Consider the following 56,453-nt stretch of genomic DNA (forward strand, 5'->3'; position numbering starts at 1 on the left):
TGGCTGATGCGCGAGGTCTCCAGCAGGTCGTCCACCAGGTGGGTCATCTGACGCAACTGGCGGTCCAGCATGCCGCGCGCCCAGACCAGGTGGGGGTCGTCGTAATCCTTGCGGCGCAGCGTCTCGACCACGCTGGTCATCGGGGCCAGCGGGTTGCGCAGTTCGTGCGCCAGCGTGGCCAGGAACTCATCCTTGCGCCTGTGCTCCTGCGACAGGGCCTCGTTCAGCGCGATCAGCCTGGCCTCGGCCTGGCGCAGGCCTTCGGCCGCCGCCTCGGCGGTGCGGCGAGCGTGCAGCAGTTCGCGCTCGTACTGTTTGCGGTCCAGCGCCATGAAGACGGCGATTTCGTCGACCTGCACGCCGTTGCGCAGGCGGCGCTGCGCGTTGAGCAGCATGGGCACGCGATGGCCGTCGCGGTGCAGCAGGTCGAGCTGGACTTCCGACACCGAGCCTTGCATTTGCAGCAGCGGCGCGAAGTGGGTTTGATGGAACACGCGCGCGCCCATCGGCAGCAACTGCGGGAAGCGCATGGCCCCGGCCAGTTCGTCCTCCTCGTAGCCCAGCCAGCGGCGGAAGGTGGCATTGGCGTACAGGATGGCGCCGTCGGCGGCGCTCACCAGCAGGCCGCAGGGCGCATCGTCCCAATGGCTGACCGGCGGCATGTGGGACGCGGACGGCATACTCAAGCCTGGCGCTCCAGGAACTGGCGCATGGCGGCCACGCTGGCATCGGTCGCGCTCATGTGCGGGCAGTGCCCGGTGTTCTCTATGATGGCCAGCGTGCTGCCGGGCATGGCGCCGTGGATGTAGGCCCCCACTTCCAGCGGCGCGATCAGGTCGTCGCTGCACTGCAGGATCAAGCAGGGCGTGCGCGAGCGGGCCAGGTCGGCGCGGTGGTCGGACAGGAAGGTGACGCGTGCGAAATGCTTGGCGATCTCGGGGTCGGTGCGGCAAAAGCTGTTGCTCAGTTCCTGGCCCAGTTCCGGCCGGTCGGCCGCGCCCATGATGGCCGGCGCCATGGTGCTGGACCAGCCCAGGTAGTTGCTTTCCATGGTGTCAAGCAGGTCGTCGATGTCGGCGCGGCTGAAGCCGCCCCGGTAGCCGTCGTCGTCGATGTAGCAGGCCGACGGCCCCACCATCACCTGCGAGGCGAACAGTTCGGGTGCCTTGTTCGACGCCAGCAAGCCTATCACGGCGCTGACCGAATGGCCGACGAACACCACCGGGCCGCTGGCATAGGCGGCTATGATTTCCAGCAAGTCGTCGGCATAGCCGTGCAGGGTGGCGTATTTGTCCCGGTCATAGGCGGCCAGGTCCGAGCCGCCGCTGCCGACCAGGTCGAACAGCAGCAACTTGTGGCTCGTCTCGAAGGCCGGCACCAGGTAGCGCCACATGCTTTGATCGCAGCCAAAGCCGTGCGCCAGCACCATCAGGGGCTGGCCGGCGCCGGTCAGGCGGATATTGTTGCGGTGCTGCAGATTCATGGACGTTCCGGGCTGGCATTGAGCGACAATTATTCTAGCAGCGCCGCAGCATCGCCGTAGCGCCGCTGAACGGCGCCGCTGAACCAGCCGCCCGACGGTGCGGCCGCACGGGCCCGCCGCTTGCAGGCCGCTAGCCGCCCTTGGGCGTGTCGCGGCCCGGGCGGTCGTCGGCCAGCTGGCCGGCGGCGCTGTCGACCGGCATGCCCGAGCCGCGTGTGCCGCGCTCGCCCCTGGTGCCGCCTTGCTCCGGCGCCGGGGTGCGCGCCGCCTGTTCCGACCCGGCGGACTGGCCGTGCAGCTGTGAACTGAAGTCGCAGGCGCCGCGGTCCACGGTGACGCGGCCCGGTTCAGTGGACGGCATGCCCTCGCGTTGCGGCGTGATCACATTGTTGGCCGGATGGCCGTTGGCCACATTGCCGGGTTCGCTCTTCTGCGCGTTGCGCGCATCGTCGCTGGTCTCCATGAGGACCTCCTGAAATCGGCGATAAATATCCAGCATGGCGCAGCGACTGCTGCAGTTCAAGCGGCGCGCGCGCCGTGACGCTGTAAGAAGGCGCCGACAGCGGCACGGCCCTGATCACTGTGCGAAATGCACGCGCATCTTCGGCTGGCGCGGCTGCGAGATATGGTCCAGCGGCAGCTCGGTCACCTGCTTGACCTTCTTCAGCGAGATATTGGATTTCACATTGCTCACGCCGGGAATGCGCAGCAGATGGTGCATCATGAATTCGGAGAACGAGGCCAGGTCGTGCGAGACCACCCGCATCACGTAGTCGGCCTCGCCGGTCACCGAGAAGCATTCCAGCACTTCGGGCAGGTCGCTGATGGCTTGCTCGAAGCTTGCGCCGGACGCGGTGCCGTGGCGGTCCAGCGTCACGTGGACGAAGGCCATCACGCCCAAGCCGACCACCAGCGGATCCAGCATGGCGGCGTAATGGTCGATCACGTGGGCTTCCTCCAGCCGCTGGATGCGGCGGCTCACCTGCGAGGTGGACAGGTGGACCTTCTCGCCCAGGGCGCTGTTGGTGGCGCGGCCGTCGCGCTGCAGTTCGGCCAGCAGGGCCAGGTCGTGCCGGTCTACGCTGAGGGTGCTCATCATCTTCCTTTGGTCTGTGCACGTTTTGTGCAACTGCGCCTCAATTATCGCGCATATTGTGCCACCGTTGGGCGCGCCGCAGGGTACCTCGAAATTCGCCTGTCGTTCCCGCGCAGGGCTCGGCGCTCCCGCGGGAACCCATGCGTCGCATGCTCAGGATGTGTAGCATGGATTCCCGCTTGCGCGGGAATGACAAATTGGCGGTTTCGAGGCACCTGTAGTGCTTCGGCCGCGTCATGAGAACGGGTGGATGGTCCCGCTAGTACAGCGTGCTGCGCTGGCGCGCGGGCAGTGCCTGGTCGTAGGCGGCGCCGTCGATCGCGCCCCTGGTGAGGTCGGCCAGCACGGTGCCCGCCGACGGGACCGTTGCGGGGCCTTGCGCTGCGGCCGTCCACAGCCCGGAGCGCAGGATGGCGCGGGCGCACTGGAAGTAGACCGCCTCCACCTTAATTTCGAGCACGCATTTGGGGGCCTTGCCGCCGACCGCGAAGCGGGCCAGCAGCGCGGGCGCGACCACGATGCGCGCCGTGCCGTTGACACGCAGCGTTTCGCCCACGCCCGGTATCAAGAACAGCAGCGCGACCCTGGCGTCGGCGACGATGTTGCGCAGGCTGTCGGCGCGGTTGTTGCCCCGGCGTTCGGGCAGCAGGAGCGTTTGCTCGTCCTCGACCACCACGAAGCCGGGAGCGTCGCCGCGCGGCGAGGCGTCGAGGCCGTCCGGCCCGTTCGTCGCCAGCACAGCGAACGGCGAGGCTTCTATCATGGCCCGGTAGTGCGGATGCACGAAGGGCACTTCCTTCAGGCGCGAGGCGGCGCCCACCTCGTCGAACAACTGCCCGAGCCGCGCGAGGCTGGTGACGATGTCCTGCTCTGCGTAGTCGCTCATGTGCTCTCCTAGTTTTTGCCGCTGGCTTCGACGTGGATCTCGCTGCCGCAGCGCGAGGTTTGCGGGCCCTGGCCGGGCAGGGCCCCTGTCAGTCCGGCCAGCCCTTTGTCGACGCTGAAGCCGACCGGCAGTTGCACCCGGATCTCCTGCAGATAGCTCTTGCCGCCGCAGACCAGCATCACGCGGCTGGCCACGCCTTCGCCGTGCTGGCTGCGAAGCGTGGCGAAGAATTTGTCGGCGTTGAAGGAGCCGCCGATGTTCTTGATGATCTGCTGGCCGATTGCGGAGCCGTTCACCAGCTGTACGGCGGCGACGGCCTTGCTGAAGTAGGCGTCCGGGTCCAGGCCCTGGCAGGCGCCGTGCTTGTTCCACTCGTATTTGCCGAAGCTGGTTCCGAAATAGAAGTTCGGCATCCACGGCGCGATGCGGTCCACGGTCTCTTTTTTCAGCGCGAACGGCTTGCCTTCGCAATTGCCGTAGCTGGTGCCGCAGGTCTGCTTGTTCGGCCACAGGCCGTGCAGCGTGAGGTTGGACACCACCAGGCTGCCTTTCTCCATCGCGCTGCATTCAGGCTTGCTGGCGGCGTTCGGCGTGTGCTCGCAGAAGCCGGGCTGCCAGCTCATGGCCAGCACGTAGCTGTCCTCCTGGTTGGCAATCGAGCACATGTCGCGCTTGCTGCCATGGACAGGCTTGTCGTTGCCGGCCTGGTCGCGCGGGTTGGCTGCCGGCGCGCCCAGGGCCGCCGTGCCGCAATCGCGCGCCACCCAGCGCAGCGGCGGCGTGGCGCCCGGCACTTCCACCCGCAGCCAGTCGTAGTCGCCGGCCTTGTTGATCTCGCGCACCTGGTAGGCAGTGTGCGGCGCAATGCGCACCGCGCCGGGGTTGCTGCCCTTGGCGAATGAGGAAAAGGCTTCGCAGGATTTGGCGGCGGTGAAGCTGCCGTTGGCGGATTCGCTGGCCAGCGACAGGGCGGGCAGCAGGGCTAACAGCGTCAGGTATTTTTTCATTGGGCTCGATAGGTGGCGTATTTGTCGCGTCACATGATACGGCTACATTGTGGCGGATTTGCAAATATTTGTTAATACGACTTCTATCGAACAAGCCGGCCGGACCGGAATAGGGGGCCGCCGTACCGCGCAACAGCGCATGGCCGCGCGGGGCCGGCGGCGCGGACTTAGAAGGCCTGCGCGGCCTGGGCTGCCGAAATGCGGCCCTTCACTTCGTTGCGGTACTTGGTCCTGGCGATGGCTTGCTTGGCAGCCTCCATCTCCTTGTTGGCGCGTTTGATGCGCGCTTTTTCCTCTTTGCTGCGTTGCTGGGCGACGTCTTTGTTGCCGATACGGTTGGTCATGCTGTTCTCCTCCTTGGTTGGTCCAGCCGGCATGTTGCGCCGGTTTGACACCTGTGATCGGTACGCTGCCTCACCTATCCATTCCAAATCCATATACAAAAGGGCAAAGATTTCAGTTGCCCACTCCCCGATATTTGTCACATAATGTAGTAAATTTACGTTATATCTCATATCCTATGCGGCATATGGTGCTTTCGGGCTACTTTTGCTGTAATTGCGCTCTTAAACTGAAAATATACTACATACTGATGAGGTTGCAGATGGATGGTTCAAAGTCGGTGGAATTCAAGGACGAGTTGCTGGGGCGGGACATCCGCCAACTGGGACGTATGTTGGGCGATACCATCCGCACGCAGCACGGCGACGAGGCCTTCAACCGCATCGAAAACGTGCGCCAGCTGGCCATCCGTTTCCGCCGCGAGCAGGACGCGGGCGTCCAGGCCCAGCTGGAAGAGGCGTTGCATGCGCTGTCTCCGGATGAAACCAGCCAGTTGATACGCGCTTTCGGCTACTTCTCGCTGCTGTCCAATATCGCGGAAGACCAGCACCACAGCCGCCGCAGCCGCGCCCACTTGCTGGCCGGCTCCGCGCCGCGCATCGGCAGCATGGCCAAGGCGGTGCAGAACGTGGTGAACGCCGGCCGCACCGGCGCCTTCGGCGATTTCTTCGCCGAAGCCCACATCAGCCCCGTGTTCACCGCCCACCCGACCGAGGTGCAGCGCAAAAGCACCTTGAACTGCCAGATGGCCATCGCGCGCGAGCTCGACGAGCGCGACCGCGTGCAGATGACGCCGGAAGAGCAGGAGCAGAACGACGAGGCGCTGGCGCGCGGCATCCATACGCTGTGGCAAACGCGCTTGCTGCGCACGGCCAAGCTGTCGGTGCTGGACGAAGTCGAGAACGGCCTGTCCTTCTTCGACCGCACCATCCTGAGCGGCCTGCCGCAGCTGTACAGCAACTTGCAGGACATGCTGACCAAGCTGGACACGCGCTGGGCCGGCGAGGAACTGCCGACCTTCATGAAAGTGGGCAGCTGGATCGGCGGCGACCGCGACGGCAACCCCTTCGTCACCGCCACCGTGCTGCGCGCGACCTTGCAGCGCCAGGCCGACGTGGCGCTGGAACACTACCTGGCCGAGTTGCACAAGCTGGCGTCTCAGCTGTCGCTGGCGCAGACCATGGCCGGCTGCTCCGAGCAGCTGCGCCAGCTGGCCGACGCTTCGCCGGACCAGTCGCCGCACCGCATCGACGAGCCATACCGCCGCGCCATCTACGGCATCCACAACCGCCTGGCCGCCAACCGCGCCTGCCTGGCCGCTGCGGGAGCCGGCTATGCAGCCAACACCGCCGTCAACGCTGTCGCCAACACTGCAGCCAACGCTGCCGCCCCAGGCAACAGCGGCGCGCCGCTGCAGGGCTGCACCGCCGCCTGGCAGGTGCCGTCGGCAGGCGTGGCCACCATCTGGCCGGCTGCGGCAGCGGCGGGCTACGCCCCGTCCCAGCCCGGCGCGGGCGCGCAGCCTTACCTGTCGGCGCAGGAACTGCTGGCGGACCTGGAAACGGTGCACGAATCGCTGGTGGCCCATGGCTCCGCCGTGCTGGCCCGTGGCCGCCTGCGCCAGCTGCGCCGTGCGGTGAAGGTGTTCGGCTTCTCGCTGGCGCCGATCGACCTGCGCCAGAACTCCGACGTGCACGAGCGCGTGGTGGCCGAGATCCTGGCCAGCGCCCGTCCCGGCACCGATTACGCGGCGCTGACGGAAGCCGAACGCTGCGCGCTGCTGCTGGAAGAACTGCACACGCCGCGCCTGCTGATTTCCCCCTTCACCGCCTATTCGGAAGAGACCAGCGGCGAGCTGGCCATCTTCCGCGCGGTCAGCGAAGCGCACCGGACCTATGGTGCAGAGTCCATCACCAACTACATCATCTCCAAGGCCGACAGCGTGTCCGACCTGCTGGAAGTGGCGCTGCTGCTCAAGGAACACGGCCTGCTGCGCGCCGGCTCGGTGACGCTGGAATCGTCGATGGCGGTCAACATCATCCCGCTGTTCGAAACCATCGACGACTTGCGCGCCGGCCCGGCCATCATGGACCGCGCGTTCCGCCTGCCGCTGTATATGGACTTGCTGAAGTCGCGCGGCAGCCTGCACGAAGTCATGCTGGGCTACTCGGACTCCAACAAGGACGGCGGCTTCCTGACCTCAGGCTGGGAACTGTACAAGGCTGAAATCGAACTGGTGGAAGTGTTCAAGCGCCACGGCATCAAGATGCGTCTGTTCCACGGCCGCGGCGGTTCCGTCGGCCGCGGCGGCGGTCCGAGCTACGAAGCCATCCTGGCGCAGCCGCAAGGCGCGGTGCAGGGCCGCATCCGTCTGACGGAGCAGGGCGAAGTCATCACCGCCAAGTACGCCAATCCCGAAGTGGGCCGCCGCAACCTGGAAGTGATGGTGGCCGCGACCATGGAAGCGACCATGCTGCCGGCGCGCGGTGCCGAGCCGGACGCGGCGCAGCTGGCCGCCATGCAGGCGTTGTCGGACGAGGCGATGCGCAGCTACCGTTCCCTGGTCTATGAAACCGAGGGCTTCGAAACCTATTTCTGGGAATCGACTGTGATTTCCGAGATCGCCGCGCTGAACATCGGCAGCCGTCCGGCCTCGCGCAAGAAGTCGACCTCCATCGAAGACCTGCGCGCGATTCCCTGGGTGCTGAGCTGGGCGCAATGCCGCGTGATGCTGCCGGGCTGGTTCGGCTTCGGCTCGGCCGTGCAGAAATTCCTGGACCAGCAGCCGGACGGCCTGGCCCTGCTGCAGAAGATGTACCGCGACTGGCCCTTCTTCAACACGGTGCTGTCGAACATGGACATGGTGCTGGCCAAGAGCGACATCGCGATTGCCAGCCGCTACGCCACGCTGGTGAGCGACGTCGCGCTGCGCGAGACCATCTTCGGCCGCATCCGCGCCGAGCACGAGAGCACCATCGCCGCGCTGAAGGCCATCACCGGCCAGGAGGAACTGCAGGACGCCAACCCGCTGCTGCAGCGCTCGATCCGCAACCGTTTCCCTTACATCGACCCGCTGAACCACTTGCAGGTCGAGTTGCTGCGCCGTTTCCGCGACGGCGATTCCGACCCCGCCACGCGCGAGGGTATCCATTTATCGATCAACGGCATCGCCGCCGGCCTGCGCAACAGCGGCTAATTTCAGCGCCCCGCCCAGCGCCCCCGGCAACTGCCCCTACAACAAAGCGAAAGAGACAACGTGTCTAACAATATTTCCAGCCGCGCCACCAAAATCGTCGCCACCATCGGCCCTGCGTCGAACGACGTCGAAACCCTGATCCGCATGTTCAAAGCCGGCGTCGATGTTGTGCGCCTGAATTTCTCGCACGGCAAAGCGCAGGACCACGTCGAGCGCGCCCGCATGGTGCGCGAAGCGGCCGCCCACTGCGGCCGCGAAGTGGCCATCATGGCCGACTTGCAGGGACCGAAGATCCGCGTCGGCAAATTCGAGGAAGGCAAGATCCAGCTGGAGAACGGCGCGCGCTTCGTGCTGGACGCGAAGTGGGGTGAGAACGGCGAATTGGGCAACCAGGAGCGCGTGGGCCTGGACTACAAGGACTTGCCGCGCGACCTGCGCCCGGCAGACGTGCTGCTGCTGAACGACGGCCTCATCGTGCTGGTGGTCGACCGCATCTCCGGCAGCGAAATCTACACCACGGTGAAAATCGGCGGCGAGCTGTCGAACAACAAGGGCATCAACCGCCAGGGCGGCGGCCTGTCGGCGCCGGCGCTGACGGCCAAGGACATGGAAGACATCAAGACTGCCATGAGCTTTCAGGCGGACTATGTGGCCGTGTCCTTCCCGAAGAACGCCACCGACATGGTGATGGCGCGCCAGCTGGCCAACATCGCCGGCGAAGCCTACCAGCACAAGCCTTTCATGATCGCCAAGATCGAGCGCGCCGAAGCGATTCCCGCGCTGCAGGAAATTCTGGACGCGTCGGACGGCATCATGGTGGCGCGCGGCGACCTGGCCGTTGAAGTGGGCAACGCGGCCGTGCCGGCACTGCAAAAGCGCATGATCAAGATGGCGCGCGCGTCCAACAAGCTGGCCATCACCGCCACCCAGATGATGGAATCGATGATCGTCAACGCCGTTCCGACCCGCGCCGAAGTGTCCGACGTCGCCAACGCGGTGCTGGACGGCACCGACGCGGTGATGACCTCGGCCGAAACGGCCTCCGGCAAATACCCGATCGAGACCGTGGAAGCGATGGCCGCGATCTGCCTGGACGCCGAGAAATGGAACCCGCACAACCCGGACGTGGACCTGATCAACACCACCTTCAGCCGCATCGACCAGTCCATCGCCTACGGCGCGCTGTTTACCGCGCACCACTTGCGCGTGAAGGCGATCGCCGCGCTGACCGAATCCGGTTCCACCTGCCTGTGGATGAGCCGTAACAACATCAATATTCCCATCATCGCGCTGACGCCGAGCGTGGCCACGCAGCGCAAGCTGGCGCTGTTCCGCAACGTGCAGGCGCTGGAACTGAAGCAGACGCGCGAGCGCGAAGTGGTGCTGCGCTCGGTGGAAGAACTGCTGATGGCGCGCGGCATCGTCGACCGCGGCGATACCGTGGTGCTGACCTGGGGCGAGCCTATGGGCGTGGTCGGCGGCACCAATGCACTGAAGATCATGAAAATCGGCGCTACGGCGCACTAAACCCTGTCGTCCCCGCGCACGCGGGGAACCATAGACCGTTGCTCGGTCGGCGAAGTATGGACCCCGCCTGCGCGGGGTGACACCGCACCAACTGGAGAATATGAATGACTGCTATTGCTGACGTTATTGCGCGCGAAATCATGGATTCGCGCGGCAATCCCACCGTGGAATGCGACGTGCTGCTGGAGTCCGGCGTGATGGGCCGCGCGGCTGTGCCTTCGGGCGCATCGACCGGTTCGCGCGAAGCGATCGAACTGCGCGACGGCGACGCCAAGCGCTATTTCGGCAAGGGCGTGCTGCAAGCCTGCGAGAACATCAACACCGAAATCGCCGAGGCCCTCATCGGCCTGGACGCCAGCGACCAGGCTTATATCGACCGCACCCTGATCGACCTGGACGGTACCGAGAACAAGTCGCGCCTGGGCGCCAATGCCACGCTGGCCGTGTCGATGGCGGTCGCCAAGGCCGCCGCGGAGGAATCCGGCCTGCCGCTGTACCGCTACTTCGGCGGCTCGGGCGGCATGGAAATGCCGGTGCCGATGATGAACGTCATCAACGGCGGTGCGCACGCCGACAACAATCTGGACATTCAGGAATTCATGATCATTCCCGTGGGCGCGCCGACCTTCCGCGAAGCGGTCCGCTACGGCGCGGAAGTGTTCCACACGCTGAAAAAGATCCTGCACAAGAAGGGCCTGAACACGGCTGTCGGCGACGAGGGCGGCTTCGCGCCATCGCTGGCCTCGCATGAGGACGCGATCAAGCTGATCATCCAGGCCATCGAAGAAGCCGGCTACGAGCCTGGCACGCAGATCGCGCTGGGCCTGGACTGCGCCGCGTCCGAGTTCTACAAGGACGGCAAGTACCAGCTGGAAGGCGAGGGCATGAGCTTGAGCGCCACCGAGTTCACCAATCTGCTGGCCACCTGGTGCGACAAGTATCCGATCATCTCGATCGAAGACGCGATGCACGAAGGCGACTGGGAAGGCTGGGCCATCCTGACCGAAGCGCTGGGCAAGAAGGTGCAGCTGGTGGGCGACGACCTGTTCGTCACCAATACCAAGATCCTGAAAGAAGGCATCCAGAAGGGCATCGCCAACTCGATCCTGATCAAGATCAACCAGATCGGCACCCTGACCGAGACTTTCGCCGCCATCGAAATGGCCAAGCGCGCCGGATACACCGCCGTGATCTCGCACCGCTCGGGCGAAACCGAAGACTCGACCATCGCCGACATCGCCGTGGGCCTGAACGCGCTGCAGATCAAGACCGGTTCCATGTCCCGTTCGGACCGCATGGCCAAGTACAACCAGCTGCTGCGCATCGAAGAAGACCTGGGCGAGACCGCGAGCTATCCTGGCCGCGACGCGTTCTACAATCTGCGCTAGTCTCCTGCGCTATTCCATCGGGACAGGGCAAAGCGGCAGCCGGATCACGAAGCTGCTGCCTTTGCCCACGCCTTCGCTGTAGGCGGCCACGCTGCCGCCGTGCAGCTCCACGATCTTCCGCACCAACGCCAGACCCAGACCCAGTCCGCCATCGGCCCGGTCCGGCCTGCGTACGCCCTGCGAAAACAGCTCGAAGATGCGCGGCAGCAGCCCCGCCTCGATGCCGCTGCCGTTGTCGGTCACCGTGAGCAGCAGGCCGCCGTCGCCGCGCCGGGCTTCGACCTGTATCCGCGACTGCGGCGGCGAGTATTTGACGGCATTGGCCAGCAGGTTGGCCAGGACCTGCACCAGGCGGATCGCGTCGCCGTGCACCCACAGACCGTCCTCCATGGCCGCCACCGTCAAGATGTCGCCCTGGCCTGCCGCCATGCTGGTGGTCTGTTCCACCGCACTGGCGATGACGGGCTGGATCTCGATCGGTTTGAGATCCAGCGAGATCAGGCCGCGCGTCACGCGTGACACGTCCAGCAAGTCGTTCACCAGGCGGTTCATATGGCTGCTCTGGCGAGCGATCACGTCGCTGGCCTGGCGCAGCTGCTGCTCGCTCAGGCCGGGCATGGCCAGCATGTGGGCCGCCACGCTGATCGGCGCCATGGGGTTGCGCAGTTCGTGGCCAAGCATGGCGAGGAATTCGTCCTTGGCCCGGTTCTGCGTGTCCGCCACCTCCCGGGCTTGCTGCGCCTGCACCAGAAGGCGTTCGCGTTCGGCCGCCGCCTCGGCCAGCAGGTGGGCGGCCTGGTAGATGCTGTCGCCCAGTTCATCCACCTCGTCGATACCGGACGGCTTGGGCCGCAGCGGCGGCGCGGAGCCGATGGCGTTGGCGGCGGCGCTGGTCTGCGCGATGGCCTTGGCAATGCGCGCGCTGATGGCCCAGGCAGTGGCCACCGCCAGCAGCAAAGCCAGCAGCAGGCCGAGGCCGGACAGCAGCGCGATGCGGCGCGCGTTGCCGTCGATGCGGTCGGCCGTGGTGGAGATGGCGACCCACCAGCCGGTCACCGGCGAGGCGGTGAGGACCGCATAGCCGCCGTCGGGCAAGGCGTGCAGGCCCTCTCTGCGTGAACGGATGGCCGCTGCGATGGCGGGCGGCGCCGCCGAGGCAATCTCCTCGTCCCGGCGGTTGGTCTGGATCAGGCGCGCCTGCCTGTCGTAGATGCGCACCGTGGTGTCGGCGTCGGCCAGCGGGGGCAGGGCCGACGCCAGCCGGGACGCTGCGAAAGCGTAAGCCAGCACGTACTGGCGGTCCTCCCCCAGCGAAAACGGATACTCCAGCGCCACCATGGGCGTGCGCGTGACAGGCCCCTGCTGCACGTCAGAGATGGCGATCTTGCCGTCGGTGAGCGTTTTGGCGATGCGTTCGCGGTTGGCGGCGCGCGTGTCGGGCATCGCCGCGCCTTCGGGCAACGCCGTGTTGACGCGCTGCTGCCCGTTGGCGTCGTACAACAGCAGGATGGCATTGCCATCGGCGATCAGGGAGCGCGCCTTGCCGGCGAAGGCTGCCATCTGCTCGGCCTCCAGCTTGCTCGACGCGCTCAGCGCGCGCACGAGGCCGATGGCCTCGTTCCATTGGCCGTCCACCGCGAGCGAGGTCGCCCGGGCGGTTTCCTGCATGCCGCGCACGCCGGCGTCGCGTTCGGCGTCGACCAGGCGCGCCAACGGCGCCGCGAAAAACACCACCACCGGCACCAGCGCCACCGTAATCGTCAGAGCTAACAGGGAACGAACCTTCATTGCGGCGATCGGATTATCTCAAAAGCAACAGTATACATGAGGCGGGTCTGCGGCGGCACAGGCCATACCCCCGTAGTGCGCGCGCGACCATATCCAGATTATGTATTTGTTTGTTTGGAATGATTCGTGTCGCTTGCGGAGCGGAAGCGTTAGGCTGGATCAGCTGTCATAAAACACTAAAAACGGGATAAACATGGATCGACTACTCACATTCCCGGATGCGTCCGGGATGGCGCTATCCATACGCGCCAAGGCCCTGCTGTTCCATGATCCGCGCTCGGCGGAACTGCTGGAACGCGTGGAGCTCATCGCACGCAGCGACGCCACCACCTTGATTATCGGCGAAACCGGCACCGGCAAGGAACTCATCGCACGCCACATCCACAAGGTGAGCGAGCGGCGCGGGCCGTTCGTGGCGGTCAACTGCGGCGCCTTCAGCGAAACGCTGATCGACGCGGAATTGTTCGGCCACGAGGCCGGCGCCTTCACCGGCGCCACGCAGGCGCGCGCCGGCTGGTTCGAGGCGGCCAACGGCGGCACGCTGTTCCTCGACGAGATCGGCGACCTGTCGATGGCGCTGCAGGTCAAGCTTCTGCGCGTGCTGCAGGAGCGCCAGGTGGTGCGGCTTGGCGCGCGCCAGCCGATACCTTTGAACGTGCGCCTGGTGGCGGCCACCAATGTGGACTTGCACAAGGCGGTGGCGGCGGACCACTTCCGCTCGGACCTGTACTACCGCCTGGGCGTGGCGACGGTGGAGCTGGCGCCGCTGTGGGAGCGCAGCGGCGACATCCTGCCGCTGGCGCGCCATTTCATCGGCGTCTACAGCGGCAAGCTGAAACTGGAAGGCGTGACGCTGTCGCCGGAGGCGCAGCTGGCGCTGCTGGAGTATGAATGGCCGGGCAATATCCGGGAACTGGAGAACGTGATCCATTTCGCGCTGATCGTATGCCGCAACACCGTGATACAGGTCGACGACCTGAAGCTGACCGGTATCGCGCGCCGGTCGCAGCGCCCGGCGGCTGCCGCGCCGGTGCCTGTGCCGGCGCCCACGCCCGAGGGCTTCGCGCCACGCCTGGCCGCGCTGGTGAACGGCATGATAGAGGCGGACCAGCCGGACCTGTTCGACACCTTTGAACAAGCCGTGGTGCGCACCGCCTTCGAGTCATGCAACCGAAACCAGGTGCAGACGGCGCGCGTGCTGGGCATCAGCCGCAACATCCTGCGCACGCACCTGAAACGTTTCGGCCTGATCGGCTTTGAGGGCGGGGCAGCACTGGCGGCCGATCCGCTGGGCGGCAACGGCGCCGAAGCGCTGCGGCATTAGGGAGGGCGGCGCATGACATTGCAAGCCTGGGGACTGGCCTGCGCGCGCGGCGGGCGTAGCCTGTTCAGCGGCGTGGCGTTCGAGCTGCGTGCCGGCGAGGCGCTGTGGGTCAAAGGCGGAAACGGCAGCGGCAAGACCAGTTTGCTGCGCCTGCTGAGTGGACTGGGCGTGCCGCAGGAGGGCGAAGTGCGCTGGAAAGGACGCACCATACGCAGCCAGCGCGAGGACTACCACGGGGAGCTGCTGTACTGCGGTCACGCCGCCGCCGTCAAGGACGATTTGTCGGCGTGGGAAAACGTGGCCATGGCCAGCAGCCTGGCGGGGCGGGCTTGCAACCGCGCGGACGCGGAGCGCGCGCTGGAACTGGCGGGGCTGGGACACATGGCGGCGCTGCCGGGGCGGGCGCTGTCGCAAGGCCAGCGGCGCCGCGTCGCGCTGGCCCGGCTGTTCCTGCCGTCGCTGCCCGCCTTGCTGCTGCTCGACGAGCCGTTCGCCGCGCTCGATGCCGCGTCGGCCGACACCCTGTGCGCCCGCATCGCCGGGCATCTGGGGCAGGGCGGCATGGCGGTCTACACCACGCACCAGGCGCATGCACTGGAGACGGGCAAGTTGCAAGTGCTCGACCTGGAGGCCGGTGCCGGCATGGGCGCCCCGGCGCATGGCGGGCGCCACGCGGCCGGGCCTGCCCCGCCGGCGGCGGCCGGCGCAGATGGCGGCAAGGCATCGGCCGTCGTGCACGAGGGGGGCCTGGCCTGGAGGGGCGGCGCCGACGGCGGCGCGGCGCGCCCGTGCTGACGGTACTCGGCTGGACGCTGCGGCGCGACCTGCTGCTGGCCTGCCGCCGCCGCGCCGACGCGCTGGGGACGCTGACCTTCTTCGTCATGGTCTGCACCTTGTTCCCGCTGGGCGTCGGACCGGAAGCGGCGCTGCTGCGCAGCATGGCGCCAGGGGTGCTGTGGGTGGCCGCGCTGCTGGCCGCGACGCTGTCGCTGGGCCGCTTGTTCGGCCAGGACCATGCCGACGGCACGCTGGAGCAGATGCTGCTGTCGTCCGAACCGCTGGCTGTCATCGTCGCCGGCAAGGTCGCGGCGCACTGGCTGGTGTCCGGATTGCCGCTGGTGCTGCTGTCGCCGCTGCTGGCCCTGCAGTTCGACCTGCCGCGCGACGCGCTGGCCGTGCTGGCCCTCAGCCTGCTGCTGGGCACACCGGTCCTGAGCCTGGTCGGCGGCGTGGCAGCCGCGCTGACGCTGGGCGTGCGCGGCGGCGGCGTGCTGGTGGCGCTGCTGGTGCTGCCGCTGTACGTGCCGGTGCTGATCTTCGGCGCCGGTGCGGCCGCGGCGCAGGCTGGCGGCACGTCAGGCGAGGCACACCTGCTGCTGCTTGGCGCCATGCTTGCCGCCGCCGGCGCACTCGCGCCCTGGGCCACCGCCGCCGCGCTGCGGATTGCGCTGGAATGATGAAACCCGATAACCGACATGAAGGAATAGAAAGTGCATAGTTTAAGTTCCGATACAGGCGTCGCCGCAACCGCCGGGGCCAACAGCTGGCTGCGCTTCGCATCGCCGCAGGCCGGCTACGCGCTGGCCGGCAAGCTGGCGCCGCCGCTGCTGGTGATCGCCTTCTGCCTGGCGGCCGCGGGCCTGTACACGGGCTTCCTGCTGGCGCCCACCGACCACCAGCAAGGAGATGCTTACCGCATCATCTTCGTTCACGTGCCGGCCGCGTGGCTGTCGATGGTGATTTACGTCGCCATGGCCTTCTGGGCCGGTCTCGGCCTGGTGCTCAACACGCGCCTGTCCGCCATGATGGCCAGCGCGCTCGCGCCCAGCGGTGCGCTGTTCGCTTTCCTGGCACTGTGGACCGGCGCGCTGTGGGGCAAACCCACGTGGGGAACCTGGTGGGTCTGGGACGCGCGCCTGACGTCCGAATTGCTGCTGCTGTTCCTCTACATCGGCTTCATTGCGCTGCAGGCCGCCATCGACGATCCCCGCCGCGCCGACCGCGCGGGCGCCGTGCTCGCGCTGGTGGGCGTGGTCAACGTGCCGGTGATTTACTTCTCGGTGCAGTGGTGGAACACGCTGCACCAGGGCGCGTCCGTCTCCCTGCGCAGCGCACCGGCCATGGCCGCGCCCATGCTTCTGGGGATGTTGCTGATGGCGCTCGCGCTATGGGCTTACGCGGCCGGCGCCACGCTGCTGCGGCTGCGCAGCATCGTGCTCGAACGCGAAAAGAACGCCGGCTGGGTGCGTCGCCACGTGGAGCAGCGGCCATGATCTGGAACAGTTTCGCGGAATTCGCCGCCATGGGCGGCTACGGCGGCTACGTTTGGGGATCCGTCCTTGCCGTCGCTGCGACGTTGGCGGCCGAGCTGGCGCTGCTGGCTGCGCGCCGCAGGGCCGCGTTGGCTGCGGCGCGGGCGGCGAGCCGGTACGCATCGGGCCGGGCAGGCGCCGATGGAAGGACCGCTGCGAGCGAGTACATAGCGGGCGGGTACGAAGCAGGCCAGTACGAAACTGACAAGGCCGAAACGGGCCAGAACGAAACAGGCAAGGATGAAAACGGTCAGGACGACACGGGCCTGGAAGATATCGGCTGGGCATACATACATCAGCCGGCCGCGCCAGGGAGGCGGCCATGACGCGCCGCCGGCAACGGTTCCTGCTGCTGGCCGCAGGCCTGGCCGCGCTGGGCGTGGCGGCCTGGCTGGTGCTGTCGGCGTTCCAGAAGAACCTGGTCTTTTTCTTCACGCCGACCCAGGTTGCCGCCGGCGAGGTGCCCAGCGGCCGCAGCTTCCGGCTCGGCGGCATGGTGCAGCAGGGCAGCCTGCGGCGCAGCGCGGATGGCCTCGGCGTCAGCTTCATTGTCACCGACATGAGGCGCCAGCAGCAGGTGCGCTATCGCGGCATCCTGCCGGACTTGTTCAAGGAAGGCAAAGGCGTGGTCGCGCAAGGCAAGCTGGGAGCGGACCTGCTCTTCGTGGCCGACGAAGTACTGGCCAAGCACGACGAAAACTACATGCCTCCCGAAGCGGCCTATGCGCTGGCGCAGGGTAAGCAGGCCTCCGGCCAGGCGCGGCAAGCGGAAGCGCTACCGGGCGCGTCGGCCGCCGCTGCCGCAGCCGCCGCGGCCGAGGAGACGAGATGATCGCGGAACTCGGTAACTTCGCGCTGATGCTCGCCTTGAGCATCGCGCTGCTGCAAGGCAGCCTGCCGCTGATCGGCGCCTGGCGCGGGAACGCGCGCTGGATCGCGCTGGCGCGTCCGGCCGCGGCGGCGCAGGCGCTGGCGGTGGCTTTCGCTTTCGGCTGCCTGCTGTTCGCCTTTGCGCAGAACGACTTCTCCGTCGGCTACGTGGCGGCGCACTCGAATTCCATGCTGCCGCTGCAATACCGCATCGCCGGCGCGTGGGGCGGCCACGAAGGCTCGCTGCTGCTATGGGTACTGATGCTGGCGTTGTGGACCGCCGCCGTGGCGCGCTACAGCAGCCAGCTGCCCGATGCCATGGCGGCGCGCGTGCTCGGCGTACTGGCCCTGATCAGCGTTGGCTTCCTGTGCTTCATGCTGTTTACGTCCAACCCCTTCGGCCGATTGCTGCCCGCCGCGCGCGATGGCCGGGACCTGAATCCGCTGCTGCAGGACCTGGGCATGATCATCCACCCGCCGCTGCTCTACATGGGCTACGTCGGCTTCTCGGTCGCCTTCGCCTTCGCCGTGGCGGCGCTGCTGGGAGGACAGCTGGACGCGGCATGGGCCCGCTGGTCGCGTCCCTGGACGCTGGTGGCGTGGTCCTTCCTCACGCTGGGCATCTTCATGGGCAGCTTCTGGGCCTACTATGAACTGGGATGGGGCGGCTGGTGGTTCTGGGACGCGGTGGAAAACGCCTCCTTCATGCCCTGGCTGGTCGGCACGGCGCTGGTGCACTCGCTGGCCGTGACCGAAAAGCGCGGCAGCTTCAAAAGCTGGACCGTGCTGCTGGCCATCCTCGCGTTCTCGCTGTCCCTGCTGGGCACCTTCCTGGTGCGCTCCGGTGTGCTGACGTCCGTGCACGCCTTTGCCACCGACCCGCAGCGCGGCCTGTTCATCCTCGTATTCCTGGCCATCGTCATCGGCGGCGCGCTGGGACTGTATGCGTGGCGCGCGCCGTCCGTCGGGCTGGGCGGCGGCTTTGCGCTGTTCTCACGCGAGTCGCTGCTGTTGCTGAACAACGTGCTGCTGCTGACGGCCGCCGCCACGGTCCTGCTGGGCACGCTCTACCCGCTGTTCCTGGACGCGCTGGGCCTGGGCAAGATCTCCGTGGGACCGCCGTACTTCGACGCCGTGTTCGTGCCGCTGATGCTGCCCGTGCTGCTGTTCATGGCGGCCGCTCCGTTCGCCGCATGGCGCAGCGACTCCTGGCGGGCCGTGCTGCGCCGCCTGGCCTGGGTGGCGCAAGCGGCCTTGCTGGCCGGCGGTGCCGCGCTGCTGGGCTGGAAGGCGACGCCGATGGTGGCGGGCGGCTTGATGCTGGCTGTCTGGATACTGCTCGGCACCGCGCTGCACCTCGCGCAGCGGCTCGCGCCGGGCCAGGACGGCACGCTGCTGCTGCGCATTGCGCGCCAGCCCCGCAGCTACTGGGGCATGCTGGCGGCGCACGCCGGCATCGCCGTGTTCGTCGTCGGCGTCACGCTGGTGAAAGGCGGCGAGACCTCGCAGGACGCCAGCATGCGCGTCGGCGACGAGGTACGCAGCGGCGAACTGCGCTACAGCTTCACCGGGCTGGAAAAGGTCGACGGCCCCAATTATGTGGCGGCGCGCGGCACGTTCGAAGTTTGGCGCGGCGAGCAGCGCGTGGCCGTGCTCCGGCCGGAAAAGCGCTATTACACCGTGCAGCAGATGCCGATGACGGAAGCCGCCATCGACCGTGGCTGGAGCCGCGACCTGTACCTGTCGCTGGGCGAACCGGGGCGCGAGGGCGCCTGGCTGGTGCGCATCCAGCACAAACCCTTTGTCGGCTGGATCTGGGCCGGCTGCCTGATCATCGCCGCCGGTGGCTTCCTCGCCGCCAGCGACAGGCGTTACCGCATCGGCACGGGGGCGCGGCAGCCTGCCGCACCGCGCCGGCAAATCAATACGGCCGTTGCCGAAGGAGTGATATGAGACGTTTTCTGCTACCGTTGGGCATATTCGCAGTGCTGCTGGCTTTTCTCGGCATCGGCTTGCGCCTGAAACCGCAAGAGATCCCGTCGCCGCTGATCGACAAGGCGGCGCCGGCGTTTGCGCTGCCGCGCGTGGAGGATGGCGCGCGGCGCTTCGATACGCAGGACATGCAGGGCAAGGTATGGCTGCTCAATATCTGGGCGTCCTGGTGCGGTCCATGCCGCGCCGAGCATCCGGTGCTGGTCGATTTCGCCAGCCGCGGCGTGGCGCCCGTGGTGGGCCTGAACTACACCGACAAACTGCCCGACAGCGTGCAGTGGTTGAAAGAGCACGGCAATCCCTATCTGGCGTCCGCCTTCGACGGCGACGGGCGGGTAGGCATGGAGTACGGCGTCTACGGGGTACCGGAGACCTTCGTGATCGACAAGCATGGCCGCATCCGGTACAAGCACGTCGGGCCGGTGACGCCCGAGGTGGTGCGCGAGAAGCTGCTGCCGCTGATACAGGAGCTCAATCGTGGCTAGGCGGCGGGCCGCCTTGCCGTCGCTGTTGCTGGCCGCCAGCGCCTGGGCGCTGCCCGCGCCTGGGCCGGAGGCGCCGGGCAGCGTACTCGATCAACGGGTAACGCACCTCGCCGGGCAACTGCGTTGCCTGGTGTGCCAGAACCAGACCATCGCCGACTCGCACGCGCAGCTCGCGCTGGACCTGAAGGCGCAACTGCGCACGCAACTGGCGCAGGGCCGCACCGATGAGCAAGTGATCACCTTCATGACGGAGCGTTACGGCGACTTCGTTCTTTACAGGCCCCCGGTGAAGACCGTCACCTGGCTGCTGTGGTTCGGGCCGTTCGCCTTGCTGGCTGCGGGCTTGCTGATCCTGTTGCGGGCGTTGCGCCGCCAGGCCGCGCTGCCGCACCTTACTGAAGAGGAAAATTCATGATGACATTCATATTGAGCGCCGGCGTCATGCTGGCGTTGGCATTGTTGCTGGTGTTGCGGCCATTGCTGGCGGGCGGGAAGGTGCCCGGAGGAGGGCCGGGGCAGCGGCAAGCCGGCGGTGCCGGTGCGGCTGGGGCGGGCCCGCTGCGCGGCCAGGCGGTGCTGGTGTCGCTCATGGTGGTGGCCTTGTCCGTATCGCTCTACTATGGGCTGGGCACGCCGCGCGGATTGCAGCCGGAAGCCGCGCCGGCGTCTGTGGTCGGGCCGGACCAGGTACAGGCGATGGTCGCGCGGCTGGCCGCCCGGCTCAAGGAGCAGCCCGGGGATGCGGCCGGCTGGCGCATGCTGGCGCGTTCCTATGAAACGCTGCGCCGTTTCGACGACGCGGCCGAGGCTTACCGGCAGGTGATCAAGCTGGAAGGCGAAACCGCCGACCTGCTGGTCGACTATTCGGTGGCGCTGGGCATGTCGACAGGGCAGCGGCTATCGGGTGAACCGCAACGGCTGCTGGAGCGGGCGCTGGCGCTCGATCCCAACCACGTGCAGGCACTGGCGCTGCTGGGCAGTGCCGCGCTCGAAACCGGCGACCGGGCCGGCGCCGTGCGGGCCTGGAAAAGAATCCTGGCCCTGGTCCCCGCCGATTCGGAAATCGGCCGCTCGATCTCCGCCAGCATTGGCAAGGCGCAAACTGCCGGCCCAGCCCGCTAATACAGCCGGGCCCGGCGCGGCATTGCGCAGCGCCGCCGGGCGCTGCCGTTTTCTAGTTGGCCGCGAAGCAGTACAGCAGGCCCGCGCCGCCGGTGCTCACCAGGTTGGCCTGGCTGCAGCCACGGCTGGCGTGCGTGGAATTCCACGAAGTGTTGCCGCCGCCGCTGCGGTCGAAGTGTCCCAGCTGGGCTGATCCTTCCGCTGCGCTGCTGGTGTAGTTTTTACAGGTGTGGTCGGCCGCGTCCGCGTAGGCGCGGCCTTCCGGCGTCGATCCGGTGAGGATGTCGTGCTCGTTGGGCTTGTCGCCCGAGCCCTTCACCGCCTCGTTCTTCTCGCTCAGCACCGTGTTGCGGCTCAGGTTGTTGCCGAGGCGCGCCGCTTCCAGGGTGTCGCCATGCAAGTGCGCCACGTCGCGCGCGATCTGCACGCCGCGCGCATTGAACCATGGTCCCTGGCCGATGCGGTCGCGCGCGTTGATGGCGGGCTGGCCGTCGGCCGGCTGCGTGCTGAGATAGGCGCGCCAGGTCTTCTGGCCCGCGCCGACCGACGCGGCCAGCTTCTGGCAGTGCGCGTCCGCGCCGGCGATGCCGCCCAGGTCCGCGCCTTTGCCGCTCCCTTCGCTGGTGACGAAGAAGCTGAACGGCTTGGCCGGATCGGTCGAACGGGCCGTGCCGGGGCCTGCCGCCGGCGCTGCCTGTGCCGCACCTTGGCTTGCGGCCGATGCCGATACTGATGCGGGCGCTTGCGCGAGGGCACCGCCGGAGCAAGCCATGGCTACCGCCGTGGCGGTAGCGCACCGCAGCGTGGTGCCGTGGAGTTTCGATGCATGCATGGCTCAGTCCTTTGCCTTGAAATCGTCGTGGCAGCTCTTGCAGGAACGCTGCAGCTTGCCGAACTGCGCCTTGATGGCGGCGACGTCGCCGCCATTGGCCACCGTCGCCAGCTCGCCGGCTTCCTTACCGAAACTGGCGGCCAGCTCCGCGAAGCGCTTGCCGTCCTTGAACAGTTCCGGTTTGGCAGTGGTGTCGTGCCAGCCCTTGCCTTGCTCGGTGGCGGGCGCGAACAGCGCGCCCAGGCCGCCGTTCGCGATGGCGGCAATGCTGTTGGCCGCGCGCTGCACTTCGTCCTTGTTGTACTGCCCGTCCAGCGAGGCCTTGATGCGGCCGGTGTTCCAGGCCAAGACCTGGAAGGCGGACTGACGCCACTTGATCAGCTGTTCGGGCTTGGGAGCCTGCTGCGCCAGCACGCTGGCCGGACCGGCCAGGATGGCCAGCGCCAGGGCCGGCGCGGCGATTTTTCCTATAAGTTGCTTCATGCTATTCCTTATGGTGATGGTCAAGCGGATTATTTGGCGCGGCCGCCATAGCCCTGGGTCAGGGTGGCGATCTTGTATGCGGCACCACGGCCGACGGCATACAGGGTCTTCTTGTCTGAACCGGCGAAGGCGAGGTTCTGCGGCGGCTTCGGCAGCGCGATGACACCGAGTGCTTCGCCCTTGGCGGAGAAGACCTGGATGCCGGCGGTGGAGGCGACGTACACGCGGCCGCTGGCGTCGACTGCCAAGCCGTCCGCGCCGCTGCTGGAGGCGCCGGTGTCGGTCTTGCGCCAGCCTTCCAGTTTGGCGAAGTTGCGGCGCGGACCGACCTTGCCCTCGCCGGTGATGTCGTAGGCCAGCACGTATTCGCCTGCCGTGTTGGCGACGTACAGCGTATTCTCGTCGGGGCTGAGCTGGATGCCGTTCGGGCGTTCGATGTCGTTCGCGAGGCGTGTCAGCGCGCCTTCGGGGCTGATGTAGTAGACGGCGGGCTTGGCAGGGGCCGGCTGGCCCGCCGGCCGCGCCGGAGCATTCGCGTTCGGGCCGGAATCGGTGAAGTAGACGCCGCCCTTGCGGTCCAGCACCAAGTCGTTGGGACGGCCGAAGGACTCGCCCTCGTAGCGCACCGCCAGCGTGCGGGCGCTGGAGGCGGGCTGGATGATGCCGACGCGCGCGTCCTGCACCTGCACGGCGTACAGGTCGCCGTCAGCGTTGAAGGCCAGGCCGTTGGCGCCGTTGGTGTTGTCCAGGTAGGTGGAAGTGGAGCCGTCCGGCGCGATGCGCGTGATGCGGTTGGCCGGGGTCTCGGTGAAGATCAGGCTGCCGTCCGGCAGGACCAGCGGGCCTTCGGTGCCGTTGAAGCCGTCCTTGATCAGCTCGACCGGCGTGCCGGCGGCGACCACGCCTGCGATGGCGGGCGTCCTGGACGTGTCCTGCGCGTAGGCGGACGTGGCGGATGCCAGCAGCAGGGCTGCGGCGAGGGCGAGTGCGTGTTTGCGGTATACCATGGTTTTCCTCAGGATTTGCGGGCGCGGGCGGCCAGTAGCTGGACGGTTTCAAGGGCCTTTTCGACATTCGCGGCGGGCGATACGCCGCCCACGGTGGCGGCGATGCGGCCGTCCGGCGTGACGATGAAGGTGGTGCGTTCTGTCCTGCCGTGGTCGATGTCCAGGCCGCGCGTGTCTTTCTTGCCGGCGTCGGCCTGCTTGATGGCGAGGTCGTAGGAGCGGGCGATCTTGCCGTCGGCGTCGGCAGCGACCGGGTACTTGCCGGCGCAGTAGTTCGGGTCGGCCGAGAAGTCGTTCAGGCGCGCGATGCTGTCGAGCGAGACGCCGACCACGGTGGCGCCGGCCGCCGCGAATTTCTCATGGTTGACGGCGAAGGCGTGGGCCTGGATATTGCAGCCGCCGGTGTAGGCGGACGGGTAGAAATAGACCACCACCGGGCCTTTCTTAAGCGCGTCCTTCAAAGAAAAGTCGAAGGCTTTGCCGGCCAGCGAGGCTTTGGCGGTAAAGGCCGGCGCGTTGTCGCCGTCCTTCAGCGCGGCGCCGGCTGGCAGGGCGATGGCCCCTGTGGCCAGCAGCGCGTAGATCAGGTGTTTCATGATGTCGGACTCCCGTGTTGACTTGGTTTTATAAATTGCTACATTTCAGATACGTATTGCGCGAGCGCTTCGATTTCCGCGTCGCTCAGCGGGGCGGCGGCCTGGTTCATGGCGCCGCCCGGACTGTTGCGGCGCGCGCCGCTGCGCCAGTCGTGCAGTTGCTGCGCCAGGTAGCGCAGGCCCTGGCCGCCTATCACCGGCGCCACGCCTGCCACGCCCTGGCCCGCGGCACCGTGGCAAGCGGCGCAGGCGGCAACCCTGCGGGAGCCGTCGCCGCGCTGGTAGAGCTGCTGCCCGGCGCCTGCTGGCGGCACGTTGAACACCACGGAAGCGCCGGCCCGCGTGGCCGTGCCGCTTCCGGCTCCGGGACTGCCGCCGCCAGCCGCGCCGGCACTGGCACCGGCGCCGGCACCGGCACCGGCACCAGGTGCACCGCCGTTGGCGGCGCTTGCGGGCATGGCGGGCTGCGAAGCGAAATAGGCAGCGATGTCGGCCAGGTCGGTGTCGCTGATGCTGCGCGCCATCATGGCCATGAAGTCGTGCTTGCGCTTGCCGCTGCGGAAGTCCTCGACCTGCTTGACGATGTAGGCCTGCTGCTGCCCCGACAGGCGCGCGAACTTGCCCTGCTCGCCGTTGCTGTAGCCCTGGCCTACACCGGCCGCGCCGTGGCACTCCAGGCAGCGCTCGGCGTCGGCCTTGTCGCGGCCGGCCACCGGGTCGCCCTTGCCGGCGATGGCGCTGGTGCACAGCACCGCCGCCACCGCCAACGCCGCCGGGCGGCACAAGCTGCTGATTGCGATGCGTATGGCTTACTCCTTCTTGTAGAACGTGTGGCAGGTGCGGCAGGTGCGCGACAGCGTAGTTGCCGCCGTGGTGGCCGGCTCGAACTTGCCCGCGCCGACCAGCGTGACGATTTCCGCCGACAGGTCCTTGCTCTGCTTCGCCAGGTCGACCGCGTTCTTCGCTTCGCCCTTGTGCTCGAAGAAGATTTCCACTTCAGCGAACATGCGGGTCAGCTCCTTGGCGTCCTCGCTGGCTCCCTGCTTGTTGGCGAGGGCGATGTTGGACGACAGGCTCTTGTTGGTGTCCTCGATGTTCTGCATCAAATCCACACTGAGCTCGTTGTCCGCCGACCGCACGCCCGCCGACAGCGCCATGGATACCGTGAGTAGAAAAAGTACTTTACGCATAACCCTGCCTACGCCAGCAGCTCCTTGACGACTTTGCCGTAGACCACCGTGGGGCGCTCGGAACGGCCGTTGTTGAGGTAAGTGGTCTTGAGGTGATCGAGACCCATGAGCTGCAGCACGGTGGCGTGCAGGTCGTAGGTATCGACCGTCTTGTCCTTGTCGGCAGCCTGCAGGCCGATCTCGTCGGTGCCGCCATAGGTGGAGCCGGCCTTGATGCCGCCGCCCGCCACCCATTGCGTATAGCCCCAGGGGTTGTGGTCGCGGCCATTGCCGCTTTGGCCGTAGGAGGTCCTGCCGAATTCCGAAGCCCATACCACCAGCGTCGATTCGAGCAGGCCGCGCGCTTCCAGGTCCGCCAGCAGGCCGCCGATCGGCTTGTCTATCATGCGCGAATTGACGCTGTGATTTTTCTCCAGTTCGCTGTGCGCATCCCAGCTGGTGATCTCGGTCTGGCCATCCGGCGCGCCGGAAACCACCTGGATGAAGCGCACACCGCGTTCCACCAGGCGGCGCGCGCGCAGCAGCGTGGTGCCGTAGCTGGCGCTCGTTTCGTCGTTCAGGCCATACAGCTCCTTGGTGGCGTCGCTTTCCTTGGACAGGTCCACCGCCTCGGGCGCGGCCACCTGCATGCGGTCGGCCAGATCGTAGGAACGCAGGCGGGCTTTGAGCTCCGTGTCGTTCGGGTAGTGCGCGGCTCCCTGCAGGTTCAGGCGTTTGAGCAGGTCCAGCGAAGTGCGCTGCTGCTCGGCGGTGCGCAGTTCCGGACGCTCCAGGTACAGGATGGGGGACGGGCCGGGACGGAAGGCCGTGCCCTGGTAGACGGCGGGCAGGAAGCCGGAGTTCCAGTTCACCGAGCCGCCCTGCGGTTCGTTCTTGCCGTTGTAGAGCACCACGTACGACGGCAGGTCGGGGTTGGCGCTGCCCAGCGCATAGCTGATCCAGGCGCCCAGCGAAGGGCGGCCCGGACTCAGGTCGCCGGTGTTCAGCTTCAGGATGGAAATGTCGTGCGTGGCGCCCACCGTCACGCTGGACTTGATGAAGGCGATCTTGTCGGACTGGGTGGCGATGCTGGGCACCAGGTCGGAGAACCAGTGGCCGCTTTCGCCGTGCTGCTTCCATTCGCGCTTGGAGGCGAACAGTTTGCCCACGCCGCCCTGGGTGCTGGTCTTGATCCCCTTGAGGAAGGACGCGGGCACGTCCTGGCCGGCCAGCTTGATCAGGTCCGGCTTGTAGTCGAACAGGTCGAGCGTGCTCGGGGCGCCGTTCATGTGCAGCCAGATGACCGACTTGACCTTGGCGGGAATATGCGGCTGCCTGGGCGCGAGCGGGTCCGCCAGTTCTGCGGCGGTGGCTGCGTGCAGCAGGCCGCCGCCGGGCAGCAGGCCGCCCAGTCCGGCGGCGCCCAGGCCGAGGCCCGATTTAAGCAGGAAGTCTCGACGTGATGTGATGCTCATGGTGCATTCCTTCTAGTTAGTAGTGTGATGGGTCGGATCAGAAGCGGTAGGCGAAGTCGTTCGAGTTGGCCACGGTGTGCACCAGGTCCACCAGCGCGGCCGCCCGCACGGGGTTGATCTGCTGGCTCTGTTTCAAGCCCGTCGGCACCGCCACGGCGAATTTGCCGTCGCTGGTCTTGGCCTGGATGATCTTTTCCTGCTTGTCGAGGAAGTCCTTCAGGGCCACCCGTTCGGTTTTGCTGGGGGTACGTGCGAACAGGATTTCGTACAGGCGGTTCAGCTGCGCGGTTTCATCCTTGCCCGCTTCGCGGATCACGCGGCCGGCCAGCGCCTGCGACCAGCCGAACACCACGTCGCTGTTGAACAAGGTGAGGGCCTGCAGCGGCGTGGTCGTGACGCTGCGCTTGTGGTGGGCCTGCGAAGGATCGGCCGGGTCGAAGCTCTGCGTCAGCGGGTAGGGCACGCTGCGGCGCACGAACACGTACACGCTGCGGCGGTTGGTCTCGTGCGGATCGGCCGACGGCGTCCACAACTGGCCGGCGCTGAAGTTCGACGGCACCGGCGGGAACACGGCAGGGCCGCCGATCTTGTCCTCGAGCTGGCCCGACGCGGCCAGCAGCGAGTCGCGGATCTGTTCCGCTTCCAGGCGCTTGCGCGGGTAGACCGCCAGCAGCTTGTTGTCCGGATCCGCTTTCAGCACGTCGCTGCGCTCGGACGAGGACTGGCGGTAGACGCTCGACAGCAAGATCTGGCGGTGCAGCTTCTTGACGCTCCAGCCTTTTTCCATGAAATCGGCCGCCAGGTAGTCCAGCAGTTCGGGGTGCGTGGGTTTCTGGCCGGCGCGCCCGAAATCGGCCACCGTGGCGACGATGCCGTTGGCGAAGTACTGGCCCCATACGCGGTTGACGAAGACGCGCGCCGTCAGCGGATTGTTCGTGCTGGCCAGCCAGTTGGCCAGCGCGGTGCGGCGGCCCGAGGAGTTCGCGGTCGCTACGATCTCGGGCTTGGCGTTGCCGGCCCACAGGGCGGGCAGGCCGGGCTGCACTTCCTCCAGCGGACGCTCGTGCACGCCGCCGAAGCGCACCTGGGTGGGGGGCGAGTCGGCGTGGCCCAGTTCGGTGGCTGCGGTCAGGTTCAGGCTGCCTTTTTCAGGGCGCAGCTTGTCGAACTTGCGTAGGTCGGCAGTGAGTTTCTGGTACTGCTTGTACTTCTCGACGTTTTCAGGCTTGTAGTCGGCGCTATCCTTGTCCTCGGCGCTCAGGCGCAGGTACAGCACCACGTCCTGCTCGGTGCTGACGGATTTCAGCCGGAAATTGACCCAGCGGTCCATCGCCGTCCAGTCCTTTTCGGGCTTGAAGATGGCTTCGCGGCTGTCGGTCAGGTAGCGCTCCTTGTGGTACTTCACGCCCACGTCGCGCACGGTATCGAGGATGGCCTTCTGTTTGGCGCGGATATCCTTGGTCGCTTCACGATAGACGGCCATCTGCTTCTCGTACGCGAGTTCGGCCTCGCCCTTGGCGGCGGGAACCTTGTCGTCGAAGCTGGTGTTGGCGAAGAAGGCCTGCAGCTGGAAGTATTCCTTCTGGCTGACGCGGTCCGCCTTGTGGTTGTGGCAGCGCGCGCAGCCCACTGTGGCGGCCAGGAAGGTTTCGCCGACCATGTCGGTCATGTCGGTGGCGATCTGGTATTTGCGCTGGACCAGGTCGCGCGAGTTGTAGTTGTCCGGGTAGCCGGCCAGGAAGCCGGTGGCGACCTTGGCTTCCTGGCTGTCCGGCCACAGCTCGTCGCCCGCCAGTTGCTCCTTGATGAAGCGGTCGAATGGCTTGTCCGAGTTGAACACGTTGATCACGTAGTCGCGGTAGCGGTAGTTGTTGGGGCGGGTCTGGTCGTTCTGGAAACCGGCGCTGTCGGCGTAGCGCGCCAGGTCCAGCCAGCGGCGCGCCTGGCGCTCGCCGTAGTGCGGCGACGACAGCAGGCGGTCGGCCAGCTTCTCGTAGGCGTCCGGCGAGCGGTCGCCCACGAAGGCCTGCACTTCCTCGGGCGAGGGGATCAGGCCCCAGGCGTCCAATGTGGCGCGGCGGATGAAGGTGGCGCGGTCGGCGTCGGGCGATGGCTTCAAGCCCTGCGCCTCCAGCTTGGCCAGCACGAATGCATCGATGGGCGTGCGCACCCAGGCCTTCTGCTTTACCGCCGGCTCGGCCGGGCGCTGCACCTGGCTGTAGGCCCAGGCCTTGGCTGGCGCCGAGGATGCGGTGGCGGAGGCTTTTGGATCCGGGGCGGCGGTCTTGTCGTCCGCCGCGACGGTCAGCGCGGCGGAGGTGAATAACAGCACGGCGATCGATATGGTCTTCAATTTCATTGACGGGCTCCTGTTGAATGTGGCGATGTTCAAGCTTGTATTGGCAACTACCGTGCCAAGCCCGCGCGTTTCGCCCGACACTTGCAAGTGTTTGATTTGAAAGGGATCTGCGGGCGCGGATTAGGGCCCGCGGCGCGTGGCCTGCTGGCTGGCGTACACACGCCAACCAGCGCTGCTACGCCAGCATCAGCCTTAGAGCTTGCCGCTGACGACCACGCCCAGCCAGCGCGGCACGGCGGGGGTGTAGGTGTTCCAGGTGCGCGTGAGCGGCGCGTCGTTGCCGAAGGCGTTCTTCACCAGCAGGCTGACGTCGAAAGACTGGCTGCGCGTGCCCAGGCCGATAGCCAGGTCGGTGATGCTGGACGCGCCTATCCAGCCGTAGCTGGACAAGGTGTTGTCCGAGTTGTAGCGGCTGTTGTATGCGGTGTTGAAGCTGGCGTGGAACTCCTTGTTGCCCCACACCGGCACGCGGTAGTCGGCGCCCAGGTTGAGGGTGACCTTGGACGCGCCGGGCAGCTGCTCGCCGCTTACGTCGCGGTAAGGCGCCGCGCCCGTAAAACCGTTCTCCACCGGCTGGGCCGAGTTCTTGAACTCCTTGTACTTTGCGTCCGTGTAGGCGCCGGCGAAGCGCAGCGTGACGTTTTTGATGCCGTTGTAGGCGCCGTCGACCTCCAGGCCCTTGGCCTGCACCTTGGGCACGTTGCCGGTGGCGGTGGTGAAGTAATTCTGGCCGTCGTTGTTCAGGCCCGTGGTGTAGACGTCCAGCACGCGCACGGCCTGCTGGTAGTCCTTGATGTTCATCAGGAACAGGTTGGCGTTGATCAGCAACTGGCGCTCGAACAGCGCGGATTTGAGGCCGGTCTCGAAAGCGTTGGTCTTCTCCTTGCGGACCAGGTTCGACACGCCGTTGGTGAGCTGCGAGATGCCTGCTTTCTCTCCGTACTGCCAGGAGGCGTAGCCCGTCAGGTCCTTGCTGAATTTGTAGGAGGGACTGAGCACGAAGGCGGGCAGCGTATCCTTGAACGGCGCGGCCTCGGTGTCGTTGAAGACGACGCCGACCTGCGACAGGCGGATGGCCTTCGCGTCGGCCACCTGGCGTTTCTGGGCGTCGGTCAGGCCGGCATAGGCGCTGCCGGGCACCGCGCCGGCGGGCGCTCCGAAGTATTTATTGGCCGCGGCGTCGGCGACGCCGAGCTGCGCGGCGCTGTTGCCGGCGCGCAGCTGGCCCAGGCTGTCCGAGCTGAAGCCCCCGAACTGCACGCCGTTCACGCTGACCGGATTCAGCTCGGCCGCGTTGCCGTAGTTGTTGACCAGCGAGTGGCCCTTGTTCTTGCGGTTCTCGTGCGTGGCGCGGATGCCGGTGGTCAGGGTCAGCGGTTCGGACAGGTGCCAGTTGGCCTGCGCGAAGATAGCGGCGCTCTTGTTGCGGATGTCCTGCACGCCGGCCGGCGAGTTGAAGGACATCTGCAGGCGGTCCAGCGAGTTTTGCAGCAGGTAGCGGCCCGCGGCGTTGGCGTCCAGGCGGTTGTACTGGTCGCGGTTGGCGTACCAGGCGCCGGCGTCGTTGCCCCATTCGCGGCGGTAGTCGGCCTGGTTGTCCACCTTCATCAGGAAGATGCCGGTCTGGTAGTCGACGAAACCGCCCGGCGCGGAACTCAGGCGCAGTTCCTGGCTCACCTGGCGGTAGTCATTCCAGAAGCCGCCGGCGTTGCGGTGCACGTCGAACGGCGTGCCCTCGTCATTGGTGGCGTTGAAGTGATAGTCCTTGTAGGCCGTGATGGAGGTGATGTTGTGCGTGCCCAGATACCAGTTCAGCTCAGCCGACGCGCCGTTGCTGCCGGTGACGAGCGGGCGCTGGTTGTCGTTGTTGACGACGTTGCGGCCGCCGCCGTAGAGGAAATCGTCCTGGTAGCTGTAGCCGCTTTGCTGCGTGAACCAGCGCCGCGCCAGGCGGGTGGAGACGTCCGTGGACAGGTTGGTGTCGGTGCCGTTCGCGTATTTCGCCGGCGTTGGCGTATTGATGGTGCGGCCGTTGTAGGTTTCGCCGCCGCGCGGCTGGGCGTCGAGCGCGATGCGCGCGCTGAACGATGGATCCGGTGTCAGCAGGAATTGCAGGCGGCCGGACACGCGGTCCTTATTGGTGTAGGTGATGTCCTTGTTGTAGGCGTTCTTGATGTCGCCTTCGCCCTTGCTCACGCTGAGCGACGCGCGGTAGGCCAGCAGGCCATCCACGATGGGGCCGCCGGCGGCGAAGCGCCCCAGCACGGTGTCCTGCTGGCCTATGGTCAGCGAGTACGACGCGTCCGGCGTGAAGGCGGGCCGGCGGGTGGTGACGTTGACCACGCCCACGCTGGTGTTCTTGCCCAGCAGCGTGCCTTGCGGGCCGCGCGTCACTTCCACCGCGTCGACGTCGGTGAAGTCGTAGCTGGACGAGAGCGCGTTGTAGGCGTAGTTCACGCCGTCGACGATCAGGCCCACGCTCGGGTCCTGGGCCTCGGTCTGGCCCTGCTTGCCGACGCCACGTATCGACAGGCTGGCGGTGCGCTGGTTGCCCTGGTTCCAGGACACGTTGGCGGCGCGCTGCGTCAGCGACTTGATGTCGGTCGCCTGCAGCCGGTCGAGTTCCTTGCCGGTGACGACGGATACCGACAGCGGCACGTCCTGCAGGCGTTCCAGGCGGTTGCGGCTGCGCACCGTCACTTCGCCCAGGGTTTGCGATTCTTCCTGCGCCGGCTCTGCGGCCGATGCCGATGCCGGCGCCGGTGCGGCTGGCGGTGCCGCTGGCGCTGCGGATGCCGGGTTCTGCGCCGCGATGATCTGCTTCAGGCGCGCGATTTCGGCCTGCAGTTCGGAGACTGTTGGATCGGCCGCGTGCAGCGGCGCGCTGGCCAGCAAGGCAATGCCGGCCAGGGTCGCTGCAATCGGGGACAGGCGGAAAGGAAGGGCGGGGCGGTAGGCTGCGTGTATGTGTTGAGTCATTGCCGGGCTTTCTGAAAACAAGGAAGAAAGCCTACTTTCAGCAAGTTGCGTACCAACGCACAAGCCCGCATGGGTGCTGGGTTTGCGGTTTCCCGCTGTTGCAGCAGCAGCAGGGGCGCGGCCCGCTTGCGCCCGCCGCTGCTGCAATCCGGTCAGCTCAGCCGGTCAGCTTAGCCGGGCGGGGACGGACGCGTGGCGTTCCGGGCCGTCCTGATGGCCAGCCAGCGCGGCCAGCGTCGGCGCGCTCCCGTATAGGCCAGGGCTGCCGGAACGGACAGCTTGACGCGGGTGCCGCCGTTCGCGTTGCCGTCAATGTCCAGTTTCCCGCCGATGCGGCCGGCGCGCTCGCGCATGCCGAGCAGGCCCCAATGTTTGACGGACCGGCCATCCTCAGCCTCGTGGCCGGCCTGGCCATCCTGGCCCTCCTGCGCCGGAGGGGGCATGCCTTTGCCGTTGTCCGTCACCGTGAGCGTGAAGGCCACCGTGTCGAAACCGAGGCGAACCTCTATCTTGCTGCCGTGCGCGTGGCGGAAGGCGTTGTTGACCGCTTCCGTTGCGATCGAGCAGACCTCTTCGGCCACCTGCGCCTGAAGCTCGGCCCGCGCGCCCTCCACCTGCAGGCTGAGCGCTGTGCCGGGGTTGTTTTCCTGCTGCAGCCGGGTGGCGCGCTGGATCGAGTCGGCGACATCGCCCACGTGGCCGCTGCGCAGTTCGTGCACCTGGTCGCGCCCTTCGACGATGGTGCTGTCCGCGTGTTCGAGGATGGAGGCCAGTTTGCCGCGCGCGCCGCTGTCGCCCGGCAGCTCCATGGACAGGCCTTCCAGCCGCAGCACGATGCCCTGCACGTTTTGCAGGAAGGTGTCGTGCAGGGTGCGCGCAATGCGTTCGCGTTCGGCCATGCGCACCTGCAGCCGCTCCGCCACTTTGGCCGTGGCCGCGCGCAGCCTGTATATGTAGAGCAGGTAGAGCGCGCCGGCCCCAACGAACAGGCACAGGGCCTTGAACCACAGCGTTTGCTGGAAAGTCGGCGCGATATTGAAGCGCAGCGCGGTCTCCTCCGTGCCGGCCAGGCCGTCTTCGTTCATGGCGCGCACTTTGAAGGTGTAGGCGCCGGGTTCCACGTTGGTGTAGTAGGCCTCGCGGCGCGCGCCCGCGTCTTGCCAGCCGGCGTCGACGCCGGCCAGCTGGTACTGGAAAGCCACCCTTTCGGGTTTGCCCAGCGCCGCCGCGGTGAACGCCACGCTCAGGCTTTGTGTAGCCGGCGGCAGCCGCAGGCCGGGCAGGGGCGGGTAGTCCTTGCCGCCGGCGCTGACGTGCCTGATGTTCGTCTGCGGCGGCACCGCGTTGCGGCGCAGCTGGTTTGGGTCCAGTGTGACGGGGCCTTCGGTGGTCATGATCCACAGCTTGCCGTCGGCGGAGGCGAGGATGCTGGCCAGGCGGCTGCTGACCGCGGCCTGGCCCGGATAGCCTTCCAGCGCATCGATCAGCTCCAGCCGCAGCGGCAGGTCGGGACGGGCCATGGCTGCGCGCCAGTCGTCCGCCCGAACGCGGACCAGGCCCTTGCCGCCATTGAACCAGCGGTCCCCCTCCGCCGTTACGGCCATCCCGCTGACGCCGTTCAGCACTTCGGGATGGGGCGCGTTCAGTTTGCGGAAGCTGCCGTTCAGCAGCACCGCCAGTCCCTTTTCACCGCCCGCCACGATGTCGGCGCCGGTGAATATGCCGGTGAAGAAGCCGACCATGCTGCCGTCGTATGGCGTGAGCTTGCCGTTGTCGTAGAACTGGATCGAGCCGTCCGGACAGGTTAGCCACATCTGGCCCTTGCCGGCGGCCGCGCCGACGTAAAGGCGTGGCGGAAGGTTGAAGCTGCTGCGCGGCCGCCATGTCCCGTCCACCAGGCCCAGCATGCCGAATTGGGCGGTTGCCACCCACAGCACCGCGCCGTCGTCCAGCATGCCCAGCACATTGATATCGATTTCCTTGCCGTCCGGCGCGCGCGGCAGGGGGATCTGTGTGACTTGGCCCTGGTAGCGGCGCTCGATAGTGCGCGGGCCGGCCAGCAGCAGCGCGCCGTCGCGGTCGTTGGCCACGCGGCGGTAGGCCTGCCGGCGGTCCGCCACCGGGGCTGCCGCGCCGCTGAAGTGCCAAGCGGTGGCGGTGACCTGGTCGACCATCCATACGCTGTCGTCGGCGCCGCGCGCCATGCTGAAGGTTTCGTTCGCGCCGGGGACGTGGGCCGGGATGATCTTGTTTTCGCGGAAGCGCTCCAGGCCGGCCTGGGTGGAGATCCAGACGTTGCCCTCCATGTCTTCCAGCACGCCGCTGGCGACCAGCGAGGACATCTGCCATGGCTGGTCGAGTTTTCCGCTGGCCTGCGCGGCCGGGTCCAGCACCGCGTCCGGGCGCTGGGCCGCAGCCGACATCAGGCTGAGGCCCGATGGGCTGCCGATGGACCACAGGTTGCCGTCGCGGTCGAATTGTCCGCCCACGCGCGATTCGGACTGGTTGAAAAAGGCCGCGCGCGGTTTGCCGGCGCCGTTCGCCGCGGCAGCCGGATTGGGTATCAGCCGCACGCCGTCCGCCGCAGCCATCCACAGGCGGCCGTCCGGCGACTGGGTGAGGCGGCCATTGACGCCGTCGAAGGGGACTTGATCGAATCGCGCGCCCGGCTGTCTGCGTACGAACAGTTCCGTTTCGGTGGAGACCCACAGCTGGCCATACTGGTCCATCAGTACCGTCCGGGCCAGCGTGGCGGGCAGGCCTGCCTGCGGGCCGGCCTGGCGCCATTTGCCCTTCGCGTACTGGTGGACGCCGCCCGGGCCGGCAGTCCAGAGGCTGCCATCGCTGTCGACGGCGAAGGTGGATGCGATGCCGTTGGGCGAGTCCAGCGGGGCGATTTGCTCCAGTTCGCCGTTCTTGTGTATGACCGAGACGCCGCCGCCCATGTAGCTGACGTAGAGGTCGCCGTTGGCTCGGGCCGCCAGCCCGAAGACGCGCTGGCGCGGCATGTCGCCGCCGCGCGGGCGGAAGCGTTCGAATCGCACGCCATCGAAGCGGTACAGGCCTGCCGGCGTGGAAAGCCACAGCCAGCCGTCGGGCGTTTGCGCCATGGACTGGATGCCCGGCGGGGCGCCGTCCCGCGTGGTCCAGATGGTGTGGTTGAAGTCTTCCAGCCGGGTACGCGGGTTCAAGGCGGCGGCTGGACCCGCCGCACACAGCGTTGCCGCCGCGATCAGGGTGGCCAGTTTGCAGGAGCGGATGGTTGTCAGTGTGGTCTTCATGGACGCAATTGAACGTTTCGCATTTATTTGTTTATACCTGAATCGCGCGTGCGCGGCAACGCGGCGGCTGTTGGCTGCGCAACAGGGTGTTTCGGGAATTGGTGGTACGCCAGCAGGGCGGCGCCTGCCGGGACTGCCCCGGCCGGGGACGCCGAAAGCCGCTTCCTCCTTTAACGACGGGCGCCATTGTCCAAGGGAGTAGGTCCCGCAGGCTCTGGCACGATAGTTGCGATCCCCCATGGCAGAGAAGATCCATCCACCATGAAGGCGAACCATGAAACCATTGAAAACCGTATTGACCCTGGTACTGGCGATTTCCGCATCGGCAGCCTTTGCGCAGCAAGCACCGAAACCGTGGACTTACAAGACCAGGCAGCTTGCGCGCGCGGAAGTCGACGCGCTGCTCGCCAAGCCGGAGCAGCTGCTCGTGATCGACGTGCGCCGCCCGGACGAGCTGACCGCGAAAGGCAGCTTCCCCGTCTACCTCAACGTGCAGGCGAAGGAGGTTGGGCAGAACCTGGCCTTCATACCGAAGGACCGCGCCATCATCACCGTGTCCAATCATGCCTACCGCGCAGGCGAAGTGGGCGACCTGCTGACCAGCAAAGGCTACAAGGTTGCCGGCGCGGCCGGCTCCGAAGACTACGAAGCGCAGGGCGGCAAGATCACCCGCGTCGCGCCGCCGCCACCGCGCCAGCCCGCCGCCGTGGCCGCCGCGCAGTAAGCGGGAGGACAGCGCATGAGCACCAGCATCAGCGCCAAAACAGGGGCCGGAACAGGAGCCAGCACAGGGTCAAGAACAGGGGCCAGAACAGGGGGCGACGTCAGGATCGACACCAGGACCGACACCAGGGCCAACCCCAGGGCAAGCGCCAGCAGCGGTGCCGGCGCCAGCGCCGCCGTGCAAGAACTGCGTTCTGGCCTGCCGCTTAAACGCATCCGTGTATGGGACCTGCCGACGCGGCTGTTCCACTGGTCGCTGGTGCTGGCGGTGAGCGTGGCGGTGGGCACGGGCCTGATCGGCGGCGATCTGATGCCGGTGCACGGCTACGCGGGCCTCGCCATCGTCGGGCTGGTGGCGTTCCGCTTGGTGTGGGGCGTGGCCGGTTCCGCGCATGCGCGCTTCCTCAACTTCGCTCCGACGCCAGCCCGCCTGCGCGCCTATTTCAGCGGCAGCTGGCAGGGCCACGGCCACAATCCGGTGGGCGCGCTGTCGGTGTTCGCCTTGCTGGTGCTGCTGGCGGCGCAGGCCGTGACCGGCCTGCTCGGCAACGACGAGATTTCCTTCGCCGGTCCGCTGGCCAGGCTGGTCGAGGAATCGACTTCGCTGCGGCTCACCGGCCTGCACCAGCAGTTGGCCTACGTGCTGCTGGGATTCATGGCCTTGCATGTGGCGGCGGTGCTGGCTTACCTGGCCGTGCGCAAGACCAACCTGGTCAAGCCTATGGTCACGGGATGGAAGGAAGTGCCCGGTACGGCCGGCGGCCATGGCGTCCGCGCAGGCTGGCCCGCGCTTGCTGCGGGGCTTGCCATAGCAGGGCTGGCGACGTACTACGCCAGCGGTGCGGGATTCTAGAAAGTATCTAGCGTAAGAAAGGCGACATCATGACGACACTGACTTTTGACAGCATCAATTATTCCCCGCGCCGCGCCGCGGTGCGGCGCAGTGCCCGCCCGGCGCCGCGCGCGGTGCCGGCGAAGGCTGTGCCGCAGCCCACGGCGAGCGCCGTGCGCACCGATTTGCAAGCGGCGGGATTGCGCAACAAGGCAGGCCTGGCGGCGCTGGCCGGCGCCACCTTGCTGCTGCACGCGGCCGTGATCGCGGCGCTGCACCAGGTGGGGCCGGTCGAGCCGCTGCCGGTGAAAACCGAGCCGTTGGCGCTTGAATTCGCGCCGCCGCCACCGCCGCCGCCGCCGGAGCCGCCCAAGCCGCAGCCGCAGGTCGCGAAGGTGGTCCCCGTGCGTGCCGCGCCACAGGTGCCGGTGGTGAGCCGGACAGTCGACAACGGCCCGCCGACGGCGGATACGGTGCAAGTGGCCACCGCGCCGCCTCCGCCGGTTCCGGCCCCGGTGGCGGCGCCGCCCGCGCCTCCGCCGCCGGAACCTGTGACCGAGCCGCGCGGCTTCGCCGGCTACCGCAACAATCCGCCGCCCGAATATCCGGCCCTGGCGCAGGACCGTGGCCTTCAGGGCCAGGTGATTCTGAAGGTGCAGGTGCTGGCGTCCGGCCGCGCCGCCGTTGTCACGGTCGATAAATCGAGCGGCCACAAGATACTCGACGATGCCGCCGTCAAGGTGGTGCAGGGCTGGACCTTCGACCCCGCGAAGCGCGGCCAGACGCCGATAGACGGCTGGGTCAAGGTGCCGCTGAATTTCAAACTTTCCTGATTCCTTAATCCTGTTTAACGAGAGCGCTATCCATGTCTACCAACTACCTCGAACTCATTGTGCAAGGCGCCCTGTACGCATTGGTGCTGTTTTCCGTCGTCACCTGGGTGCTGATCGTCGCCAAGGGCGTGCAGCACTGGCGCCTGAGCAAGCGAGACAAAGCCTTCGGCAAGGCCTTCTGGAGCGCCAGCTCGCTCGACGCGGCAGCCTCGCTGGCCAGCGGCGCCAGCCCCAAGGCACGCCTGGCCGAAGTCGGCTTCGAAGCGCTGTACGTCGGCGACGCCGACGCCGGCAGCGACCTGGAACACAGCTGGGACAGGCAGGAACTGCTGGAGCGCTATTTGCGCCAGCAGATCCAGAAGGAGTACCAGTCGCAGGAGAGCGGGCTGGCGGTGCTCGCTTCCATCGGCAGCACGGCGCCGTTCGTCGGCCTGTTCGGCACCGTGTTCGGCATCATCCACGCGCTGGGGGCCATCGGCCAGAGCGGTTCGGCCAGCATCGACGTGGTGGCGGGACCGATAGGCGAGGCGCTGGTGGCGACCGGGGTAGGCATCGCGGTGGCGGTGCCTGCGGTGCTGGCCTATAACTTCTATGTGCGGCGCCTGAAGGTGTCGGCCGCCGAGCTGGATAACTACGCGACCGACTTTGTGAACCTGGCGCAGAAGAACGGCTTCCGCGTCGCCAAACCGGCGGGCAAGGGCACGGGCGCAAGCCCCATCCGCCCGGCCGCCGCACCAGCGGGAGCATACGCATAATGGCCTTCTCGACCGGCAGGGACAGTAGCGACGTGGTCAGCGAGATCAACATCACCCCGCTGGTGGATGTGATGCTGGTGTTGCTGGTGGTGTTCATCCTGACGGCGCCGCTGCTCAATAACGCGGTGCGCATCAATTTGCCGAAGACCGCCACCACGGCGCCGCCGACGCAGAGCAAGAGCGTCACGGTCAGCGTGGACGGCGAGAACCGCATCTTCATCGACAAGCAGGAGGTCGACGCGGCAGCGCTGGAGCATGACCTGCGCGAACTGGTGCGGCGCGATCCGGAACTTGCGCTCAGCCTGCAGGCCGACGCGGGCGTGCCTTACCGTGCCGTGGCCAAGGTGATCGCCAATATACAGCGCTCCGGCGTCAGCAAGTTGTCCGTGCTGACGGAGCCGGGCGGCTGAGGAGCGGCGCGGGGAACTTCATGACCAATAAGAACAAGGGCCGGCGCACCGCAGCGCTGGCAACCGGGGCTTTCGCGGCTTTCCTGGCGGCGGGCGCCTACTTCTGGCTGGCGCGGGCAGCGGTGCCGGAGTGGATGGACGGCAGACCGGGGAGTAATCAAGATAGTACGCAGGGCAGCGCAAAGGGCACCGGGCAGGGCGCCGCGCCGGGGACCGCACCGACGCCTGCGGGCCGGGCCGGCGCTGTTCCGCTGGTGAGCGTTGCAGCGGCGCAGCGGCGGGACGTGGCGATCCAGGTGCAGGCCAACGGCACTGTCGTACCGCTCAGCAGCGTCGAGATACGGCCGCATGTGAGCCGGCTGGTGCGCCAGGTGCATGTGACGGAAGGCCAGACTGTGGCGGCCGGCGCCTTGCTGTTTTCGCTGGACGACCGGGCCGAGCGCGCCCTGGTAGACCAGGCGCGCGCGCGGCTTCTGCGCAACGAGGCGGCGCTGGCCGACCTTGAGCGCCAGTACAAACGCAGCCAGGAACTGGCTGCGCAGCGCTTCATTTCGCCCAGCGCAGCCGAGGCCTTGCAGACGCAGGTGGAAGGGCAGCGCGCGCAAGTGCAGGCCGACCAGGCGGCGCTGCGCTCGGCCGGTGTGGAACTGAGCTACAGCAGTTTGCGGGCGCCGTCGGCGGGACGCATCGGCTCCATCAACGTCTATCCAGGCAGCACCGTGCAGGTGAATGCCGTGCTGGCGTCGGTCACGCAGATGGACCCGATCGGGATCAGCTTCACGGTGCCCGAGAGCGGCCTGGCGGGGCTGTTGCAAGGACAGCGCGACGGCACTGCCGAAGTCAGCGCAACGCTGCCGGAGCCGGCGCGTACCCTGCGCGGCAAGCTCAGTTTCATCGACAGCGCGGTCGACTCCGTGGCCGGCACCATACGCGCCAAGGCGCAATTCGCCAACGCCGCCGCGCAGCTGTGGCCGGGGCAGTATGTGCAGACGACGGTCACCCTTGGCAGGCTGCGCTCGGCGGTGGTGGTGCCGCTGGCCGCCATCGTCACCGGCGCCAGCGGCTCGCGCGTATACGCGGTGGATGGCGGGCAGCTGGCGCAAGCCAGGCCGGTCAACGTGCTGCACACCTTCGGCGCTCTGGCGGCAGTGAGCGGGCTCGATGCGGGCGAGCGTGTCATCGTCGAGGGCAAGCAGAACCTGCGGCCCGGCGTCAAGGTGAAAGTGGCGCGCGGGGCCGAAACCGTGGACGCCGTCGCTGCGGTGCCGGATGCCGATGCAGGCGCGGAGCGCGTTCGATGAATCTCTCGGAATTATGCATACGCCGTCCGGCGCTGGTGGTGGCGCTGTCGTTGACGCTGGTGGCGGCGGGCGTGCTGGCCTGCCTCAAGCTGCCGATCGCCGCGCTGCCGAGCTATAACACGCCCGTCATCAACGTCAACGCCGAATTGCCGGGCGCCAGCCCGGAGGCGATGGCGTCGTCGGTGGCGCTGCCGCTGGAAAAACAGTTTTCCACCATCGGCGGCCTGAGCCTGATCACCTCCAGCAGCGCCTCCGGCGCCACGTCGCTGACGCTGGAATTCGATCCCGGCGTCGACATCAACGTGGCCGCGCTGGACGTGCAGGCCGCGCTGCTGCGGGCGCAGCGCGCGCTGCCGCAGGAGATGACGGAGCTGCCGTCCTACCGCAAGACCAATCCGGCCGACGGCCCGACCGTGTTCGTGGTGCTCAATTCGCCGTCCCTCAGCCTGGCCGAGCTGAACGACTACGCGGAAAACCTGATGGCGCCCAGCCTGGCTACGCTGGAAGGCGTGGCGCAGGTGAACGTGAATGGCCAAAAGCGCTTTGCCGTGCGCGTGAAGGCCAACCTCGAGCGCCTGGCCGCGCGCAACATGACGCTGGAGGAGCTGGCGGCGGCCGTGCGGGCCGCCAACGCCAACTCGCCGCTGGGCGTCATCGAAGGGCCGCAGCAGCTGATGACGATACAGGCGGACGCCAAGCTGATGCGCGCCGCGCAGTTCAGCGAACTCATTATCGCCACCCGCAACGGTTTGCCGGTGCGGCTGAAGGAAGTGGCCGCGGTGGAGGACAGCTACCAGTCGGTGCGCACCAGCGCCAATTTCAACGGCGCCAGTTCCGTCGTGCTGCAGGTGCAGCGGCAGCCCAACGCCAACACGGTGAAGGTGGTGGACGCGGTGCGCCAGCTGCTGCCCCGCTTGCAGGCACAGTTGCCGTCGTCGATCACGCTGACGCTCAGCGGCGACAGTTCGCTATCCATCCGCGACGCCATCCATGACGTGAACATCACGCTGGCGCTGACCGTGGTGCTGGTGGTGCTGGTGATCTTCCTGTTCCTGCGCCGCGCCGCCGCCACCCTGATCCCGGCGGTGACCTTGCCCTTGTCCTTGCTGGGCGCCATGGTGCTGTTCCAGTGGCTGGGCTACAGCCTGAACAATGTGTCGCTGCTGGGGATCACGCTGGCGGTGGGGCTGGTGGTGGACGACGCCATCGTCGTGCTCGAAAATATCGTGCACCACACCGAGCGCGGCGCCTCGCCGATGAAGGCGGCGCTGGTCGGCGCGCGCGAGATGGGTTTCACCATCGTCTCGATTTCCATTTCACTGGTCGCCGTGTTCATCCCCATCTTCTTCATGCCGGGCGTGATCGGCCTGCTGTTCCGCGAGTTCGCGGTGGTCGTGTCGCTGGCGGTGCTGGTGTCCGCCGTGGTGTCGCTGACGGTGGTGCCCATGCTGGCGAGCCGTTTGCTGCCCGCGCAAAAGCCGGACCGGGTGGAAGGCGGGCGGCTGGGGCGGGTGTTCGAGTCCGGATTCTCCGGCCTGGCGCGCGGCTACCAGCGCACGCTCGACTGGAGCTTGCGCCGGCGCGGGCTGGTGCTGCTGGCGGCGCTGGGCAGCCTGGTGCTGACGGTGGTGCTGTACCTGGATAGTCCCAAGGGCTTCTTCCCGGAGGAGGACCTGGGCCGCATCCGCGTCATCACCGAGGCCTCCGAGGACGTGTCGCCGCAGGCGCTGCAGGCCTTGCAGGACAAGGTGGCGGAAAAATTCCGCGCCAACCCCAACGTGCTGACGGTGCTGTCGTTTACCGGGCCGGGTGGCCCGGGCGGCGGCAACAGCGCCTCCAGTGGACGCATGGTGATGGCGCTCAAGCCCAAGGGCGAGCGCGGGAAGCTGTCCGTGGTGGTGGACTCGCTGCGGCGCGACGCGCGCACGGTGCCGGGCATCGCGGTGTACCTGAGTCCCCAGCAGAACCTGCAGCTGGGTGGCCGCAGCAGCAAGAGCCGCTACCAGTACACGCTGCAAAGCGTCAGCCCGGACGCGCTGGAAGGATGGGCCGAGAAGCTGTTGCAGGGCATGCGCGCCGATCCGATTTTCCGCGACGTCACCAGCGACACGCAGAACAAGGGCTTGCAGGCCAGCCTGGAGCTGGACCGCGACAAGGCCAACGGCCTGGGGGTGCGCATGGCGGATGTGCGCAGCGCGCTGTTCCTGGCGTTCGGCGAGCGGCAGATATCGACCATCTACGCGCCGAGCGCCAGCTACCCGGTGCTGATGGAGGCGGGGGACAAGCAGTACCAGGAATCGCTGGGCAAGGTGGGCGTGCGCGGCGACGGCGGCGCGCTGGTGCAACTGTCGAGCATCGCCTCCGTCAAGCGTACGGTGGGTCCGACGGCGGTCAACCACCAGGGGCAGCTGCAGGCGATTACGCTGTCCTTCAACCTGGCGGCCGATGTGCCGCTGGGCGTGGCCACGGAGCGCATCGCGCAGATAGGGCGCGACATCCAGCTGCCGGCCTCGGTGATGACCAAGTACGGCGGCGAGGCGGCCGTGTTCCAGGACACGCAATCGGGCCAGCTGTTGCTGATCGGCGTGGCGCTGGTGGCCATCTATGTGCTGCTGGTGGTGTTGTACGAGAGCTACATCCACCCGCTGACCATCCTGGCGGGGCTACCTTCGGCGGCGGTGGGCGCCTTGCTGACCTTGCGCCTGTGCGGCATGGACCTGACGCTGATCGCCACGATTGGCATCCTGATGCTGATCGGTATCGTGAAGAAGAACGCGATCATGATGATAGACTTCGCGCTGCACGCGCAGCGCACGCAGCGCGTGGCGCCGGAGGAGGCGATACGCGCGGCCTGCCTGCAGCGCTTCCGGCCCATCATGATGACGACGCTGGCGGCGCTGATGGGGGCCTTGCCGCTGGCTTTCGGCCTGGGCGCGGGCGCGGAACTGCGGCAACCGCTGGGGCTGGTGGTGGTGGGAGGTCTGGTGTTTTCGCAGGTGGTGACGCTGTACATCACGCCGGTGATCTATCTGGCGCTGGACCGCTACAGCGGCACGGGGCCGATGACGGATCAGGAGCTGGCGGCACATATGGCGACCGTTGCGCCGGTGACGCTGGTTGCGGCGCCACCGGAACGGAAGACGGGGTAGTTAGCTGGCTGTGCCGTCCCCGCGCACGGGCGGACCCATGCTGAGCCTCCATGTCCGCCCAGTATGGATCCCCGCCTGCGCGGGGATGACGAGGCGCAGGCGGGGACGGCAGGGGGCAACTGGTGATCGTCGCGGGGATGACGATCAGGGCTGCGGATTCCAGCCGGTGCCGTTGTTGAAGGCGCTGAACACCAGGGCGCGGGTGGCGTAGCCTGCGGCCACGTCGCCTGCGCTGAGCTGGAAGCCGCCGACGCGCGCAGCCAGGTTCAGCGCATTGCCCGCCATGTCGGTGCTGCCGTATTCGCGCCAGCCGCTGGCAGCGGTCGCCGTGCCAGGATTCGGCGCCGGCTGGTTGTTCACGCCCAGGCCAGCCCATCCTGCCGCCGCGACGTGCGTGTCCATCTTGCAGTTGACGAAGGCGATGTTGTCCCACACGGTGGCGACGCCGGAGCTGCGCGCCAGGTAGGTTGCGCCGTTCGGCACGTCGCCGTGCAGCGGGCCGGGACCGGCGCCGTGCGTCAGGCTGCTGTTCAGGAAGACGTAGCCCTTGTCCGTGGCGTTCGGTACGCGCGCCTGCAGGATGTAGCCGCCGGCGGTGGCGCTGGTGGTGTCGCCCACCGAACGGATTTCGCTTTCCTCGAACAGCGCCGCGCGGCTGCCGCCCCAGATGAAGTCGACATTGCCCGCGACCAGGGAATGATGGAACCACGACCAGCCTTTCAGGTTCAGCGTGTCCTGCTCGCTGAGGAAGCTGGCGTTGGTGGCGACCAGGCGCCCGGCGTCGCTGTTGAAGTACATGGCTTCAGCCTGCCCCGAGATGGACGCGGAGCGCAGCGTGGTGTTGCGGACCGTCAGCGTGTCCAGGCGCAGCATGTCGGCCGTCTCCACCAGCAGCACGGAACGTCCGCCGGCCGCCGTGGCGCTGCCTCCCGGAGCCTGGCTGGCGCCGGAACCGGTGTTCAGCGTCTCGTTGTTGGTGTATTGGATCACCGCGCCGTCGCGGCTCTCGCCCTGGATGGTCACGTTGTCCTTGCCGCGCAGGTAGAGCAGTTCCTGGTAGGTGCCGTTTTTCACGACGATGGTGACCGGCGCCGCCTTGTCCAGTTCCTTCATCGCGAAGTTCAGCGCGCCCTGCACGGTGCTGAAGTCGCCGCTGCCGTCGGCAGCCACGGTGAGGCTGGCCGATACGGCCGGCGCGGCGGCGCGGGTGGCGAAGCTCCAGCCGCCAAGCTTGCCGATGCCGACGAACGGGGTGCCGCCCAGGGTGCCGACGATGGTGCCGTTGGCGATGGCCACATAGTATTCCGCGCCGTAGGCGAGGCGGTTGCTGTGCGGCCGCACGGTCAGCGTGTTGCCGCTGATGGTGATCGGGGAGGTGTTGACCTTGCGGATCGCGGTCTGGCCGGCGTAGCCCAGTTCATCGGTCTCGCCGCTCAGCTTGATGACGTCCATCAGCGCGTCGTCGGACTTGCGCAGGATGCGGATGGTGCCGCCGGTGCCCAGCGCAGGGGGGCTATCGAAGGTCAGGCGCAGGGCCGCATCGACGTTGACGCCGTCCTGCAGCGCGGCGGGGCTGGCCAGCCCGGTCAGCGGATAGGTCTGGGTCGGCTGGACGAACTGCGGCGCGATGGTGGCGGCGATGCTGCGCTTGAGCGTAGGGTCGGAACCGCTGACAACGGTGATGGCGGCGGTGCCGGGACCCACGGGCGTCAGCGTCAGCGTGCCGCCGCTGATGCCGACGGCGACCACGGCCGGATTGCTGGAGCTGGCCAGGTATTCGTCCTGCGTGCCGTCCGGCTTGGCGGCGGTGACAGCGAACTGCAGCGGCGCGTCGCCCGCTTCGGCCGCATAGCTCGAGACGAAGGGGTTGAGCGTGAGCTGCGAAGGCTTCAGGCTAGGGTCGCCGATGCGCACGTCGTCGATCTGGAAGGACTTGTTGGCGGTGTACAGGCCGACCAGGCCGCGGGCGCTGAAGGCCGCGTCGGTGATGGTACCCAGCGATTCGCCGTCCAGGTAGATGGTCAGGCTGCTGCCTATCATCTCGAAGCGGATGGTGTAGAACTGCGTGTCCAACGCGATCGGCTTCTTCACCTGCTTGGGCCGGGTCAGGACGTTGTTCAGCATCTTGGCGATTTCAACCTGGGTGTTGGCGGTGGAGCTCTGCACATTCAGGCCGCCGCCGTACCAGTTGGTGGCGTTCAGGTAGCGCGTGATCAGGAAGATCTGCTTGTTGCCCGTGGTGCCGTTGGTCAGCGGCTTGATGCGCGCTTCGACGAAGTAATCGCCGCTCGGCACGGCCGTCATGGCGCTGGACTTGATCAGCGCGAGCACGCCGCCGGTGGTGGCCGCCGTGTACTGCAGCACCTTGTTGGTGGCACCCACGTTTTCAGCCTTGACGCTGAAGGTGCCGTTCGGGCCTGCCAGCGGCAGCAAGTCCCAATTGTCGCTGCTGCCGTTCTGGAAGTCGTCGCAGAAATACAGGCCGGTGGCCGGGCAAGTCAGCGTGACGCCCGGATCGACGGTGACGTCGCCGGTGCCGGTGATGGTCGTGGCCAGCTTGCCGCCGCCGGCCTGCGCCAGCACGTTGGCTTTCACCAGCGCCGTCGGGCGCACGCTGAAGGCGTACGGCGGGGTCCAGCTGACCAGGTTCGATACGGTGCAGCCGGCCAGCGGGGCGCCGTTCAGCAGCGAGCCGGTGTCCTTGAAGGTGCCGGTGGCGGTGCCGCCCGGATTCTTCACCACTTGCGAGCAGCTTGTCGTTCCTGCGATCTCGAACATATTGCCGTTCGAGAGGATCTTCGAGTTGTAGCCGGCGCCCACGCTGTACTCGTAGCCGTAGAGGGGCTCGCTCTTGCTGCCCACGAAGTAATTGTTGAACAGGTGGACCTGGCCGTAGCGCACACGCGGCGAGCGGCTGGTGACGTCGCGGAAGATGTTGTTGCTGAAGGTGATGCGCAGCTTGCCTTCGTCGGCGGTGGCACTGTCGCTGGAACCGATCAGATTGTTCTTGTGGTGCATCGTGAAGACGTTGTAGGAGGCCGTCACGTAGTCCGAGGCGTTGGTGATGTCCAGCGAGCCGTCGTGGCACTGCTTGATCATGCCGTTTTCAATCGGCAGCAGGTTGTCGGTGACGGGAACGTCGGTGAAGGTGACATGGTCGACCCACACGTGGTCCGAACCGGAAACGGCGATGCTGTCGTAGGCAGAGTTCCAGTTGCCGGTGTCGCCGTCGTTCGGGTCCCAGATCGGGCCGACGTCGCACGGGCTGACGATTTTCAGGTTGCGGATGATGACCTGGGAGATGTTGGTGACCTGGATGTGGCCATTGACGATGCCGGCGTTGGTGCCGTCGCCGATCAGGGTGGTGTTGGGCTTGAGGCGGATCGCGCCGCGCGCGGCCTGGTCGCCGGTGTTAGCGTAGGGCACGCCCTCGCTCATGTCCACCGTGCCGACCAGCTTGATGATCTTGGCATTGCTGCCGCCGTTGTTGAGGGCCGCGAGCAGTTGCGTGCGGTTGGTGACGGTGTAGATATAGCTGCCGATGGCGGCCGAACCGCCGGCGGTGCCGCCGGCCTGGCTTGCCCAGCCGTCGGCTGGCGCGACCTGGCGGGCCGGGTCGATGGCGGCGCTGTTTGCGTGGATGCTGGCGCCGCTGGCGGCGAGCAGCGTCGCAAGGCAAAGCGCGGCCTTGAAACGGAAGTGTCTCATTTTGTGCTCCTGGTGCAGGACTCGGATATGGAATTGCTGATTTGCAGCGCTATGCGCGCGGTTTGCGGCGGCGGACCAGGGCGATGGCACCCACGCCGGCCAGCAGCACCGACATCGTGCCCGGCTCGGGCACCGCGCCCGCCTGCGCCGCTTCGATGCTGGCGGTAACCGGCAGGAAGTCGCCGCTCCAGGTGAGTGCGCTCAGGTCCACTCCGAGCGCGCGGCCGCCGTCCAGTATCGAAAACAGGGGCAGGCCGCCGACAGCGCTGGCGTCCAGCAGCTTGAAGGAGGTGATCGGGCTGGCCAGGCTGGTGAAATCGAAGCGGAAGCGGTAGTCGCCGGGAGCGACCGCGAAACCGCTGTTGTTGTAGATGGACAGGCTGCCGTCGGCGCCGAAATCGAAACCGAACACGGCGTCGGCGCTGAGGAATTCCGCCGTGATGGCGTCCGGATCGAGCTTGGTGGTGTTGCCGCCGGCCGAGACGCTGTAGCCATTGTCGAAGCCCAGCATGGCGGCGGAGCCGTTATAGGTGGCGGTGATGCTGGCGTCTTGCAGCGGCAGCGTGGTGGCGTGCGCGCCTCCCGCAGCTGCAGCTGCGACGCCCATGGTCGTGGCGGCCATGATCGCAGCGCGCGCCAGTGTCTCCCGTATTCTTGATTTCATATGTGCTCCAGGTGGTGGGACAGCGGAAAAGAATCAGCGTCCGGCCCGGCCGGTCACTGTGGAGACACCTCGCGTGTCCGATGCCGCGTCGACGAGGGCTGGCAGCCGAGGTCTAAGCGTGGAGTGACTTGCATATTGCATTCTACTTCTGGTCAACCGATTCTACTTTGGCCTGACCAATAATTCAAGCGAGATATTTGACATTCTTTTAAGCAACTTTTCACCTTGCTGGACGGCGCAATTTCGTGTGCTTGCGGTAGAACGACTCGAGCTCGGCGCCGATCAGTTCCTGGCCCGACGTGACCATGAAGTCCTGGAAGGCGGCGGCGATGCGGGGGAGCGGCTGGTCCACCAGGTGCATCACGTGCCAGTCGCCCTCGACCGGGCTTTCCTTCATCGGCAGGATGTCGAGCAGGCCGGCCTCGAACTCCAGCGCGCAGGCGTGCACGGAAACGAAGCCCACGCCCAGGCCCGCCGCCACCATGCTCTTGATCGCCTCGTTGCTCGACACTTCGGAGCCGAAGTGCAGCGTTTGTCCGGCCTCCTTGAATACGCGCTCGACCGTGGTACGGGTGCCCGAACCGCGTTCACGCACCAGCAGGTTGGCCTGCACCACGTCGTCCAGCGCGACGCGCTTCTTTTTCATCAGCGCATGTTTCGGGCTGGCGATGAAGGCCATGGGATGGTGGGCGAAACGCGTGGCGTGGATGCGGAACTCGCGCGGCGGCGTGCCCATGATGGCCAGGTCGATTTCCTTGCGCGACAGCATGGCCACGATCTCGCTGCGGTTGCCGACGTTGAGCTTCATGCGCACATTGGGCCGCTCGGTGGTGAACTTCACCAGCATGGACGGCAGCAGGTGCTCGGCCGTCACCACCGCGCCGATGCGCAAGGTGCCGCTGCTCACGCCGTGCAGCTCGCCCAGTTCGTCGCTGGCCTGTTCCCACAGCTGCAATATGCGTTCGGAAAATTGCAGCAGCACTTCGCCAGCCGCCGTGAGCTGGATGTTGCGGCCGGATTTGCGGGTGAGGGCGGTGCCTGCAACTTCTTCGAGTGCGCGCAGCTGCGCCGAGATGGCCGGCTGCGTAACATGCATTTCCTCGGCCGCGCGTGAAACGCTTTCATGCCGGCCCACCAGGACCAGCGCCTGGAGCTGGCGGAAACTCGCGTGATACATAAGCTATTCCTTATCAATCAGTAGAAATAAGTAATTTTTGTTTTCCTTTTGATGCGACTATATTAACAGTCAGAAGGAGGGAAAAATCATGAAAACCATCGTTATCGTAGGCGGAGGCGCAGGCGGCCTCGAACTGGCAACCCGGCTTGGAGATTCCATGGGCCGCAAGGGCCGCGCGCGGGTGATACTGGTCGACCGTTCGCCCACGCATTTCTGGAAACCCTTGCTGCACACGGTTGCCTCCGGCAAACGCGATCCGCAGGTGTTCCAGATCGAGTACTCGGCGCAGGCGGCCGAACATGGCTTTACCTTCATGCACGCGGAGCTGCGCTCCGTTGACCGTGCAGGCCAAACGCTGGAACTGGCGCCGTGCTTGTCGGACGACATCGGCGAAGCGCCGGCGGTGCGCAGCCTGGGCTACAGCACGCTGGTGCTGGCGCTGGGCGCGGTGACCAACTTCTACGGCGTGCCCGGCGCGGCCGACAATGTCTGCACGCTGGACAATGTGCGCGAGGCGAAGAGCTTCTACCGCCGCTTCTTCGGCGCCTGCGTGCGGGCCAGCGAAGGCGGGGACAGCAAGGTCAATATCGTGATCGTGGGCGGCGGCGCCACCGGCGTGGAGCTGGCGGCGGAACTGGGCTACAGCGCGCGGGCGCTGGCCAAGTACAAGATACACACGCTCGATCCGGCGCGCGACGTGCGCATCACGATACTGGAGCGCGGCAGCCGTTTGCTGCCGCATCTGCCGCCGGAGCAGTCGGCGCGCGCCGAGGCCTATCTGGTTTCGCGCGGCATCGAGATCCGCAACGGCACCGGCGTGACACAGGTGGACGCGGACTGCGTGCACGTGACCGAGGGCGACGGCCCCGAGACGACGCGCCCGGCCAGCCTGACCTTGTGGGCGGCCGGCGTGATGGGACCGGCCATCTGCACCACGCTGGGCCTGCCGCTGAGCCGCATGCGCCAGATCATGGTCAAGGCGTCGCTGCAGTCGGTGGACGATGCGAACGTGTTTGCCATCGGCGACTGCGCCAGCTTCGTCTGCCCGGTCAAGGGCGCGGCGCCGCCGCGCGCGCAAGTGGCGCATCAGCAGGCCGTGTTCCTGGCTGCGGCGCTGAGCCGGCGCGAAGGCAAGCCGCTGCCGGAGTTCAGCTACCGCGACTACGGCTCGCTGGTGTCGCTCGGCCCCGTGGCTGCGGTCGGCGTGCTGCTGGGCGGATCGGTGGGCAGGCAACTGCCGGTGAGCGGCGCGCTGGCCAACGTCCTGTACGGCCTGATGTACCAGAAGCACCTGATGGCGCTGCACGGCTTCGTCCGCGCCGCCGCCGTCATCGTGGCAGACTGGCTGCGCAAGCGGATCTCGCCGTCGATCAAGCTGCATTGAGCTAGCGCAAGGGAATGGCCGGATTTCGAGCGATCGCTGGCCATTCCCGCGACAATGTCCGCTCCACCTGCGCGCGCGAGTCACGCCCGCAGCTGAAAGCGGAGCATAATATATGGGCGCAGGACTTGGCGAACGGGTATGTTTCGGACGAACGGCTGCTCAACGGTCGCATGCGTTCCGTCATTGCGATGCTGCCGGTTTGGACCGGGCAGTCGTTCGGTCGGCGATTGTTGCGGACATTGTGCACCGCCAGCGTTACCTGGTCAGCGGGCTTAATTGTGGGCGTGTTCTGGTCGGCGAATTGTTTCTGGACTATGCGGCATACCAATTCTTGGATGGATCGATCAATGTTGGACGAATCACGACTATCGGGAAGGGCTCTTCGGCCGGATGAGCAGAAGGTGCTTGTTCGCTTGCTCGACATGGCCGGCTGTTCCGCCCAGACGCAGTTGCTGAACCGCCGGGTCGTAGATATGAATGATGGCGGCATGGGCAGCGTCCGGTTCATATCACCTTCCGGCGGCGCCCATGGGTTTGGCCAATGCGTGGCCGAGGCCCGATATGCGGATGCCGATGGCGTCCCGGTTTTCATTGCGCTTAACCTTGACGATCTCGGGGACCTCTACGAGCTCGATTTTTGGAAGGCAGACTTCTCGCCCCTGCGAACCTACCCTTCGCCAGACCAGTTGGCGCCTGTGGAAAGCGTGTGAACGGTAATATTTGACGCGCGATGAATGCCGAAAATGGCTATCATGGCGGCATGACTTCCGCTTCTGCACCCATCGCCGTTCCCCGTCCCCATATTTTCACGCTCGCCTGGCCGCTCCTGATCGAACTGTTCCTCGCCGTCGTGGCGGGCGTGGTCGGCACGGCTCTGGCGGCGCGTTTGTCCGATACCCACGGCGCGGCTTTCGCCATCGCCAACAATATCTCGGTCACGCTGTTCATGCTGTTCCGTATCGTCGGCTCCGGCATCGGCGTGGTCATCACGCAGAACCTGGGCGGCGGCCGGCGCGACATGGCCGACAAGGTGGCGCTTGCCATGCTGGGCGCGAGCACGTGGCTGGGCGCGCTGACCGCGCTATTGTGCCTGGCCGGCGCCGGCTGGCTGCTGCGTGTCATGCACGCGCCGGCCGAAGTGCTGCCGCTGGCCGCGCCTCTCCTGCAGATGCTGGGCATGGCCATGCTGTTCGACGCCTGGAACGCTTCGATGGCGAGCGTGATGCGCGCCCACCTGCGCACGCGCGACACGCTGGTGGTGCTGGTGGCCATGCACCTGAGTCATCTGTTGCTGGCGGTGCCGCTGATGCACGGCTGGGGCCCGCTGCCCGCCATGGGCTTGTCCGGCTTCGCCGCGGCGCTGCTGGTCAGCCGCGTGCTCGGCCTGGCGCTGCACCTGATGCTGTGGCGCAGCCATCTGAATATCCATCCCGTCGCCGGGGACTGGTGGCGATTGCGGCGCGCCGAACTGGCGGCGGTGCTGCACATCGGCATACCGGCCGCCGCCGAGAATATCGCGTGGCGTCTGGCCTTCATGGCCAGCATGGCTGTGGCCGGCTTGCTGGGCGCGCAGCCGCTGGCCACGATGGCGTATGTCCACCAGGTCGGCGGCGTGGTGGTGATGTTCAGCCTCGCCACGGCGTTCGCGGTCGAGATCATGGTCGGCCACATGATAGGGGCGGGCGAACTGCGCGCGGCGCATGGCCTGGTGCGAGGGGCGCTCGGACGTGGGCTGGTGGTCAGCGGCGTGATTTCGGGCGGCGTGGCGCTGGCCGGTCCTTGGCTGCTGGGCTTTTTCACGCAGGACCCGGGCATCATCGCCAGCGGCAGCCGCTTGCTCTGGCTGGCGGTGCTGCTGGAGGTCGGCCGCACTTTCAACTTGGTCGTCATCAACGCGCTGCGGGCGGCGGGCGATGCGCGTTATCCGGTGGCGGCGGGTGCCGCGTCCATGGCCATTGTGCTGGCGGGAGGCAGCTGGCTGCTCGGCATCCACTTCGGCCTGGGGCTTACCGGCTTGTGGATCGCCTACGCCGCCGACGAATGGATACGCGGCCTGATGATGTGGCGGCGCTGGTCGGTGCAGGCCTGGGTGCCGCACGCACGCGCGGCGCGGCGCAGGTTGCGCGCGAAAAGTGGCGCCGTGTGACTTTGTGTGACTTTTGAACGAGCGGATTGCGGCACAATGTCGGCTTTTCCCCGCATGGAGATGTTGTGAAGAGACGCCGGACAACCGGAAACCTGCAATCCGCACGCCGGGCATGCACCGCCGCCGTGCTGTTTGCGGCCGCGCTCGCGGCCGGCTGTTCCCGCTCGGAGCACTGGCAGGAGGAAGTGCGGCTGGCCAGCGGCCAGGTGATCATGGTGCAGCGCCAGAGCAGCGACAGCGCCGCCTCGATCCGTTTCTTCCTTCCCGGCCAGCCCGGCCAGCCCATCGTATGGCACTCGCTGCATGACGGCGGTCCGCTGCACATGGAAAACCCGGTGGTGCTGGACGTGGAGAACGGCGTGGCGGTGATCTACACGGTGGTCTCCACTTCGCCCGGCTGCCGGCTGTTCACCAAATACAGCAACAGCGGCGCCGGCTGGCGCGAAGAAGTGCTGCCCGACCGCTTCAAGGGCCGCGACATGAACCTCTTCATCCTCAGCGGCCTCGATATCGGCGACATCGTCACGCTCGACCAGAAACGCCGCGAAAGCAGCGCCATCTCCTATTCCCGCTCCCTGCGCTTCCTCGGCCCGGCCGACAAGGCCTGCGCGAGCTGATTTCGTGCATAATCCATAGCAGGCAAGCGTCGCCGGCTCGATGGAGAACTGGTTTGGCCCACACTGATAAACTGGCATGGATGCGGCGCTTCGCGCGCGGTGTGCCTGCAGTCTTATTGACTACCTTGATGGCCGCTTGCGGCGGTGGAGGAGGGGGCTCGGCCGCTACGGCGCCCGTTACCCCACCCGTTACTCCGCCTGCGGACGGCTCTTTTGCCGACACGGTCTCCTACTCGGGCGCTGCCACCGGCGCGCTGGCGTCCGGCGCTGAGCGTGCGGCGGTGGTGAAGGCGCAGCTGACCCAGAACGGCGCGCGCATCGACTACACCGCAACCACGGGCCACCTGACGGCCACCGATGCCCGCACCGGCCGTGCCGCCTCCTTCTTTTACATCGCCTACACGGCCGACAACGCGGATGCCGCGCGCCGCCCGGTCACCTTCTTCTACAACGGCGGCCCCGGTTCGGCCAGCCTGTGGCTGCATCTCGGCTCCTTCGGCCCGAAGCGCATCGCCACGCAGATACCGTCCAGCGTCATCCTGACCGATCCGCAGCTGGCCGACAATCAGGAAAGCCTGCTCGACACCTCGGACCTGGTGTTCGTGGACGCCGTGGGCACCGGTTATTCGCAGGCCATTGCGCCCGCCAGCAACCAGGACTTCTGGGGCGTGGACAGCGACGCGGCGGGCTTCCGCGATTTCGTGCAACGCTACGTCGCGGTCAACAAGCGGCAGGCCTCGCCCAAGGTGCTGTTCGGCGAGTCCTACGGCACCACGCGCACGGCGGTGCTGGCCAATCTGCTGGAAGTGGCGGGCACGAGGGTCGATGGCGTGGTGCTGCATTCGGCCGTCATGGACTACAACGCGAACTGCGGCGTGCTCGATCCCGGCTCGGTCAGCTGCGAAGGCTATGTGCCAAGCTACGCGGCCACCAGCGCCTACTTCCGGCTGAGCAACCCTGTGCCAGCCGACTTGTCCGCCTTCCTGACGCAGGTGCGCGGTTTCAGCTCCACCGATTATCGGGCGGCGGTGCAAGCCTACCTGTCGCCTTTGCGCACCGCGCCGCCGCAATCGGTGGTGACGCAGCTGGTCAATTACACCGGCTTGCCGGCGCTGCTGTGGCAGCAGGATCTGAACTACCGCCCCGAGAATTACCAGCGTAGTCTGATGCCGGGCCAGCTGCTGGGACGCTACGACGCGCGCGTATCCGGCGCCGCCAACGGCCCGCTGGGCGTGGACGGCGACCCCTCGCTGACGGTGGTGAACGCGGCCTTCGTGAACTCCATGCGCAGCTATCTCGGCGCGACGCTGAAGTACAGCGCGCCCACGGCCTACCTGAACTTCAACAACATCATCGACCGCTGGGTGTTCCGGCACGACGGCAAGGAGCTGCCGGACACGATACCCGACCTGGCGGCCGCGATCACGCTGAACCCGCGCATGAAGGTGCTGGCGCAAAGCGGGTATCATGATCTGGCGACGCCGTTCTACCAGACCGAGCTTGATATGGCGCGGCTGGGCAGCAATCCGAACGTCCAGATCCGCAACTATGGCAGCGGGCATATGATCTACCTGGACGACACTGCACGGCGCGCGCAGAAGGTGGACCTGGCGGCGTTCTACACCAGCATGGCAGCGGGGCGATGATGAAGATTTTCGGTAGCGTACTTAGGATGGCGGCGCTGGCGGCGCTGGTGGAACTGGGCACGGCGGGTGCGGGCCACGTGTCCGCGCAGGACTTTCCGCGCGATCCTTATGTGCCGCCGGCAAAGCGCCTGCCGTCGCACGAGCGCCCGGCGGCGGGGGAGGCGCTGCGGCAGCAGGCCTTGGCCAAGCTGAAGCAGCGCTTCGAGCAGGCCGACCTGGACGCCAGCGGCGCGCTCACCGAGGAGGAGGCGCGCAAGGCCGGTCTGGGCTTCGTCGCCAACCATTTCGCGCAGATCGACACCGCCCGCAGCGGCAAGGTCAGCTTCGACGACCTGCGCCGCTACATGGCCCAGCGCCGCAAAGAGGCGATGTCCCAGCCGCAGCAGTGAACCGGACTGCCGGCAAGCGCTGGGGCAGCCGCTGGTGCCGCCCGGGATGCAGTGTGCCCGTCCGGCTCCAATCAGCATCAGCATTTGTGGGGCACCTCGAATAACCGCCAGTTTTGTCATTCCCGCGCAGGCGGGAATGCATGCTGTGCCTTTGAGCGTGCGACGTACGGATTCCCGCTTTCGCGGGCATGACAGGTATTTCGAAGGTGCCCTGTGGCGCTGCCCGGTCAGGCCGGCGGATACAGGCCGTGGGTGCGGGCGAACAGGCGCGACAGGCCGAGCAGGGCGTCGATGTTGGGCGTGGCGACGCCGACCCGCTGGCCGATCTCGCGCACTGCCCCCACGATGCTGTCCAGCTCCAGCGGGCGGCCAGCCTCGGCGTCCTGCAGCATCGAGGTCTTGAACGCCCCCAGCTTGCGCGTGATCTTGTGCCGGTCTTCCGGCGTCTCGTCGATCTCGCAGCCAATGCGGCGGCCGATGGCGGCAGCTTCGTGCATGGCGGCGATGCAGAACGCGGCCACCAGCGGGTCGTCCAGCAGCCTGTCGGCGGTGGCGCCCGTCATCGCCGAGACCGGGTTGGTGGTCATATTCCCCCACAGCTTGTACCAGATATCGTAGCGGATGCGCTCCGACAGCGTGGCCTTGAAGCCGGCTTGCACGAACAGCTCCACCACGCGTTTTGCGCGTCCGGATACGCCGCCTTCGGGCTCGCCGATGATCAGCCCATGGCCCATCTTGTGCACCACCACGCCGGGTCCGGAGGTGGAAGTGCTGGCGTGGACCACGCAGCCCAGCACGTGCCGCTGGGGGATCGCGGCGGCGATGGCGCCGCCGGGATCGACGCTGGCCAGCGGCGTGTCGTCGGCCCCTGCGCCGAACCACCAGGGCACGCCGTTCATCGCGGGCAGCACCACCGTGTCCGGCCCGAGCAGCGGCGCGATGGAAGGCGCCGCCGCGCCCAGCGACTGGCCCTTGACGGCGACGATCACCAGGTCCTGCACGCCCAGCGCCGCCACCTCGGCGGCGTCGCCCGCGTCGGCGCTGGCGGCGACCGGTGCCTGGTGCCAGCCCTCGCTGCTCTGCATGCGCCAGCCGTGCGTGCGCAGCGCGGCCAGCGTGGCGCCGCGCGCAAGTACACTCACATGCGCGCTCACATGCGCACTCACATGCGCACCCGCGCCGGCGCTACCGGCCAGCCGCGTCCCCAGGAATCCGCCGATGGCGCCCGCACCCACGATGCAAACCTTCATTCCGCCTCCTTGAAAAGTGAGTCGATGATAACGTTAAATCCAGTTGCTGCACCGCAGCGTAAACGCCGATACAATAGAGGCGAACACATAAGAAAAGGAGAGTGACCATGCAGAACCGTCCCTTCATAGCGCCAGCGCGCTTCGACGACCCGGCCGCCGCGCTGGCTCAGGTACAAGCGCTATACGATGGCAGCATACGGCATCTGCGTGAATCCCTGCAGCGTTTTGTCGATGGGGAGACGCCGGCGGAGCATGTGCGCGCCTGCTATCCCTACGTACGCGTGCATACCGATACCGTGGCGCGCGCCGATTCGCGCCTGTCCTATGGTTTCGTAGCCGGTCCCGGCACCTACGAAACCACGCTGACCCGTCCCGACCTGTTCGCGCGCTACTACCACGAGCAATTCCGTTTGCTGCTGAAGAACCACGGCCGGCACCAGCAAGTGCAGCTGGAAGTGGGCATGAGCGCG

Annotated in this window: 49 protein-coding genes (2 of these 49 running past the window's edge); 27 read left to right on the forward strand and 22 right to left on the reverse strand. The window is 67.0% G+C overall.

From position 1 onward, the window contains the following. From ACSQ8Y_RS05670 to ACSQ8Y_RS05700, 7 genes are all read right to left on the reverse strand, one after another. Window positions 1–680, reverse strand: partial view of a hybrid sensor histidine kinase/response regulator gene (locus ACSQ8Y_RS05670; protein ID WP_436269760.1) — the 5' portion only. Its footprint begins 898 nt before the window's first position; the window shows 680 of its 1,578 coding nt (coding positions 1–680); its start codon is at window positions 678–680; the stop codon falls past the left edge of the window. Window positions 681–682: 2 nt separating this feature from the next. Beyond that, window positions 683–1,483: an alpha/beta fold hydrolase gene (locus ACSQ8Y_RS05675; protein ID WP_436265480.1), complete on the reverse strand. Its 801-nt coding sequence runs from the start codon at window positions 1,481–1,483 to the stop codon at window positions 683–685. Window positions 1,484–1,613: 130 nt separating this feature from the next. Then, window positions 1,614–1,946 carry a hypothetical protein gene (locus tag ACSQ8Y_RS05680; protein WP_436265481.1) on the reverse strand — a complete coding sequence of 111 codons (333 nt, stop codon included), beginning with the start codon at window positions 1,944–1,946 and terminating at the stop codon, window positions 1,614–1,616. 114 nt (window positions 1,947–2,060) lie between these two features. Continuing rightward, a complete protein-coding gene (locus tag ACSQ8Y_RS05685) occupies window positions 2,061–2,579 on the reverse strand; it encodes an Lrp/AsnC family transcriptional regulator (RefSeq protein ID WP_436269761.1) in 519 nt (172 codons plus the stop codon). A 259-nt stretch (window positions 2,580–2,838) separates the two neighbouring features. Next, the gene (locus ACSQ8Y_RS05690; protein ID WP_436265482.1) at window positions 2,839–3,465 is read right to left on the reverse strand and encodes a pyridoxamine 5'-phosphate oxidase family protein; all 627 of its coding nucleotides are present in this window, start codon (window positions 3,463–3,465) and stop codon (window positions 2,839–2,841) included. Between the two features lie 8 nt (window positions 3,466–3,473). Further along, window positions 3,474–4,472 (reverse strand): ribonuclease T2 family protein, encoded by a 999-nt coding sequence (locus tag ACSQ8Y_RS05695; RefSeq protein ID WP_436265483.1) that lies wholly within the window; start codon window positions 4,470–4,472, stop codon window positions 3,474–3,476. A 167-nt stretch (window positions 4,473–4,639) separates the two neighbouring features. After that, window positions 4,640–4,816, reverse strand: a complete 177-nt coding sequence (locus tag ACSQ8Y_RS05700; protein ID WP_436265484.1) for a hypothetical protein — start codon at window positions 4,814–4,816, stop codon at window positions 4,640–4,642. Between the two features lie 260 nt (window positions 4,817–5,076). On the opposite strand from ACSQ8Y_RS05700, the gene ppc reads away from it, so the two are divergent. The 3 genes from ppc (at window position 5,077) to eno (ending at window position 10,925) form a co-directional block, all read left to right on the forward strand. Beyond that, window positions 5,077–8,010, forward strand: a complete 2,934-nt coding sequence (gene ppc / locus ACSQ8Y_RS05705) for a phosphoenolpyruvate carboxylase (protein ID WP_436265485.1) — start codon at window positions 5,077–5,079, stop codon at window positions 8,008–8,010. A 60-nt stretch (window positions 8,011–8,070) separates the two neighbouring features. Continuing rightward, window positions 8,071–9,537: a pyruvate kinase gene (gene pyk, locus ACSQ8Y_RS05710; RefSeq protein ID WP_436265486.1), complete on the forward strand. Its 1,467-nt coding sequence runs from the start codon at window positions 8,071–8,073 to the stop codon at window positions 9,535–9,537. 104 nt (window positions 9,538–9,641) lie between these two features. Then, a complete protein-coding gene (gene eno, locus ACSQ8Y_RS05715; protein WP_436265487.1) occupies window positions 9,642–10,925 on the forward strand; it encodes a phosphopyruvate hydratase in 1,284 nt (427 codons plus the stop codon). Window positions 10,926–10,934: 9 nt separating this feature from the next. On the opposite strand, the gene ACSQ8Y_RS05720 is transcribed toward eno, so the two are convergent. Further along, the gene (locus ACSQ8Y_RS05720) at window positions 10,935–12,713 is read right to left on the reverse strand and encodes a sensor histidine kinase (RefSeq protein ID WP_436265488.1); all 1,779 of its coding nucleotides are present in this window, start codon (window positions 12,711–12,713) and stop codon (window positions 10,935–10,937) included. Between the two features lie 229 nt (window positions 12,714–12,942). Here ACSQ8Y_RS05720 and ACSQ8Y_RS05725 point away from each other — a divergent pair, with 229 nt between their 5' ends. From ACSQ8Y_RS05725 to ACSQ8Y_RS05770, 10 genes are read left to right on the forward strand one after another with little or no spacing between them, the layout of a single operon-like run. Further along, window positions 12,943–14,037 (forward strand): sigma-54 interaction domain-containing protein, encoded by a 1,095-nt coding sequence (locus tag ACSQ8Y_RS05725; RefSeq protein WP_436265489.1) that lies wholly within the window; start codon window positions 12,943–12,945, stop codon window positions 14,035–14,037. 12 nt (window positions 14,038–14,049) lie between these two features. Further along, window positions 14,050–14,832 carry a cytochrome c biogenesis heme-transporting ATPase CcmA gene (gene ccmA, locus ACSQ8Y_RS05730; RefSeq protein ID WP_436265490.1) on the forward strand — a complete coding sequence of 261 codons (783 nt, stop codon included), beginning with the start codon at window positions 14,050–14,052 and terminating at the stop codon, window positions 14,830–14,832. Further along, complete coding sequence (ccmB, locus tag ACSQ8Y_RS05735; RefSeq protein ID WP_436265491.1) at window positions 14,826–15,494, forward strand: heme exporter protein CcmB; 669 nt, start codon at window positions 14,826–14,828, stop codon at window positions 15,492–15,494. Before ccmA ends, ccmB begins: the two co-directional genes overlap by 7 nt. Before the next feature lie 33 nt (window positions 15,495–15,527). Further along, entirely contained in the window at window positions 15,528–16,310 is a 783-nt protein-coding gene (ccmC, locus tag ACSQ8Y_RS05740) for a heme ABC transporter permease CcmC (protein ID WP_436265492.1), read from the forward strand. Further along, entirely contained in the window at window positions 16,307–16,675 is a 369-nt protein-coding gene (gene ccmD, locus ACSQ8Y_RS05745) for a heme exporter protein CcmD (protein WP_436265493.1), read from the forward strand. The genes ccmC and ccmD overlap by 4 nt, the downstream gene beginning before the upstream one ends. After that, window positions 16,672–17,181, forward strand: coding sequence for a cytochrome c maturation protein CcmE (gene ccmE, locus ACSQ8Y_RS05750; protein ID WP_436265494.1), 510 nt, complete (start codon window positions 16,672–16,674; stop codon window positions 17,179–17,181). The genes ccmD and ccmE overlap by 4 nt, the downstream gene beginning before the upstream one ends. After that, entirely contained in the window at window positions 17,178–19,172 is a 1,995-nt protein-coding gene (locus tag ACSQ8Y_RS05755) for a heme lyase CcmF/NrfE family subunit (protein WP_436265495.1), read from the forward strand. Before ccmE ends, ACSQ8Y_RS05755 begins: the two co-directional genes overlap by 4 nt. Beyond that, a complete protein-coding gene (locus tag ACSQ8Y_RS05760) occupies window positions 19,169–19,696 on the forward strand; it encodes a DsbE family thiol:disulfide interchange protein (protein ID WP_436265496.1) in 528 nt (175 codons plus the stop codon). Before ACSQ8Y_RS05755 ends, ACSQ8Y_RS05760 begins: the two co-directional genes overlap by 4 nt. Continuing rightward, window positions 19,689–20,111, forward strand: a complete 423-nt coding sequence (locus tag ACSQ8Y_RS05765; RefSeq protein WP_436265497.1) for a cytochrome c-type biogenesis protein — start codon at window positions 19,689–19,691, stop codon at window positions 20,109–20,111. Before ACSQ8Y_RS05760 ends, ACSQ8Y_RS05765 begins: the two co-directional genes overlap by 8 nt. Beyond that, window positions 20,108–20,818: a tetratricopeptide repeat protein gene (locus ACSQ8Y_RS05770; protein WP_436265498.1), complete on the forward strand. Its 711-nt coding sequence runs from the start codon at window positions 20,108–20,110 to the stop codon at window positions 20,816–20,818. The genes ACSQ8Y_RS05765 and ACSQ8Y_RS05770 overlap by 4 nt, the downstream gene beginning before the upstream one ends. A 52-nt stretch (window positions 20,819–20,870) precedes the next feature. On the opposite strand, the gene ACSQ8Y_RS05775 is transcribed toward ACSQ8Y_RS05770, so the two are convergent. The 10 genes from ACSQ8Y_RS05775 to ACSQ8Y_RS05820 form a co-directional block, all read right to left on the reverse strand. After that, on the reverse strand, window positions 20,871–21,650 hold the full coding sequence (locus ACSQ8Y_RS05775) for a lectin (protein WP_436265499.1): 780 nt from the start codon (window positions 21,648–21,650) through the stop codon (window positions 20,871–20,873). Between the two features lie 3 nt (window positions 21,651–21,653). Next, window positions 21,654–22,133, reverse strand: coding sequence for a c-type cytochrome (locus ACSQ8Y_RS05780; protein ID WP_436265500.1), 480 nt, complete (start codon window positions 22,131–22,133; stop codon window positions 21,654–21,656). 29 nt (window positions 22,134–22,162) lie between these two features. Further along, window positions 22,163–23,140 (reverse strand): SMP-30/gluconolactonase/LRE family protein, encoded by a 978-nt coding sequence (locus ACSQ8Y_RS05785; RefSeq protein WP_436265501.1) that lies wholly within the window; start codon window positions 23,138–23,140, stop codon window positions 22,163–22,165. An 8-nt stretch (window positions 23,141–23,148) separates the two neighbouring features. Next, on the reverse strand, window positions 23,149–23,736 hold the full coding sequence (locus ACSQ8Y_RS05790) for a peroxiredoxin (RefSeq protein ID WP_436265502.1): 588 nt from the start codon (window positions 23,734–23,736) through the stop codon (window positions 23,149–23,151). Between the two features lie 38 nt (window positions 23,737–23,774). Continuing rightward, entirely contained in the window at window positions 23,775–24,521 is a 747-nt protein-coding gene (locus ACSQ8Y_RS05795; RefSeq protein WP_436265503.1) for a c-type cytochrome, read from the reverse strand. A 24-nt stretch (window positions 24,522–24,545) separates the two neighbouring features. Then, on the reverse strand, window positions 24,546–24,926 hold the full coding sequence (locus ACSQ8Y_RS05800; protein ID WP_436265504.1) for a hypothetical protein: 381 nt from the start codon (window positions 24,924–24,926) through the stop codon (window positions 24,546–24,548). A gap of 8 nt (window positions 24,927–24,934) precedes the next feature. Continuing rightward, a complete protein-coding gene (locus ACSQ8Y_RS05805; protein ID WP_436265505.1) occupies window positions 24,935–26,380 on the reverse strand; it encodes a DUF1501 domain-containing protein in 1,446 nt (481 codons plus the stop codon). Between the two features lie 37 nt (window positions 26,381–26,417). Further along, window positions 26,418–28,739 carry a DUF1549 and DUF1553 domain-containing protein gene (locus tag ACSQ8Y_RS05810; RefSeq protein ID WP_436265506.1) on the reverse strand — a complete coding sequence of 774 codons (2,322 nt, stop codon included), beginning with the start codon at window positions 28,737–28,739 and terminating at the stop codon, window positions 26,418–26,420. Window positions 28,740–28,931: 192 nt separating this feature from the next. Next, the gene (locus ACSQ8Y_RS05815) at window positions 28,932–31,718 is read right to left on the reverse strand and encodes a TonB-dependent receptor (protein ID WP_436265507.1); all 2,787 of its coding nucleotides are present in this window, start codon (window positions 31,716–31,718) and stop codon (window positions 28,932–28,934) included. A gap of 170 nt (window positions 31,719–31,888) precedes the next feature. After that, the gene (locus tag ACSQ8Y_RS05820; RefSeq protein ID WP_436265508.1) at window positions 31,889–34,999 is read right to left on the reverse strand and encodes a triple tyrosine motif-containing protein; all 3,111 of its coding nucleotides are present in this window, start codon (window positions 34,997–34,999) and stop codon (window positions 31,889–31,891) included. A gap of 274 nt (window positions 35,000–35,273) precedes the next feature. On the opposite strand from ACSQ8Y_RS05820, the gene ACSQ8Y_RS05825 reads away from it, so the two are divergent. Genes ACSQ8Y_RS05825 through ACSQ8Y_RS05855 form a run of 7 tightly spaced genes read left to right on the forward strand, consistent with a single transcriptional unit; the run spans window position 35,274 to window position 43,002 of the window. Then, window positions 35,274–35,723: a rhodanese-like domain-containing protein gene (locus tag ACSQ8Y_RS05825; RefSeq protein WP_436265509.1), complete on the forward strand. Its 450-nt coding sequence runs from the start codon at window positions 35,274–35,276 to the stop codon at window positions 35,721–35,723. 15 nt (window positions 35,724–35,738) lie between these two features. Beyond that, entirely contained in the window at window positions 35,739–36,575 is an 837-nt protein-coding gene (locus tag ACSQ8Y_RS05830; RefSeq protein ID WP_436265510.1) for a cytochrome b/b6 domain-containing protein, read from the forward strand. Between the two features lie 29 nt (window positions 36,576–36,604). Beyond that, the gene (locus ACSQ8Y_RS05835; RefSeq protein WP_436265511.1) at window positions 36,605–37,387 is read left to right on the forward strand and encodes an energy transducer TonB; all 783 of its coding nucleotides are present in this window, start codon (window positions 36,605–36,607) and stop codon (window positions 37,385–37,387) included. A 32-nt stretch (window positions 37,388–37,419) separates the two neighbouring features. After that, a complete protein-coding gene (locus tag ACSQ8Y_RS05840; RefSeq protein WP_436265512.1) occupies window positions 37,420–38,142 on the forward strand; it encodes a MotA/TolQ/ExbB proton channel family protein in 723 nt (240 codons plus the stop codon). Next, the gene (locus ACSQ8Y_RS05845; protein WP_436265513.1) at window positions 38,142–38,552 is read left to right on the forward strand and encodes an ExbD/TolR family protein; all 411 of its coding nucleotides are present in this window, start codon (window positions 38,142–38,144) and stop codon (window positions 38,550–38,552) included. The genes ACSQ8Y_RS05840 and ACSQ8Y_RS05845 overlap by 1 nt, the downstream gene beginning before the upstream one ends. Before the next feature lie 20 nt (window positions 38,553–38,572). Further along, the gene (locus ACSQ8Y_RS05850; RefSeq protein WP_436265514.1) at window positions 38,573–39,853 is read left to right on the forward strand and encodes an efflux RND transporter periplasmic adaptor subunit; all 1,281 of its coding nucleotides are present in this window, start codon (window positions 38,573–38,575) and stop codon (window positions 39,851–39,853) included. Further along, complete coding sequence (locus ACSQ8Y_RS05855; protein WP_436265515.1) at window positions 39,850–43,002, forward strand: efflux RND transporter permease subunit; 3,153 nt, start codon at window positions 39,850–39,852, stop codon at window positions 43,000–43,002. Before ACSQ8Y_RS05850 ends, ACSQ8Y_RS05855 begins: the two co-directional genes overlap by 4 nt. 144 nt (window positions 43,003–43,146) lie before the next feature. Here the strand turns inward: ACSQ8Y_RS05855 and ACSQ8Y_RS05860 are convergent, their stop codons facing one another. The 3 genes from ACSQ8Y_RS05860 to ACSQ8Y_RS05870 form a co-directional block, all read right to left on the reverse strand. Next, a complete protein-coding gene (locus ACSQ8Y_RS05860) occupies window positions 43,147–46,710 on the reverse strand; it encodes a pectinesterase family protein (RefSeq protein ID WP_436265516.1) in 3,564 nt (1,187 codons plus the stop codon). 49 nt (window positions 46,711–46,759) lie between these two features. After that, window positions 46,760–47,374: a PEP-CTERM sorting domain-containing protein gene (locus ACSQ8Y_RS05865; protein WP_436265517.1), complete on the reverse strand. Its 615-nt coding sequence runs from the start codon at window positions 47,372–47,374 to the stop codon at window positions 46,760–46,762. A 220-nt stretch (window positions 47,375–47,594) separates the two neighbouring features. Further along, window positions 47,595–48,551: a LysR family transcriptional regulator gene (locus tag ACSQ8Y_RS05870; RefSeq protein ID WP_436265518.1), complete on the reverse strand. Its 957-nt coding sequence runs from the start codon at window positions 48,549–48,551 to the stop codon at window positions 47,595–47,597. Between the two features lie 88 nt (window positions 48,552–48,639). Between ACSQ8Y_RS05870 and ACSQ8Y_RS05875 the strand changes: the two genes are divergently transcribed. The 6 genes from ACSQ8Y_RS05875 to ACSQ8Y_RS05900 all read left to right on the forward strand — a co-directional run bounded on the left by ACSQ8Y_RS05875 (window position 48,640) and on the right by ACSQ8Y_RS05900 (window position 54,733). Next, complete coding sequence (locus ACSQ8Y_RS05875; RefSeq protein ID WP_436265519.1) at window positions 48,640–49,935, forward strand: NAD(P)/FAD-dependent oxidoreductase; 1,296 nt, start codon at window positions 48,640–48,642, stop codon at window positions 49,933–49,935. Window positions 49,936–49,949: 14 nt separating this feature from the next. Further along, the gene (locus ACSQ8Y_RS05880; RefSeq protein ID WP_436265520.1) at window positions 49,950–50,645 is read left to right on the forward strand and encodes a DUF6984 family protein; all 696 of its coding nucleotides are present in this window, start codon (window positions 49,950–49,952) and stop codon (window positions 50,643–50,645) included. A 50-nt stretch (window positions 50,646–50,695) separates the two neighbouring features. After that, complete coding sequence (locus ACSQ8Y_RS05885; RefSeq protein WP_436265521.1) at window positions 50,696–52,081, forward strand: MATE family efflux transporter; 1,386 nt, start codon at window positions 50,696–50,698, stop codon at window positions 52,079–52,081. Between the two features lie 65 nt (window positions 52,082–52,146). Continuing rightward, a complete protein-coding gene (locus ACSQ8Y_RS05890) occupies window positions 52,147–52,698 on the forward strand; it encodes a hypothetical protein (RefSeq protein ID WP_436265522.1) in 552 nt (183 codons plus the stop codon). Window positions 52,699–52,778: 80 nt separating this feature from the next. After that, on the forward strand, window positions 52,779–54,344 hold the full coding sequence (locus ACSQ8Y_RS05895; RefSeq protein WP_436269762.1) for a S10 family peptidase: 1,566 nt from the start codon (window positions 52,779–52,781) through the stop codon (window positions 54,342–54,344). Beyond that, complete coding sequence (locus tag ACSQ8Y_RS05900; RefSeq protein WP_436265523.1) at window positions 54,341–54,733, forward strand: EF-hand domain-containing protein; 393 nt, start codon at window positions 54,341–54,343, stop codon at window positions 54,731–54,733. The genes ACSQ8Y_RS05895 and ACSQ8Y_RS05900 overlap by 4 nt, the downstream gene beginning before the upstream one ends. A 227-nt stretch (window positions 54,734–54,960) precedes the next feature. On the opposite strand, the gene ACSQ8Y_RS05905 is transcribed toward ACSQ8Y_RS05900, so the two are convergent. Beyond that, window positions 54,961–55,983, reverse strand: a complete 1,023-nt coding sequence (locus ACSQ8Y_RS05905) for a 2-dehydropantoate 2-reductase (RefSeq protein ID WP_436265524.1) — start codon at window positions 55,981–55,983, stop codon at window positions 54,961–54,963. A gap of 107 nt (window positions 55,984–56,090) precedes the next feature. On the opposite strand from ACSQ8Y_RS05905, the gene ACSQ8Y_RS05910 reads away from it, so the two are divergent. Further along, window positions 56,091–56,453, forward strand: the 5' end (the start) of a protein-coding gene (locus ACSQ8Y_RS05910) for an AMP nucleosidase (protein WP_436265525.1). 1,137 nt of this gene lie beyond the right edge of the window; only the first 363 of its 1,500 coding nucleotides appear in the window; it begins with the start codon at window positions 56,091–56,093; its stop codon lies beyond the right edge, outside the window.

Origin of the sequence: Pseudoduganella sp. LjRoot289, from assembly GCF_964252925.1 — a bacterium.
In the GTDB taxonomy this organism is placed as follows: Bacteria; Pseudomonadota; Gammaproteobacteria; order Burkholderiales; family Burkholderiaceae_D; genus Rugamonas.

Excerpts from the sequence above, each read along its gene's own strand:
- ACSQ8Y_RS05880 (WP_436265520.1), top strand. The coding sequence starts at position 49,950 with ATGGCCGGATTTCGAGCGATCGCTGGCCATTCCCGCGACAATGTCCGC.
- ccmE (WP_436265494.1), top strand. The coding sequence starts at position 16,672 with ATGACGCGCCGCCGGCAACGGTTCCTGCTGCTGGCCGCAGGCCTGGCC.
- ACSQ8Y_RS05700 (WP_436265484.1), bottom strand. The coding sequence starts at position 4,816 with ATGACCAACCGTATCGGCAACAAAGACGTCGCCCAGCAACGCAGCAAA.
- ACSQ8Y_RS05905 (WP_436265524.1), bottom strand. The coding sequence starts at position 55,983 with ATGAAGGTTTGCATCGTGGGTGCGGGCGCCATCGGCGGATTCCTGGGG.
- ccmA (WP_436265490.1), top strand. The coding sequence starts at position 14,050 with ATGACATTGCAAGCCTGGGGACTGGCCTGCGCGCGCGGCGGGCGTAGC.
- ACSQ8Y_RS05755 (WP_436265495.1), top strand. The coding sequence starts at position 17,178 with ATGATCGCGGAACTCGGTAACTTCGCGCTGATGCTCGCCTTGAGCATC.
- ACSQ8Y_RS05870 (WP_436265518.1), bottom strand. The coding sequence starts at position 48,551 with ATGTATCACGCGAGTTTCCGCCAGCTCCAGGCGCTGGTCCTGGTGGGC.
- ACSQ8Y_RS05840 (WP_436265512.1), top strand. The coding sequence starts at position 37,420 with ATGTCTACCAACTACCTCGAACTCATTGTGCAAGGCGCCCTGTACGCA.
- ACSQ8Y_RS05690 (WP_436265482.1), bottom strand. The coding sequence starts at position 3,465 with ATGAGCGACTACGCAGAGCAGGACATCGTCACCAGCCTCGCGCGGCTC.
- ACSQ8Y_RS05875 (WP_436265519.1), top strand. The coding sequence starts at position 48,640 with ATGAAAACCATCGTTATCGTAGGCGGAGGCGCAGGCGGCCTCGAACTG.
- ACSQ8Y_RS05805 (WP_436265505.1), bottom strand. The coding sequence starts at position 26,380 with ATGAGCATCACATCACGTCGAGACTTCCTGCTTAAATCGGGCCTCGGC.
- ACSQ8Y_RS05675 (WP_436265480.1), bottom strand. The coding sequence starts at position 1,483 with ATGAATCTGCAGCACCGCAACAATATCCGCCTGACCGGCGCCGGCCAG.
- ACSQ8Y_RS05790 (WP_436265502.1), bottom strand. The coding sequence starts at position 23,736 with ATGAAACACCTGATCTACGCGCTGCTGGCCACAGGGGCCATCGCCCTG.
- ACSQ8Y_RS05725 (WP_436265489.1), top strand. The coding sequence starts at position 12,943 with ATGGCGCTATCCATACGCGCCAAGGCCCTGCTGTTCCATGATCCGCGC.
- ACSQ8Y_RS05760 (WP_436265496.1), top strand. The coding sequence starts at position 19,169 with ATGAGACGTTTTCTGCTACCGTTGGGCATATTCGCAGTGCTGCTGGCT.
- ACSQ8Y_RS05825 (WP_436265509.1), top strand. The coding sequence starts at position 35,274 with ATGAAACCATTGAAAACCGTATTGACCCTGGTACTGGCGATTTCCGCA.
- ACSQ8Y_RS05685 (WP_436269761.1), bottom strand. The coding sequence starts at position 2,579 with ATGAGCACCCTCAGCGTAGACCGGCACGACCTGGCCCTGCTGGCCGAA.
- ACSQ8Y_RS05830 (WP_436265510.1), top strand. The coding sequence starts at position 35,739 with ATGAGCACCAGCATCAGCGCCAAAACAGGGGCCGGAACAGGAGCCAGC.
- ACSQ8Y_RS05865 (WP_436265517.1), bottom strand. The coding sequence starts at position 47,374 with ATGAAATCAAGAATACGGGAGACACTGGCGCGCGCTGCGATCATGGCC.
- ppc (WP_436265485.1), top strand. The coding sequence starts at position 5,077 with ATGGATGGTTCAAAGTCGGTGGAATTCAAGGACGAGTTGCTGGGGCGG.
- ccmD (WP_436265493.1), top strand. The coding sequence starts at position 16,307 with ATGATCTGGAACAGTTTCGCGGAATTCGCCGCCATGGGCGGCTACGGC.
- ACSQ8Y_RS05900 (WP_436265523.1), top strand. The coding sequence starts at position 54,341 with ATGATGAAGATTTTCGGTAGCGTACTTAGGATGGCGGCGCTGGCGGCG.
- ACSQ8Y_RS05695 (WP_436265483.1), bottom strand. The coding sequence starts at position 4,472 with ATGAAAAAATACCTGACGCTGTTAGCCCTGCTGCCCGCCCTGTCGCTG.
- ACSQ8Y_RS05775 (WP_436265499.1), bottom strand. The coding sequence starts at position 21,650 with ATGCATGCATCGAAACTCCACGGCACCACGCTGCGGTGCGCTACCGCC.
- ACSQ8Y_RS05780 (WP_436265500.1), bottom strand. The coding sequence starts at position 22,133 with ATGAAGCAACTTATAGGAAAAATCGCCGCGCCGGCCCTGGCGCTGGCC.
- ACSQ8Y_RS05680 (WP_436265481.1), bottom strand. The coding sequence starts at position 1,946 with ATGGAGACCAGCGACGATGCGCGCAACGCGCAGAAGAGCGAACCCGGC.
- eno (WP_436265487.1), top strand. The coding sequence starts at position 9,642 with ATGACTGCTATTGCTGACGTTATTGCGCGCGAAATCATGGATTCGCGC.
- ACSQ8Y_RS05720 (WP_436265488.1), bottom strand. The coding sequence starts at position 12,713 with ATGAAGGTTCGTTCCCTGTTAGCTCTGACGATTACGGTGGCGCTGGTG.
- ACSQ8Y_RS05770 (WP_436265498.1), top strand. The coding sequence starts at position 20,108 with ATGATGACATTCATATTGAGCGCCGGCGTCATGCTGGCGTTGGCATTG.
- ACSQ8Y_RS05885 (WP_436265521.1), top strand. The coding sequence starts at position 50,696 with ATGACTTCCGCTTCTGCACCCATCGCCGTTCCCCGTCCCCATATTTTC.
- ACSQ8Y_RS05810 (WP_436265506.1), bottom strand. The coding sequence starts at position 28,739 with ATGAAATTGAAGACCATATCGATCGCCGTGCTGTTATTCACCTCCGCC.
- ACSQ8Y_RS05835 (WP_436265511.1), top strand. The coding sequence starts at position 36,605 with ATGACGACACTGACTTTTGACAGCATCAATTATTCCCCGCGCCGCGCC.
- ACSQ8Y_RS05800 (WP_436265504.1), bottom strand. The coding sequence starts at position 24,926 with ATGCGTAAAGTACTTTTTCTACTCACGGTATCCATGGCGCTGTCGGCG.
- ACSQ8Y_RS05820 (WP_436265508.1), bottom strand. The coding sequence starts at position 34,999 with ATGAAGACCACACTGACAACCATCCGCTCCTGCAAACTGGCCACCCTG.
- ACSQ8Y_RS05850 (WP_436265514.1), top strand. The coding sequence starts at position 38,573 with ATGACCAATAAGAACAAGGGCCGGCGCACCGCAGCGCTGGCAACCGGG.
- ACSQ8Y_RS05855 (WP_436265515.1), top strand. The coding sequence starts at position 39,850 with ATGAATCTCTCGGAATTATGCATACGCCGTCCGGCGCTGGTGGTGGCG.
- ACSQ8Y_RS05860 (WP_436265516.1), bottom strand. The coding sequence starts at position 46,710 with ATGAGACACTTCCGTTTCAAGGCCGCGCTTTGCCTTGCGACGCTGCTC.
- ACSQ8Y_RS05815 (WP_436265507.1), bottom strand. The coding sequence starts at position 31,718 with ATGACTCAACACATACACGCAGCCTACCGCCCCGCCCTTCCTTTCCGC.
- ACSQ8Y_RS05895 (WP_436269762.1), top strand. The coding sequence starts at position 52,779 with ATGCGGCGCTTCGCGCGCGGTGTGCCTGCAGTCTTATTGACTACCTTG.
- ACSQ8Y_RS05785 (WP_436265501.1), bottom strand. The coding sequence starts at position 23,140 with ATGGTATACCGCAAACACGCACTCGCCCTCGCCGCAGCCCTGCTGCTG.
- ACSQ8Y_RS05845 (WP_436265513.1), top strand. The coding sequence starts at position 38,142 with ATGGCCTTCTCGACCGGCAGGGACAGTAGCGACGTGGTCAGCGAGATC.